Source organism: Paraburkholderia sp. EG287B, from assembly GCF_040965595.1.
In the GTDB taxonomy this organism is placed as follows: Bacteria; Pseudomonadota; Gammaproteobacteria; order Burkholderiales; family Burkholderiaceae; genus Paraburkholderia.
The window spans coordinates 229,816-287,486 of the sequence record NZ_JBFRCG010000014.1 but is presented as its reverse complement, the minus strand read 5'-3'; the positions used below and the strand labels follow the sequence as shown (position 1 = coordinate 287,486).

The following is a 57,671-nucleotide window of genomic DNA, read 5'->3' as shown; positions in this document are numbered from 1 at the left end:
CTCACCGGCTCAATGAGCTGACGCGCGAATCGTCCCATGCCACGGTAATTGCCAACCATCCAGGTGACATCTACCCCCAACGTCACGCTGCATTGCCCCGAGGCAGATTGAGTCAGGAGCGACATGAACCATCCAGGACAGATTGATAAACTGCCACGGTCTTCTCGGCGCACGCCTGCCAGGTGAACGCTCGCGCTCTCGCCAACCCAGCCTCGCGGATCACGTCCGCTTCGCGAGGACCCTCGATCACGAGGCGCATGGCATCGGCAATGTCACCTGCGTTGCTGGGATCCACCATGATGGCGGCATCTGCCGCCACTTCGGGAACGGACGTCGTATTGGACGCAATGACCAGAAGACCCGAAGCGAACGCTTCTACAACCGGCAGTCCGAATCCTTCGCACAGCGACGCAAACACCAGCGCGGTGGCCGATTGCATTAGCGCGCGCACGTCGAAATCCGGCAGATACTGCAACCAGCGCGCACTGCCTTCGGCTTCGCTCGCGCGCAGGCGGGCGACAAGGCTTTCGCACCCCCACCCGGCCCGGCCCACGACGACCAATGGCACATCCCGACGCAGCCCGGCCGGCAGACTCGCATGCGCGTCCAGAACCCGCTCGATATTCTTGCGCGGCTGCAAGGTGCCCACGCACAGGAAGAACCGCCCAGGCAGGTCCAGGCGCTTCAGCACCTCGTCACGGGCCGACTGGTCGATCTGTTCAAAAAACCGCGGGTGAACACCCAGAGGAACGACGGAAATGCGTTCTGGCGCGATGCCGAAGTGCTCCACGATCGAGCGCTTCGAATACTCGGAAATCGTGACGACATGATCCGCCCATGCGCCCGAGCGCCGCAACAGCCAACGGCGCAACGCGGCCAGCTTCACGGTCGTCCACTCGGGATTCGACAGCGGAATGGCATCCATCAAGGTCGCGATGACAGGTATCGCAGACAGTTTTGGAATCAGGTGATCGGTTGCATGGAACACGTCCACGTGCTGTGCGACGAGGTCCTTCTCCGCGACGCAATTCCACGGACTCACGGCGCCCAGTGTCGCCATGACCGCGTGGCGGCCGAGATTCACGGGCGGGCGGGCGCCCGCCAACACGTCTTCGCCGACGAACGCACGAAAGCCGACGGGGACGAGATCGACCCCGCCGCCGGCAAGCAGGGCTCGCCCCAGCTCCCGGGTGTAAGAGCCAATGCCGTCCACCCCGCCGTGCGCAATGCTACGGGCCAATGCCGTCGTACCAAAACCAACCTTCACCCATGCCCCTTGTTGTACATCCAGCGCGGAGTGTCTTTCCGCATTATTCTTTTAAGCGACCCGACGACGGGATCGCCCACTGCAGCAAACAACCGTGCGAAAGCACGGCTCATGCAGCCGGCGAGCCCCGTGACCGGCGCCCGAGGTGCCTCAGAACGAGAAGCCGCGCTCGTTGCGGCGCAGGTCGGCTTCGACCATCATCGCGCACAGTTGCTCGAGCGTCGTCTTCGGCTCCCAGCCCAGTTGCTTCTTTGCCTTCTCCGGATTGCCGATCAGCAGATCTACTTCCGCCGGACGATAAAACTTCGGGTTGATCCTGACGAGCGTCTTGCCGGTCGCGGCGTCGATCGCGGTCTCGTTTTCGTCACGGCCCTTGAACTCGAGGTCGACTCCGGTCGCCTTGAACGCCATGCGCACGAAATCGCGTACGGTCTCCGTACGATTCGTGCCTAGCACGTAGGTATCCGGTTCGTCGGCCTGCAACATGCGCCACATGCCTTCGACGTACTCCTTCGCGAAGCCCCAATCGCGCTTCGCGTCGATATTGCCGAGTTCGAGCACGTCGAGTTGGCCGAGCTTGATCTTCGCGACGGAGTCGGTGATCTTGCGCGTCACGAACTCGCGGCCACGCAGCGGCGATTCGTGATTGAACAGGATGCCGCTGCAACCGAAAATGTTGTAGCTTTCGCGATAGTTCACCGTGATCCAGTGCGCATAGAGCTTAGCCACACCGTACGGGCTGCGCGGGTAGAACGGCGTCGACTCGATCTGCGGAATGGCCTGCACCTTGCCGAACATTTCGGACGTGCTCGCCTGGTAGAAGCGGATCTTCGGGTTGACGATGCGGATGGCCTCGAGCAGATTCAGCGGGCCGATGCCGGTGATCTCCGCCGTGGTGGCCGGCTGGTCAAAGGACACACCGACGAAGCTTTGCGCAGCGAGGTTGTAGACCTCGGTCGCGCCGGTAGTTTGCAGCAGGCGGATGCTCGACGACAGATCCGTCAAGTCGTATTCGACCAGATGGAGGTTGGGGTCCTTCGCAATGCCCAACTCTTCGATGCGCCAGAAGTTCACCGAACTCGTGCGGCGGTAGGTGCCGTAAACCGTATAGCCCTTCTCTAGCAGGAGTTGCGCAAGATAGGCACCGTCTTGGCCAGTGATGCCGGTGATAATGGCTGTCTTCATAGTGATGCTCTTTCCTTACGAAATTGATGCGCTTTTTGTGAAAAGCTCCGCCAAGGCTTGGGCGCTTTGCGCCCAGGTCAAGAAAGGCATGCCTTCGGAAGAAGGCGCTTGCCCCATGTTTTCAAGTCCCAACCAAGCCTTGATTTCAACGGCCAGATCCTGACCAGTCTCTGCGGAAAAATAATAAGCATGATTGCCTGCGACTTCCCGGAACACCGGAATATCTCGGGCAATGATCGAAATCCCCTGCTGGGCTGCCTCGATCAAAGGAAGGCCGAAGCCTTCTCCATACGAGCCGGCGATCAGGCATGAACACGCGGCATAAATCCTTTCCAGGTATTCGTCGCTAATACCTTCCAGCCAGAACAGTTGACGGCCGAACGCTCGATGTCCCTTGATTCGCGAGACCAAATCCCCCATCAACCACCCTTGCTTACCCACCAGGACGAGGTTGACGTGTTGATCTTCTTGCCAGAGCCGATCGAATGCCTCCAGAACCTGGGCATACCCCTTACGGGGTTCCAGCGTCCCGACCATCAAAAAGGAGGGCGATTTTTTCAGCTTCTCGAGTAAGTCCTCGGCGTCAGCGGGGACTCCCGTCGAAGCGACGGAGTCTTGAATATTCGCGCCCAGGTGGAACCAGTCAATCGCGAATCGGGCATTGCGCTCGGGTGCATGTTGCGCCACCCATGTAGCAAGATCGCCCGCGACGGCCTCTGAAATACAGAAAGCGCCGTCATTCTCCGCGACGACCTCCAGCCATTCACCAAAATTCTCTGCAACGCCCGGCGCAAAATATTGCGGCAGGTAAATGCACAGCAGGTCGTACACGACGAACTTGACTTGCACGCCCTGAAACCTGAGCTTCTGGTAAAACGCCCGCTGCGCCGGCACGATCTCCGGCGCCAGGTCGAGACCGAGAAACACGTCTCCCGCGCCGTAGTCGACAGGAGCGTCCTGCAGCCACGCATCTTCAAAACCCATCAGCTTTGCCGTGAAACGCCGGGCGTAGCTATACGACTGGGCAGTCGTCGCATAAACCGGTTCCACCCTGAAGCCGCTCGGAGGGCGCTCCAGCCATTCCTTGATCAAGCTTCTTACCACGCGCTGGATACCGCTTTTCGCATCGCGCTGAACCAGCTCGGAGATATCCACTAGAAGCTGCCGCTTGCCATTGCGCAGCGTGGTATTCCTGGCTATGGCCATCGCGGCTTGCTGCAGTTGCCCGTCATCAGCCGCCCCGACCTGCCTGGCGATCGCGCGCGCCAGTATACCGGGGTGTGACAACCCGGCCACATGGAAGTGCTCAATCGCGTCACGATACTGCTTCGCACACAAGTCCGGAGCGTGGTGATCCAGGATGACTTGCCTTGCGATACGACCCATATTCGTACGCAATTGGGCGTCAGAGCGCAAAGTCTCCAGAGCTTCGATAAGTTGCTGTTCGGTAAATGTCTCCGGCAATTTCCAGACTGCGTCATCGTCGAGGTCGGCCATGCTGCCGTTGGCATTGACTATGACGGCCTTACCGTAATTCATGCAGTCCAGCACGGCTGCGGAAGTTTCCCCTCTCGACAGGGTTCGCAACTGCACGCCGACATCGGCGGCCGTCAGATACTGGCGGAAGGTTGAAACATCGGCCCAGCCTGTGATCCGAACGTTAGCTTTCGAACCGAGGTCACGGATCAGGCGAGACACATCCTGCCCATATTGTCCCTGATCATTCTCCCCAACAAAGACAAGATGGCAAGTCGATTCTTTCGCAAGCGATGAATCTGCCCAGGCCTTCAGAAGTTGAAGATTCAACTTCATGGGACCCAGCAAGCCAAATGCGCACACTAGATAGTCATTTTCCCCAATGCCCAGTGCGGCGCGCGCACCAACCTTGTCGAAATCGACATCGGCAACACGCATAAGTGGAATCTCGACCCAGTCCTTCACGTCGCCGCCATACCATCGCTCGGCTTGACGTTTCGAATTCCCGGAGTGGACGATCAGGCCCAAACTCCTCTGAATCACCTCCAAACTGCACGGGTACTTCCATACGGTATCTATGATATCCGCCTTGTGATGGCGCTCTGCCAACCCGACGTAGCCATGGTTTTCATACAACGCCTGCGACCAGCACCCCGGCAGCCAACCTTGGGTATCCATTTCCGCAACAATGCCTGACAGAAAAAAGTCATGCAGAACCACCACCCCGGGAACGACGTCCAGAAGCGGGAACATGTAGCGATGGAATGACGAATTGCCAAAGTGATAGAGCACGCGGTCATATCGACCGACATTCTCCACGAACCACTGAGGCGACCTCACCGTTACCCTATTGAACTGGGCATTTCCCACGGTATCGGGGTCGACGATGACATCAATGTCGTAATGATTCGCAAGCTCGGGCAGCAGGTCGGCACTATAGTCCGCGATACCCGTACGAGCAGGCGGCAGAGGAGACACATAGGCCAGCTTTAGCCGCCGCGACTCGCGTTGAGATGCAGGCTGCTTACCCTGGACATGCCACCGCTCCATGGCTGCAATGGTGCGGCGTGCGCTTTCATCCCACGAAAACTTTCGCGACTGTTCTTTGCCGTGCCGGATGAGTGCTTCCCGGAAGGGAGCGTCGTTCAGGCCACGCTGTATCGCCGCAGCAATGGCTGCGTCGGAATGCGGATCGAACATGGCGTCATCCCAGCCGATGACTTCCGGCAGACTGGATGTGTTGGCGCCAATGACAGGAGCCCCGCAGCGCATAGCCTCCAATGCAGGCAAACCAAAGCCTTCATGCCACGACGGGAAGACGAACAGCTTGCACAGGTTGTAGAAAAACAGCAGATCTTCGTCTGGTACGAATCCGGTCAGCACGACATCGTCTTTGCGCAGACCGTGTTGCTGCGCAAGGCGTTCGAGTTCCTGCCGATTCGCGGGCTGTACCGAACATACGATCGCGAGCTGATGGTCGCGCCGCACCTTTTCGGGTAATAGCGCGTAGGCTCGAATCAGGCCTTCTACGTTCTTGCGGTGATCGATGCCGCCCGTGTAAAGTACGAACGGTTTGGTCACCCCATACTGCTTGCGCAAAGCCGATTCGCGTTCCGGGGAAACGTCGATGGACAGGAATGAATCGTCAGCGTCGGTGCTGATATTGACCGACCACTCCGCGGGCAGACCGAGATGCGCGATGCCTTCCTGTCGCGAGGACTCCGAAATACCCAGCCACAGATCGGCGCGGCGCAAATGCTCGATCTTCTCCAGATACCAGGACTTTACGGCTGAATTGTCCAGATACGGAGAGGGATTGATATACGGAATCAGGTCATAAAGCGTGACAGCAACCGGAATCTCGTGTTGCAAGCGATGTACGCTAGTTACCGCATCATCGCCAAGCCCTTCGATCAAACTCGTGATGTAGACAAAGTCGGGCTTCAGCGCGCACAGAAAGGATTCATATCCCAACTCCGCAGCACGCCTGCGCCAATCGTTGGATTTATCGGCATGCGTCACAGGTCCAGCAGCGTGCCAGACACGGATGTTCTCGAGCGGCAGCAGGTCCGAAAAAGCCTCGCGAATAGGCCCAATGGTTTCCGGAAACAAGCCGTTGAGAGCCAGAATAATTTCATGCTCTCCGCGATTGCGCGCCAGCCCTCTGGCAATGGCCTGGGTATAACGGCCTATGCCTCGATTGCGCGAACCCGTGCTTTGTGCACCCTGCATATCGATGACGATGCGCATCAACCCTCTTCCCTCTTCTCGTAGTTCTTCACTGCAAAAGCTAGCGCAGCATAGGTTTGTTGAGCACGCGGGCTCAATCCCTCCGGCGCAACTTCAGGCCGGGGACGATAGAGATGTACGGTATCGGAAACAACGGGAATCAATCGTTGCTTGACACCAGGAACACGATTGAGAGCGAATACGGCGAGCCGCCTGAACCAGGGATGTTTCCCCCCGAATTTTGCGGCACGCTGAATCGCGCGCTTGGCTCCTACCTTAAAAACAACTTTTCCTTGCCCTTTTAGCACGAGCTTCACGCCCCGAACCGGCCGGGTAATTCGCCAGGACGTGCTCTGATAGACGGCATGCAATTGCGCGTTCGCCTGATGCAGCATGGCTTCGGTCTGCTCAAGCCGCGTCTGCATCTCCAGCACCTGGCTCTCGACCTGTTGGCGCCGCCCGTCGGCACGCTGGTATTGTTCCTCCGAGTGCTGGTATCGCTCTTCGAAGTACTGATATCGCTCCTCGAAATGCTGGTACCGCTCTTCGGCGCGTTGGTATCGTTCCTCGGAGCTTTGGTACCGCTCCTCGGAGCGCTGGTATCGTTCCTCGGAGCGCTGATATCGCTCTTCGGCGCGCTGATATCGCTCCTCGGCGAGCTGCAGTTGCTCCGACAGCGAATGAAGCTCGTCTGTCAACTGCTCGCCGGATTCCCGCGCAGCCTCCTCCGCACGCTGCACTCTTGCCTCGATCTGGGCAATACTCGACGCAAGCTGCGTTTCGTATCGCTGTGCCAAGACGTCGATCGTCAGTCCGTATTCGGCCTCGAATGCGCTATCGAATGCGCCCTCGGTTGAGGCGGCCTCCTTCTGCGCAACGATTGCATAGTCGGGGCTCACGCCGCCGAGGACATTCATGAAATGAATCTGCGCCTGTGCGTCGGTCAACGTCGCTGATTCCTGCAGGCGCACGACCTTAACGCGGTCAAATCCCGCATGTTCCGCGACGAAGGAAAGCAACAGCGGTGGAATAGGCTTCTGGTGCGTCGGATCGATATAGAAGTTGCACGTCGCTACAGCGATGTTTTCCGGATTCGGCGTCTCAAGAATGAGCAAGCCACCGGGTTTCAACACGCGCAGAGCCTCGGTTACGAGCCGCTTCAATTGCTCGAAGCTCACGTGTTCGACGACGTGAAAGGCCGAAATCAGTGCATGGCTGTTCGAATCCAGCTTCGCGAGATACTCGATCGCATCGCCCTGGGATACCGAGAGGTTTCGCTCCCGGCACGCCTCGAGCATATCGGCGTCGAGGTCGACACCTGTCGCGGCAAAGCCAGCGTCACCCATTAGCTCCAGCCACTCGCCGCGGCCACAACCAACGTCAAATGTCTTTGCTCCCGGGTACAACGCCGCCAACGGCTGAACGAACGGCGAATACTTGCCCAGTCGACCCTTGATCAGATCTCGTGAGCCGCGGTGCCGATCTTCAAACGCACGATAAAAGCTATCCACTACGGCAAACTCCTCACCGTCGTCTGTAGCCAGGCTACTCCGACAAAATCTTCCACTTTCATATTGACGACGTTGAACATCAACACCCGATCACGCCATTCGTAGTTGTTGGCCAGATGGGCATCTCCGGTGTGCAGCGCCACCGCGACCGAATAGCTACCCACACCAATGTTGGCCGTAAATCCGAAATGCAATTCCACTGACTGGCCCTGGGCCAGATCGACCAGTACCTGCTTCAGGTGATAGGTATTCGTCCCGAACACCGTCTGCCCAAGCCGGTCCTTGATCATGTACCCGACCACCAGCTCGGGGATCGCATGCACACATTTGACCTTGATGCGCAACGTAACCGGCTGCCCGACGCCGATCACTTCGACCGGTTGACCTGACTCGTCCAGCAGCGTGACCTCGTCGACCACGGCCTCGCCCGTACCCGAAATCGTCTGCACCGCTCCACTGCCGGTGGTTTCCTGCTTGACGGAGTGATTCGCGCGATCAGCCAGCATCGCGTTGTAGTAGTCCATGACCTCTTCTGGCGGCCCTTCGATCTCCAGCTTCCCGGCATTCAGCAGAATCGCACGATCGCAAATAGCCTGGATCGCCGCCTTGTCATGCGCCACGATCAAGAGCGTCGTGCCTTGCTTGCGAAACTCGCGGATGCGGTCGAAGCTCTTGTGCTGAAAATACGCGTCGCCGACCGAAAGCGCTTCGTCGACGATCAGCACATCAGGGCGGCGAGCGGTCGCGACGCTGAATGCAAGACGCATCTGCATGCCGCTCGAATACACGCGCACGGGCTGATCAATGTATTCGCCGATTTCCGCGAACGCCTCGATCTCCGGCATCAGCGCGAGAAGTTCGTCAACGCTGAAACCGAGCAACTGCCCGGCCATCATGACGTTCTGGCGCCCGGTGAAATCTGGATGAAACCCCATCCCGAGTTCCAGCAACGCGGCAACACGCCCCGTCATGGTCACGCTGCCGACCGTCGGCTGCGTGGTCCCGACGATCATCTTCAACAACGTGCTCTTGCCGGCACCGTTGATACCGATGATGCCGAGCGCTTCGCCGGACTGGACCGAGAAGTTCACGTCCCGCAGCACCCAGTGCGGCGTGTGATGCAGCTTGTTGCGCGGATCGATCCATTCGATAAGGCGCGACCAGCGCGTCGGGTACTGCTTATATGCCTTGCCGAGATTGGTAACGGTAATGGTGCCCATCAGAGTTCATCCACCATTTCGCCCACATGTTTGCGGAACAAGCTGAAACCGGCGAGGCACAACAGAACACCCAGTAGCGCAACGAGCCACAACTGGGGCCATTCCGGCCAACGACCTTGAACCATCACGACCTGGAAAGCTTCGATCAACGGCGCCATCGGATTGAACTGCATTCCTGTCTGGACAGACTTGGGCAGAATGTTGATCGCATACACGATCGGCGTCAGCCAGAACCAGAAATTCAGTGCGATGCCGAAGAACTGCCCGACATCACGGAAAAATACGTTCAGCACACCTAGCGTAATGCCGAGGCCAATGGCAAACAGCGTCAGCAGAAGCAGCAGCGGAATGATGGCCAGGTACGTCAACCCGGGGAAATTACCGGTAATCAGCACGAAGACTGTGAACAGCCCGAAGACAATCGCGAAGTTGACCAGCGCATTGACCACCACGATCACCGGCAGACACAGCCGGGGAAAGCTCAACTTCTTCAGCAAGTTGGCGTTGTCAATGAACGCGGTCTGTGCGCGGCTCACAATCTCGACGAACATGCCCCACGGCAGCACACCGGCACACAGGTGAATGCTGTATGCAAACGTGCTATTCACGCCGGGCAACCGGGTATGCATCACCTGGGAGAAGATCACCGTATAAACGACGATCATCGCAAGCGGATTGAGCACGGTCCACGCCGCACCCAGCAGGGAATTGCGGTACTTGGACTGAAACTCCCGCTTGACGCTTCCCAGAATGAACCCGCGATAGGCCCAGAGGGCTCGTAGCATTCCCTGCATCAAGCCCGCCCGTAGACGTCTTGGAAGCGAACGATGTCATCTTCCCCAAGGTACTCGCCGCTCTGCACTTCGATCATCACGAGATCGAGCACGCCCGGGTTTTCAAGGCGATGCTTGTGGCCGGCAGGGATGTACGTGGACTCGTTGGTGCGAACGAAGATTTCCTTGTCGCCGTTGATGACCTTGGCCATCCCGCACACGACGATCCAGTGTTCGCTGCGGTGATGATGCATCTGCAGACTCAGGCTGGCGCCCGGCTTGACCTCGATACGCTTGATCTTGAAGCGGGGCCCCTCTTCCAGGACCGTGTAGGTACCCCACGGACGGCTAACGGTCCGATGCAGCTTGTAGGCGTCGTGATTCTGCTTCTTCAGGCACGCAACCACCTGCTTCACATCCTGCGCGCGATCGGGATGCGCAACCAGCAAGGCATCCGGCGTATCGATGATCATCAGGTCGGCCACACCCACCGCCGCCACCAGGCGGTCCGGGCTCTGCACGTAGGTATTGTGGCTATCGACAAAGATTGCATCGCCGACGGCACGGTTGCTGTCCTGGTCCGGTGCGACCAGATCGCGAATCGCACCCCACGAGCCGATGTCGCTCCAACCGAAGGTGGACGGCACCACGGCCACGTTCGACGAGCGCTCCATCACCGCGTAGTCGATCGAGATATCGGGCATCTTCTCGAACGTCTCGGCCGGAATCTCGAGCATTTGCCCCGACGACTTGTCGGCATGCAACGATGCCCAGCACGACTCGGTGGCTGCCGCGACATCGGGGGCATGGCGTTTCATCTCGTCGAGGATCACCCCGGCCTTGAAACAGAACATGCCCGAGTTCCAGAGGTAGTTGCCCGTTGCAACGTATTCGGCAGCCTTCACCGCGTCCGGCTTCTCGACGAAGCGCAGCGCCATACGGCCGTCGCCGATTTTCTCTCCCGCCTCGATGTAGCCGAAACCGGTGTCCGGGCTCGTCGGAACGATACCAAACGTCACCAGCTTGTCGCGCATCGCCAATTCGACCGCACTCGCAACGGCCGCGGCAAAACCCGCCTGGTCCTGAACGAGATGATCGGCGGCGAGTACCAGCATCAGCGCATCGCGCCCGTACTTTTCCACCACGTAGCGCGCAGCCATGGCCACGGCAGGCGCCGTGTTGCGGCCCATCGGCTCGAGCATGAACGCGCCGGACTGAGTTTCGCCGAGCTTCGCGCAAGCAAACTCGTCCTTGCTCATGAAGTAGTAGTCGCGGTTCGTGACCGTCAAGATCTCTCCGCGCTGCGAAGGCGCACCGATTCCGGCGACGGCCGCCGCCCGACAATATGTCTTGAAGAGCAGGCTCTCGCCATCCGCTAGTTTCATGAACGGCTTGGGGTGCCCTTCACGGGAGACCGGCCAAAGTCGCGTACCAGCACCACCGGACAAGATGACGGGGATTAACATCACATTCACTCCAGATTCAGTATCCGCTGGCGAAGGAAATCCTCCGCCACTTATATTGGTATTGATGAACCGCCAAAGTAGTGTCGGCTTAACAAGCCAAACCGGGCCGGGCAAGGATTATATCCGGCGAACTACTGCCGTCCGTAACACAAGGTAATGATCGCCCCCCAATGAAGCCCAATCGACAGGGACCTGTCACACCTGAAAGCAAAAACCTTACCTGACGGTTACTTCGACCTCGGCAAAGGCATTCGAATCTCCATCGTCGAACCAGGCGATGCCCTCCTGAACGAGGGTCAATCGCAGAACGTACGTCCCGGCGACGGATGGCGCGACGACGAGCGCCTGCATTTCCCTTTCCTCACCCGGCATCAACGACGCGTGCAGCGTTGTGCGCTCGCCGTCGAACACCACGGCCTGTGAACGCTTCGCCTCAAGCCAGTGATACGCGACATGCACCGGATTCGGCGCGCGACTGGCGATCTGGTAGCGAGACTGGTTGCGCAACCCGACCTGAACGAAGAACCGCTCATCCGCAGCCACGTGCGGCGGTGCAGAGAGCACACGCACCCCGAAGTGGGTTCGGGCCTGCTCGGCAATAGGCTCGTGCCAGGACTTCCTGACCAATGTTTCCGCCTGCCGATAGCGCTCCATCAATAGCGAACGCGTCATCTCGCCCATGCGATCTTCGAAGAGCTGACAAGCCCAAACGTACAATTCCTGATCGAGCGCGGTCAGTTCGCGAATCGCGTCGATTTCCGCCGCCGCCAACTCGCCATTTCCCGACCGATTCGACGAGGTGTTTAGTCTGGGCACCGAGAAGTTAGGAAAAAACTCGAGCTCGTGGGCAAGAAGACTCATGGAGTCGCGCATTCGCTCGGTGATGCCGAAGAACGCGAACGATTCAAGCCGCTTTTTTGCGAGATCCAGCAATTTCCGATCGTTTCCACGTGCGGCAAATTCCTTGACGGCCGCGCGTCCGTATCCAACCGGATCGCGCGACAGCTTTTGATAGTCAAGGTCCGCCGCCAAAAACAGCGTCTGCGTATTGACGATATCCCAGTTCGTTTCAGGATCCCGAACAAAGTCCAGCAGCGACCACCCTCCACTTTTCATTTGCTGATGCCGGTATGCGTTTTCATCGCGCATCGCATGCAGGTACCACGAAACGGTACGTTGCAGCGGGTCCCGGAGCATCGTGATGTAAGTCAGATTCCGCTCGAGGTAGGTGCCCAAACCATGCCAAAGATGACCACGGAACAACCTGTACCGCTCCATCGATTCCAATGGGAGGTCGAACAAGTCCGGAAGCAATTGCGCCGGACAGATCTCTTCCGGACCGTATTGATCATCCAGAAAAGAGATAAGCGAAGTTCCCCCCGTTTTCGGGATATGGAGGTAATAAACAGGATCGGTCATTCAGTTAATCATCTTGATGAAACTTCAAGGTTGAGAGCGCAACCTTCTCAAACTGCTGTCTGATCTACTCAGCCAAACACAGCCACAGCGCATCGTGCCAATCCGGCATCCGCAAGCCGAACACCTCAGCCAGCTTGTCCAGCGACATTCTCGAATTGGCCGGCCGCTTCGCAGGCGTCGGATAGTCGCTTGCGGGAATCGGCAAGACCGTCGGCGCATCCGCGCCCATCGCAGCGGCGAATATCGCTTCTGCAAAGCCGTGCCACGACGTCGCTCCGGCCGACGTCAGATGGTAGACGCCGGAACGACGCACCCACCAGTCGGTGTCATCTGCCGCTGCGCCTTGCGCGACGATGTGCGACGTCGCAGCCGCAATCGTCTTCGCCCAGGTCGGCGCGCCGATCTGGTCCGCAACGACTCGCAACTCTTTCCGCTCGCCGCCCAGCTTCAACATCGTCTGCAAGAAATTCTTACCGCGCCGGCCGTACACCCAACTCGTTCGCAGGATCAGGTGCGCGCATCCCGTCGCCGCAATCGCGCGTTCGCCTTCGAGCTTCGTTTCCCCATACACGTTCTGAGGATTCGTTGCGTCGGTTTCCACGTACGCGCTCGACTTCGCACCGTCATACACATAGTCGGTCGAATAGTGGATGAGCGCGCCACCGGCACGCGCAGCCTCTTCCGCGAATACGCGCGGCACGTCGACGTTCAAGCGTCGCGCAGCCTCGATATCGGTCTCGGCCTTGTCCACCGCCGTATACGCGGCCGGATTCACAACGAGCGACGGCTTCAGGTCGCGCACGAAGGCCCGCACGCGATCGAGATCGGAGAGATCGAGCGTCGACCTGTCGCACGGCACCACGCGGCCAAGCCCCTGCAGCGACCGTAGCAACTCGAATCCAACCTGGCCGTTCACGCCCGTCACGAGGATCGTCATTTCCCGACTCATACCCGCCTCAAGCGTAGAGTTCGGCTTCGGCCAGACGCACGCCGGCCGCGTCCTTCGCCGCCAGCAGCGGCTCGCCCTCTATCGGCCATGCGATGCCGATAACCGCATCGTTCCAGATGATGCTGCGCTCGTGCTCCGGGTACCAGTAGTCGGTCGTCTTGTACAGGAACTGCGCGGACTCCGACAACACGACAAAGCCATGCGCAAAACCCGGCGGCACCCACAACTGGCGATGATTGTCGACCGACAGATTCACGCCAACCCACGTGCCAAACCGCGGCGAGCTTTTGCGGACGTCGACCACGACGTCGAACACCTCACCTTCGACCACACGCACGAGCTTCCCCTGCGCATGCTCGATCTGATAGTGCAGCCCGCGCAGCACCCCTCGCGACGAACGCGAGTGGTTGTCCTGCACGAATTCGACGCCCGGCTCCACGTGCTCGGCGAACTCGCGCGCGTTGAAGCTCTCGTAGAAGAACCCGCGCGCGTCACCGAACACCTTGGGCTCAATGATCTTGACTTCGGGCAGTGCCGTCGCCGTTACCTGGATAGCCATGCAACCTGATGAGTGAGAATGTTCTGGAGATACTGCCCGTAGCTGTTCTTCGCCAGTGGCTTGGCAAGCTTCAACACCTGCTCCGCATCGATCCACTGCTTGCGATACGCGATCTCCTCGGGACACGCGACCACGAGACCCTGGCGCTTCTGCAGCGTCGCAATGAAGGTCGCCGCCTCGATCAGCGAATCGTGCGTACCGGTATCGAGCCAGGCGTACCCACGCCCCATGATCTCGACACTGAGCGCGCCGTCAGCAAGATAGCGCGAATTCACATCGGTAATTTCGAGCTCGCCGCGCGCCGAAGGCTTGATGTCGGAGGCGATATCGCACACGCGGTTGTCGTAGAAATACAGCCCCGTGACCGCATAGTTCGAACGCGGCTTCGCGGGCTTCTCTTCAATCGACACCGCACGGAACGACTGATCGAATTCGACGACGCCATAACGCTCGGGATCGTGCACGTGATAGGCGAACACCGTCGCACCGCTCTCTTGCGCATTAGCATGCTCGAGCTGCTTTGCGAGATCGTGTCCGTAGAAAATGTTGTCGCCAAGGATCAGCGCCGACGGATCGTTGCCGATGAAATCCTTGCCGATGATGAACGCCTGCGCGAGTCCGTCGGGCGACGGCTGCACCGCGTACTGGATATTCATCCCCCACTGGCTGCCGTCACCGAGCATCGCCTCGAAACGCGGCGTGTCCTGCGGCGTCGAGATGATCAAGACATCACGAATGCCCGCCATCATCATCGTCGACAGCGGGTAGTAGATCATCGGTTTGTCGTACACCGGCAGCAGCTGTTTCGACACGACGTGCGTGATCGGATACAGCCGCGTTCCGGAGCCGCCCGCGAGAATGATGCCTTTACGTGCCATCGCCTTGTTCCTCACCCGCGCTTCGCATAATTCGTCTCGACCCACTTGCGATAGTCGCCCGATACGACATCATCGACCCATGCCTGATTGTCGAGATACCAGCGCACTGTCTTCGCAAGGCCGGTTTCGAACGTCTCGGCAGGCTTCCAGCCGAGTTCGCGCTCGAGCTTGCGCGCATCGATCGCGTAACGGCGATCATGGCCCGGACGATCCGTCACATAGGTAATCTGCTCGCGGTACGAACCCGCCGCCTTCGGGCGCAGTTCATCGAGCAAGTCGCACAACGTGTGCACGACTTCGAGATTCTTCTTCTCGTTCCAGCCGCCGACGTTATAGGTCTCACCGACCTTGCCCCGCGCGAGTACTTCGCGGATCGCGCCGCAATGGTCGCTCACGTAGAGCCAGTCGCGCACGTTCTGGCCGTCGCCGTACACCGGGAGCGACTTGCCCGCGAGCGCGTTGGCAATCATCAGCGGAATCAGCTTCTCCGGAAACTGGTACGGGCCGTAATTGTTCGAACAATTCGTCGTCAGCGTGGGCAGGCCGTACGTGTGATGGTAGGCACGCACGAGATGGTCCGAACCCGCCTTGGTCGCCGAGTACGGGCTGTTGGGCGCGTACGGTGTCGTTTCGGAGAATTGCGGGTCGGTTGCCGAAAGCGAGCCGAACACTTCGTCCGTGGAGACGTGCAGGAAACGAAACGCGGCCTTTTCGGCGGCCGGCAGGTCGCTCCAGTACTGGCGAGCCGCTTCGAGCAACGTGAAGGTGCCGACGACATTGGTCTGTACAAAATCAGCCGGACCATGAATCGAGCGATCGACGTGGCTTTCGGCCGCGAAATGCAGCACCGCGCGCGGCTTGTGTTGGGCGAAGAGGGCGTCGAGCGCGGCGCGGTCGCAAATATCCGCGCGCGCGAATACGTGCTTCGCATCGTCCCGCAACGATTTCAGCGTCCCGAGATTGCCCGCGTACGTGAGCTTGTCGACATTCAATACGGCTTCGTCCGATTGACTCAGCCAGTCAAGCACAAAGTTGGCGCCGATAAAGCCGGCACCGCCCGTAACCAGAATCATGGAACTCCTTTTGTTGCGCGAGTGCGGAAGCAATTCTGGCGTCAATCTATGCACCAGATGACCTGAAAGCTAACTGTAGAAATAGCTCTCGTGCGGGAGAAGCGCCCGATCCAGCTGATTCAGCCTTACCTACCCCCGCAGATTCTGGTTCTAATTTTATCGATAGAGAATTATAAGGATACCCTGCACGAACGCCACCCCCCTAACATCTTGAAACAGCTTGACAAATTCGTTTGGCATTTTTCGTGCCATGCCGGGGTCGAATCGTTCATCCGCCATGCATTAGCCGGTTTCCGCGGCGTCACGCGACGGCACTCATCTTGTGATACCGTCATTGCCTCGCGCCACGCCGTACACCGCCAGCCATCCACCGAATGAAAGAGCAAGCGCCGCATCCAGCCCCTCTCGCTTTCGGCGACCTTCAGGGTTGCCTCTCACCATTTCGCGAACTGCTCGCCAAAGCCGCGCCCTCCCCGGACACGCCGCTCTGGTTCGCGGGCGACCTGATCAATCGCGGTCCCGCGTCGCTCGAAACCTTGCGTGAGGTGATCGAACTCGGCGATCGCGGCGTGGCGGTGCTGGGCAATCACGATCTGCATCTCCTGTCGGTTTCGGCAGGCATTCGCAAGGCGAAGAAAGACGACACCATCGACGACATCCTGAGCGCGCCCGACGCCGAAGATCTGCTGCACTGGGTGCGCCATCGCCCGATTGCGCACTACGAGAACGGCATGCTGATGGTGCATGCAGGCGTTTTGCCTCAGTGGGACGTCGATCTCACGATGGAACTCGCGCACGAACTCGAAAAAGCGTTGCGCCGCGACAACTGGCGGGAAACACTTGCCGGCCTCTATGGCAACCAGCCGAACCGCTGGTCCAAAGACCTCAAGGGTATCGAGCGCCTGCGCGTGACCTGCAGCGCGCTCACACGCGTGCGTTTTTGCGACAGTGACGGCGTGATGGACTTCTCAACCAGCGGCGGCCTCGACTCCGCGCCGCCAGGCTTCATGCCGTGGTTCGACGTACCGGGGCGCAAGACCGAAGACATCACCGTCGTGTTCGGCCATTGGGCGGCGCTTGGCCTCACCCTGCGCAAGAACCTGGTCGGGCTCGACTCTGGCTGCGTCTGGGGCGAGGAGCTCTCGGCGATCCATCTCGTCGGCGATCCGGGCAAACGCATCCTCACGCAGGTACCCTGCGAGAGTTGCCGCGCTATTACGAACGACTAACGCACCCATGAGCGCGCAGGCGCACGCCTTCTGGCGTCAAGTCGCCTGCGCGACGCCATGCGGTAGCGCCGCCGCCTCACCTCGCATCGTCTCCAGCGCCTGCCCCACCGCCTCCTGAGCCCGCGCCGCCAGCTTGCGCCGGTCGTCACCCGCTTCAATCGCCTCACAAACATAAACGTGAGCGGTCAGCGGCCCGGATTTGAGCATCGCGTCGAGCGAATCCTTCAGCGATAGATCGTCGATATAAGCCGGCGCCACCGACTGCCGCCCCTGCGCATCCTCATACAAAATGCACAGCGGCTGCACGGGCCTCCCAGCCGATACCGCCGCCTGGAACATGTTCGAGTGAAACGGCTTGAGCGCGACGCCGTCCGAGGTCGTGCCTTCTGGAAACACGCACATCAGCTCGCCGCGCTCGAGCCGCGCCGCCAGCTCATGCATGATGCGTTTCGCATCGCTGCGCTTCTCGCGCTCGACGAACACCGTGTCGAGATTCTGCGCGAACCAGCCAATGAGGGGCCAGTTGCGGATCTCGGCCTTCGAGACGAACGGCGTGGGCCGCCACGCGTTGATCACGTAGATGTCGATCCACGAGATATGGTTGCTTACGACGAGCGCGCCCGCGTCGAGCCGAGCCGCGTCGTTGTGCACGACGAGCTTCAGGCCGCACAACTCGAGCATTTTGAGGGACCATGCACGGTTCATGGCGTGGCGCTGATCGGCGCTCGCACGCGGAAAGTGCAGTGCCACGGTGCAGGCGCCGCGCAGCAGATGCGCGAGCAGGCGGGTCTTGCGGATGAAGAGGCTCATGGTCTACGAATGACGGAATCGCATGATGCTAGCAGACGCACATGACACAAATCTGTCATGCACGCTCGATGACGCGCTCGAAACCCACGCGCCCTGCCACGAGCGTTGCACGCACCACGGCGGGCAGTTCGTAGCCGAGGAACGGCGTGTTGTGTCCCTGACTTTTCAGCGCACGTGGCTCGACGCGCCAGTGCGCCTGGGGATCGAACACGCAGAAGTCCGCGCTCGCGCCCACGGCGAGCCGTCCGGCGTCGCGCTGCATGACCGCAGCCGGCGCCGACGTCACATGGGCGAGCGCCTTCGCGAGCGGCACGCGCGCCTCCTGTGCCCATTTCACGGTCAACGAGAGGAATAGCTCCAGCCCCGTCGCGCCCGGCGTCGCTTCGGCAAACGGCAGCAGCTTCTCGTCGTCGTCCACGGGCGTGTGCTGCGAGCAGATCGCGTCGATCGTGCCGTCGGCAAGGCCCGCGCGAATCGCCTCGCGATCGCGCTGCTGACGCAGCGGCGGGTCGAGCCGGAACTGCGCGTCGAAATAGCCGATGTCCATGTCGATCAGATGCAGATGGTTGGCCGTTACGTCGCAGGTCACGGGCAGGCCCTCGGCCTTCGCCGCGCGCACGAGCGCCACGCCCGCCGCCGACGAAAGATGCTGCACGTGCACGCGCGCGCCCGTCACGCGCATCAGTTCAAAGAGCGTATGCAGCGCGATCGTCTCCGCGCTCACCGGCACGCCGGAGAGGCCGAGCCGCGAAGCCAGCGCGCCGCTCGCGGCCACGCCGCCCTTCGAGAGATACGCATCCTGCGGCCGCAGCCACACGGCATAGCCATAGGTGCTCGCATACTGCAGCGCGCGCAGCAAGACCTGGGTATCGGCGATCGGCGCGTCGGCCTGCGTGAAGCCGATGCAGCCCGCCTCGGTCAGCGACACCATCTCGGTGATCACCTGCCCTTTCAGCCCCACGGTCAGTGCACCCAGCGGATGCACCTGCGCACGCGCGAGCTTGCCCGCACGATGCTTGAGCATCTCGACGAGGCCCGCCTCGTCGAGCACGGGGTCGGTGTCGGGCGGGCACACGAGGCTCGTCACGCCTCCCGCGAGCGCCGCGTTCATCTCCGAATCGAGCGTGGCCTTGTGCTCGTAGCCCGGCTCGCGCAGACGCGCGCTCAGGTCGACGAGACCGGGCGCGACCACGAGGCCGCGCGCATCGAGCGTGCGGTCCGCCTGGAAGCCCGCGGGCGCCGCGCCGAGCGCCGCGATCTTGCCCGCTTCGATATACACGTCCTGCCGCTGTTCGGTCCCGGCCGCCGGATCGATCAGCGTGCCGCCTTGAATATGGATCTTCATCTGCTGCCCTTGTCGTTCTTGCCGCGTGAGCGCTTCAATCGTTGTTACCGGCGACGATGCCCATCACCGCCATGCGCACCGCAATGCCGAAGCTCACCTGGTCGAGGATCACCGACTGCGGGCCGTCGGCGGCCTGCGAGTCGATCTCGACGCCGCGATTCATCGGCCCCGGATGCATGACGATCGCGTCGGGCGCGGCGAGCGCGAGGCGCTCGGGCGTCAAGCCCCAGCTCTTGAAGTACTCCTGCGCTGAGGGCAGCAGCGCGCCGCTCATGCGCTCGTTCTGCAGACGCAGCATGATGATGACGTCGACATCCTTGAGGCCTTCGTCGAGGTTATGAAACACCCGCACGCCCATCTGCTCGAGGCCGCCCGGCAATAGCGTGCGTGGGCCGATCGCGCGCACTTCGGGCACACCGAGCGTGGTTAGCGCGTGGATGTCCGAGCGCGCCACACGCGAGTGCAGGATGTCGCCCACGATCGCCACGCGCAGGTTCGTGAAGTCGCGCTTGTAGTGGCGGATCGTGTACATGTCGAGCAGGCCTTGCGTCGGGTGCGCGTGGCGGCCGTCGCCGGCGTTGATCACGTGCACGTGCGGCGCGCAGTGCTCGGCGATCAGGTACGGCGCGCCGCTCGACGCGTGGCGCACGACGAACATGTCGGCGTGCATCGCCGAAAGATTGCCGATGGTGTCGAGCAGCGACTCGCCCTTGCTCGTCGATGAAGCGTTGATGTTCAGGTTGAGCACATCGGCCGAAAGACGCGTGGCCGCGATCTCGAACGTGGTGCGCGTGCGCGTGGAATTCTCGAAGAACAGGTTGAACACCGACTTGCCGCGCAGCAGCGGCACCTTCTTCACGTCGCGATCGGTCACGCTCACGAACTGCGTGGCGGTATCGAGCACATGCGTGAGGATCGCGCGCGACAGGCCCTCGATCGACAGCAGGTGTTTAAGCTCGCCATTCTTCGTGAGCTGTGGATTGCCCTTGAGGAAGCCGTAGCGAAAACGCGTGTCGTCCGCTGGGGACGCGGCGGGCGTGGGCTGGGTGTTCATCGCGTAAATCCTGGGTGTGATGGGCGGCGTGTCGCCGGCGTGCATGCGTGTGCATCTGCCGTCGCTGCCGCCGAATGTGTTCGATGCGCGCGTCAGCTACCGCTGCTCTGCTCGACTTCAAAGGCGAAGCGGCCGTCGGGGTTGTGTGCAAGTACGAGCGTTTCATGTGCACCGACGCTCACTGCGCCGCCAGTGAAACGCGCAGACACCGGCAGCTCTCGCCCGCCGCGCTCGGCGAGCACCGCGAGTTCGACGGAGGCCGGCCGCCCGTAGTCATAGAGTTCGTTGAGCGCGGCGCGCACCGTGCGGCCCGTGTACAGCACGTCGTCGACGAGCAGAATGTGGCGGCCTTCCACGGCGAACGGCAACGCCGTTGGGCTCGCCTTGCTGTGCAGGCCCTTTTTCGCGTAATCGTCGCGGTGCAGCGCGACGTTGAGCACGCCCCATTCGTGCGTCCCAACGTCCTGCGCGAGCCGCTCGGCGATCCACGCGCCGCCGCTATGGATGCCGACGATCGCCACGCCGCCGGGCGCGCCGAACGCATCGGCGTGATACGCCGCGCGGATCTCGTCGAGAAGGGCGAGGTACAGCGCTTCAGCGTCGGGAATGATCATCGGGCAACTCGCGGGCAGGTCAGAGCGGGAGTTCGTCGAGGTACTGCTGGAGAATCACGGAGGCCGCTTCGGCGTCGACGTGTTCGACGCGTTCGCCGCGCTCGCGCAGCCGCGCTTCGGCGTCGACAGACGAATAGCGCTCGTCCACCCACACCACCCGAAGGCCGAAGCGGCCGTTGAGCTGGTTGCCAAAGCGCTTCGCGTGCTGCGTCATGATGTGCGGCGTGCCGTCCGGATGGCACGGCAAGCCAACTACGAGCAGGTCGGGCTGCCACTCGCGCAGCAATTCGCCTATCGCTGCGAAACGATAGTCGCGACTCTTGTTGGGAATGACGGTGAGCGCCCGGGCGCTGCGCGTGAGCGCATTGCCGAGCGCCACGCCGATGCGCTTTTCGCCGTAATCGAACGCAAGCAAGGTGGCCTCGCCGGCCCCTCGCCCAGCGGCCACGCTCATGCGTGGCCCGCCTCGCCCGACAGCATCGTCGAGGAAATGCCGAGCAGCGCGAGCGCCGCCTCGAAACGCTCTTCGGCGGGCACGTCGAACACGATCTTCGGATCGGCCTCGACCGTGAGCCAGCCGTTCTTCGAGATTTCGTCCTCGAGCTGACCCGCGCCCCAGCCGGCATGGCCGAGCGTGAGCAGGAAGCGTTCGGGGCCGCTGCCGTTGGCGACGGCTTCGAGCACGTCCTTCGACGTGGTCATCTCGAGCCCGCCCGGCACCGACATCGAAGACGTATAGCTCGTGCCCTCTGCGGGCGCGTGCAGCACGAAGCCCCGCTCGGTCTGCACCGGGCCGCCGAAATAGACGGGCACGTGCAGGAGCGGCTCGATTTCGAGCTTCAGGTCGATGCGGGAAAAGAGTGCCTCGAGATCGATGTCGGTGGGCCGATTGATGACGAGACCGAGCGCGCCGCGCTCCGAATGATCGCAAAGGTAGACCACCGTTCCTGAAAACGTGGGGTCCGCCATGTTCGGCATGGCGATCAGGAACTGGTTGGTCAGATTGATGCGATCGGTACTCTTGGACATGGTTTGAATTCTAGCAAAGACGATGCGCAATGGCGGCGCGCTGCCCGGCCGGAAGTCGGGCGCCCGATGGCCGCCTCGCACTTTGCCAGCCGCTACGCGTTGCGCATTGCAGGGAATGGCTCACTCTAACACGCGCGCGCTGCGCCCTTGCAAGGCAATGGGCCAACGGCGCAAGGCCGGTGCCCGGCGCCTGGGCGGCCAGACGCGCGCCGCCGATCCGCCCGCCCGGTGCATTCAGTGCGCAATGGATTGCACTGCGGGCTGCGCTGCGGTTGGCGCCACGCCGCCAACGATCGCCGCCCCAAGCGCACGCACCGCGGGCGTGGCGTCGGGCTGCGCGATGCCCGCCGCGACCTTGTGCAGCATGCCGCGCAGCGCCTCACTGGCATGCTCGATCGCCTCGGCGCCGGGCGCCTGAACCGACGGCGCGCCGTGCGCCTCGAGCGCCGCGAGCGTTGCCGCGTGTGCGGTGCGCCGCCAGGCGAGGCCGAGGGCATCCGCGAACTGGCCGACGTGACCGAGCCCGAGCGCCCAGGCCGCCGCACCGATGCGGTACGCCGCCTCGGCCGCGACCAGCGCGTCGGCAGGCTCCGGGCCCGCGCCCGCGCCGCGCAACGTCAGCGTGCGTGAGTGCGTGCCGAGCGCGATCATCGCTGCATCGGCAGTCTGCAGAAAATCTTCATACGCGTTGCCGTTCACGACCAGCGCGCCCAGCTCGCGCGTGGGCGCCACGCGTGCCGCGAGCGCGCCGGCCTGCGCGCTGCCGGCTTCCCACAGCGCTTCCGAGGCTTGCGTGCCGGCGATATGCCATTCGACGGTCAAGCCGTAGTCGTGCAGCAAATCGACGTCGGCGGTGTCTTCCGCGGCGGCCCCGAAGAGCGCGTAGTCGCGCCATAGCAACGCCAGCGTCGAGCGCACGAGCGTTTGCGGCGCGAAGCGCAGGCCGCGCGCGTGCTCGCCGATCAGCAGATTGCAGCGCGCGTAAAGCCGCCGCACGCCCTCGTCGCCCCATGACGCCACGCCGCGCCGCAGCGCGCGGCCGCACGCGGCGGCAAGCCGCCAGAAGTCGTAGGGATCGGGACTCGATAGCTCGGCCATGCAGGCGTCCATCTCGTCGAATGCCGCGAGCGCGAGCGCGTCGGCCGCGCGGCTGCCGTTGCCGAACTGCGATTTGAGCGCATGCAGCAGCGCCTGCTCGAAGCGCGCGCGCACCTGGCCAAAGCGTTGCGCCGGCTGCGGATGCAGCGAAGCGGGCGCGAGCGGCCTGCCCTGCAGCGCCACGTCCTCGTAGGCGAGCGCGATGCCCGGCACGTGCTCCGCCAGTGCGGCCAAGAGCGCGTGCTGCCGCGCGAAAAGCGCAGGCGAACACGCCAGCTCGCGCAGATTACGGCGTTCGAGCGCGGCGACGAGATCTTCGAGCGCCTCGCTGAACAACGCGCGGATTTCAGCGCCCTGCACTTCCTCGGGTACATGAAGCGGCCGCGCGGGCAAGCCCGGCGGCGGTGCGACGGGCACCGGCGCAGCGAGCGCGAGCGGGGAAGCGAGGAGCAGCGTGTCGGCAAAGCGCGCGGCGGCAAGCCAGCCGGCGTCGTGCAGCGTGCGGGCAGCCTGGCGCAGCGGCCGGGCCACGTCACGCTGCTCTTCGAACGCGGCAAGCGCCTGAGCGAGCGCGCCATGCGCGAACGGCACCGTGCCGCCGCGCGGATTCGGCAACGCTTCGAACCGCACATCAGAGCTTGAAGGATGACTCATAGGGCAGCGCCGAAAACGTTAGCGGGCCGACCAGGCGGGCAATCTCGACAATGGCGTCGACGAGAGCATCGACAACCGCGACGGCAAGCGCAAATACGGTGCCCGCTGTTGCGACACCGCACTCCGCACCCGCCACACTTCTGGAATCTGCAGCCAGACTGCGCGCCGGCTATCGCCAGCTATCCGGGCAACGCGCTCAGATCTGGACCATCTCGAAGTCTTCCTTGCGCGCACCGCACTCAGGACAGGTCCAGTTGATCGGGACATCCTCCCAGCGCGTGCCGGGGGCAATGCCTTCGTCTGGCAAACCGGCTTCTTCGTCGTAAATCCAGCCGCAGATCAGGCACATCCAGCTTCTATATTCCATTCTTATGCCGCGTCGAAAAGTCCGAAACCAGTCGGAAAAAAAATCGGGGAAACGAGAGCCATGATGGTACCTTGTTGCCGTTTCCATGCCTAGCAAGAGGAAATCTGGCCTGCACGGGATCAAACGGAATGCGTTGCCGCGAGAGGCTCATTCAGCGCGGAAAAATCCTCGCGCGCGCCGGGGTCATCCGTCCCCCGGATTCGTCGATAAGCCGCATAATTGAAGCATTCTCTTATGACGGCGCGGTACGCCGCGCCCGAAGTCCAATCCATCTCGCCACGTTCATGCCCAGCGACACCCCTCCCATCGTCCTCACCTTCGGCCTTTCCGACCCGACCGGCGGCGGCGGCCTCCAGGCCGACCTGCTCACGCTCGCCAGCATGGGCTGCCACGGCGTCACCGCGCTGACCGGCTACACGGTGCGCGACTCCGCGGGCTGCGACGAAGTGACCGGCCTCGATCCGGAAACCGTCGCCACCCAGGCTCGCATGCTGCTTGAAGACATGCCCATCGCGGCGTTCAAGGTTGGCGCGGGTGCGCGGGCCGAGGTCGTGAGCGCGATCGCCGAGGTGGTCGCCGACTATGACGACTTGCCGCTCATCCTCGCCCCCGACTTCACGCTCGACGACGAGCACGTGCTCGCCGCCGACGAACTGCGCGAAGCCATGGCCGACCTGCTCGTGCCGCAAACCACGCTGCTCGTGGCAGACTCCGCCACGCTGATCGCGCTCGCACAGCCGGACGGCGACGCGGAAGCGCCCAGCGTCGACGCCGCCATCGCGCACCTGCTCGCCACCGGTTGCGAGTACATCCTGGCGATGGAAACGGGCACGCATCGCGTGGTCAACACGCTGTATTGCGAAGACGGCCAGTTGCGCCAGGATCTGTGGGACCGCTCCACCCAGCCGATGATGGGCGTGACCGACACGCTCGGCGCCGCCATCGCCGCGCTGCTTGCCAATGGGCAGGAGCCGCCCGAGGCCGTGCGTGAGGCGCAGGAGTATGTGTATCAGGCCGTGCAGAACGCGTTCAGGCCGGGCATGGGCGCATGGCTGCCCGACCGGTTCTTCTGGGCGCGCAGCAACGACACGGACGCGGACGAAGGCTCGCCGGGCGAAGCGAAGCAATAAGACTGCGGCTTGGCCTTCCACCCGGAGGCCAGCCGCGCAGACCGCACAGACGAAAAAAAGCCCGCATCGCTGCGGGCTCTTCTTTTCGGGCTAGGGGCACACGCCTCACGGCGCGTCCCCTGCACTTCTGAACTTCGATGTAATTTCGGCAAAAGCCTGAATTACATGTCCATGCCCATGCCGCCCATGCCGCCGGGCATGCCGCCGGGCATCGGAGCATCTTCCTTCGGCACTTCAGCAACGGCTGCGTCCGTCGTCAGGAGCAGGCCAGCAACCGAAGCTGCGTTTTGCAGCGCGGTGCGCGTGACCTTCGTCGGGTCGACCACGCCAGCTTCGACCATGTCGACGTACTCGCCGGTCGCTGCGTTGTAGCCGTAGTTGCCTTGACCAGCAGCAACTGCTGCCACGACGACCGAAGCTTCTTCGCCGCCGTTCGTGACGATCTGGCGCAGCGGCTCTTCCATGGCGCGCAGGACGATCTTGATACCGGCGTCCTGGTCTGCGTTGGCGCCCTTCACGTTGGCGATTGCCGTGCGTGCACGGATCAGCGCAACGCCGCCGCCCGGGACGATGCCTTCTTCAACGGCAGCGCGGGTTGCGTGCAGCGCGTCTTCCACGCGCGCCTTCTTTTCCTTCATTTCGACTTCGGTCGCAGCGCCGACCTTGATCACTGCCACACCGCCTGCCAGCTTGGCAACGCGCTCTTGCAGCTTCTCACGGTCGTAGTCCGACGTCGCTTCTTCGATCTGCGTGCGGATTTGCTTGACACGCGCTTCGATGTTCACGGCTTCGCCAGCGCCGTCGATGATCGTCGTGTTTTCCTTGCCCACTTCGATGCGCTTGGCTTGACCCAGTTCGGCCAGCGTTGCCTTTTCGAGCGTGAGGCCGGTTTCTTCAGCGATGACTTGACCGCCGGTCAGGATCGCGATGTCTTCCAGCATGGCCTTGCGACGGTCGCCGAAGCCCGGAGCCTTGACGGCGACGGTCTTCAGGATGCCGCGGATGTTGTTGACGACCAGCGTTGCCAGAGCTTCGCCTTCGACGTCTTCAGCGATGATCAGCAGCGGACGGCCAGCCTTCGCGACTTGTTCCAGAACCGGCAGCAGATCGCGGATGTTCGAGATCTTCTTGTCGAACAGCAGGACGAACGGGCTTTCCAGCACGGCGACTTGCTTGTCCGGGTTGTTGATGAAGTACGGCGAGAGGTAGCCGCGGTCGAACTGCATACCTTCGACGACTTCCAGCTCGTCTTGCAGCGACTTGCCGTCTTCGACGGTGATCACGCCTTCCTTGCCAACCTTGTCCATCGCTTCAGCGATACGGTCGCCGATCGACGTGTCGCTGTTTGCCGAGATCGAGCCGACTTGCGCGATTTCCTTGTTGGTCGTGCAGGGCTTGCTGACCTTGCGCAGCTCTTCGATTGCTGCTGCGACGGCCTTGTCGATGCCGCGCTTCAGGTCCATCGGGTTCATGCCCGATGCGACGTACTTCATGCCTTCGCGGACGATCGACTGGGCCAGAACCGTAGCCGTCGTCGTGCCGTCACCGGCGTTGTCGCTAGTCTTGGAAGCGACTTCCTTGACCATTTGCGCGCCCATGTTCTGGAGCTTGTCCTTGAGCTCGATTTCCTTTGCGACCGAGACACCGTCCTTGGTGACCGTCGGGCCGCCGAACGAGCGCTCGAGGACCACATTGCGGCCCTTCGGACCCAGCGTGACCTTCACTGCGTTGGCGAGAATGTTCACGCCTTCAACCATCTTGGAACGGGCGGAATCGCCGAACACGACGTCTTTAGCTGCCATCTTCTAACTCCTTGAATTCTTGAATAGTGAGCGGTGGAATGAACTTACTTGTTCACCACGGCCATGATGTCTTCTTCGCGCATCACGAGCAGTTCGTTGCCATCGACCTTGACGGTCTGGCCAGCGTACTTGCCGAACAGAACGCGATCGCCGACCTTCACGTCGAGCGCGATCAGGGCGCCCTTGTCGTCGCGCTTGCCCGGGCCGATGGCCAGGACTTCGCCTTGATCCGGCTTTTCTGCCGCTGCGTCCGGGATCACGATGCCCGAAGCGGTCTTGGTTTCTTGATCCAGGCGCTTGACGATCACGCGATCATGCAAAGGACGAAGGTTCATGGATAGATCCTCTCTTGATTAGGACTTGAAGCGACTCAAGAAAACCTGGCTGCCGGTAACCGCCAGCCAGAGATGTTGTTAGCACCAGAGTTGTTAGCACTCTCATGCGGTGAGTGCTAATTATATGGACGGGGAGTGACAAATTCAAGAAGGGGCGGAATGGGGAATTTCCGTTGAGATTGGTTCGACCCCGGAGGCACTTTTGCTAGTTCCGGTTAGAACTATCGGATGTCGGGCCTGAGTGCCACATCGAATTATTCTTCAATTAAAACAATAAGATAGATCGCCGCGACATCCGAACCGACAAGAAACCGCATGACTCTGGAAGCAACGGCATCCAGCAAGTGGGCCCCGGCTTGCCGGGTCATCCGGGACGCCTCTCGGGGAAATCCCCGATCCCGCCATGATCCGGCGCGATTTATATGCACAACCGGTTTGTTGGCGCCCACTGCTCGCGGGCAGCGCATATGTGCGGTAGGCAACACCGGCAATTAACGGATGAACGGAAAATCACTCATATGATCTTTCGAGCGGCTGCGCCCGGTCAGGCGCCGCCGCTCTCCTGCGCATGCAGATCGTGGGTTCCGCGAGGCTTCGCCGATCGCTTCAACGACGATCCTGAACATGCCGAAATGGCGTCGCCATGACGGTGGAACGACAGCATGTCAGCTCAGATGACTCGTAACCAGAGTTTCCCCACACCGTGCAAGTTCTGTGGCGGGGCGCTCTATCAGTACGCCGATTCCTGCCCTTACTGCGGCACGGATCGTCCGCTGGATACCGTTGCGCACGCGCGCTCCAAAGCCACGTTGAGAGTCCTCGATTCCGCGGCAGCGTCTATGCCTGCCGTCGCAAAGGTCGCGTTTGCCGGCGCAGCCGCATCCAGTCGCCCCACGGTGCAGGCCGACTATCTGCACCACTATCAACTCGAGCAACACCGCCCGTTCTGGCACACCGGTAAAGGGCGCTTCGCGAAGGGCGTATTGCTCGCCTGGCTCATCGTCGCAATCGCCTACGCTGGGTTTCTGCTGTACGGCGAAAGACCCGGGCGGCAAAGAGAAGTACGCGCCTCGCGTGCGAGCCTCGCGGAGAACAGCTCGCCAAACGCGAATGCCGCACTCGCGCGTGACGCGAACAATCAGGAAGCGCGCGAGGTACCGCGCAACAGCCCACCGGCGGAGCAACGCCGCGACAACGCGCTGCAAAGCGCGGACCGATGTGCCACGCAACGCGCCTGGGATTGCGTGCGAGAGCAGGCATCGGAGGCGCTCGCGATTGATCCGGGCAGCCTGCACGCGCGATCGTTGATGGAGCGCGCCATCCTGGCGACGGGTTGGTCGCCGCTCCGTGCGCCGAACGGCGCAGCGCAAGTGGATGCGGCGGTGCCACTGCCGCGCGATGCGCGCACCGTACCGTTGCCGTTGTCGCAAGATTGGGGCGCGGCCACGCCGTCGGCATCGCAAGACCCGCCCGCATCCGCGCCACCTCCCCCGCTGCCGGGTGCGACCAACACTCCAGCAAACGCGAATCCGACGGACCTCGGCGATGCGAATGCGAACGCCGCGGCGACCGCTGCGAACGAATCCGCCAGCACGGGCGCTCCGGGTCCGGCCAGCAACGATAAAGGCGCCGATGCACAGGAGCGCGCGATTCTCGAACTCGGTTGGAAGCACGCCGCCCCCTCCGAAGCCACACATTGAAAACGATTCCCTGAAATGGGGAAATCCGCCGTTCATCACTTCCAACGTGGGTGAAAAACTATGCTGAAAATGACCCTAGCGGCACTGGCGGGACTGCTCACCCTGCTTTGTGCGCCGGTCGCCGTCTCCGCCGCGGCAGACGCGAACTACAAAATCGTGACCGGCCAGGAGCGCGGCACGTACATTCAGATCGGCCAGGACCTGGCGAAATGGGTCGCGCAGCCGGCGGGCATTGGCCTCGAAGTGATCCCATCGAAAGGCTCGGCCGAAAACGTGCAGCGCATGCGTTTCGAGCCCGGCGTGAAGCTCGCGCTCGTGCAGTCCGACGTCTACCAGGCCTACGTCGACATGGCCAATTCCGGCAACGAAGAGGCCGGCACGCTGATACGGCCACTGCGGCTCATCATGCCGCTCTATGACGAAGAGATTTACTTCGTCGTGCGTAACGATTCGCCGATGAAAGCAATCAACGAGATCAAGGACAAGGTAATGAGCGTCGGCCTGATCGGCAGCGGCACCGCGCAGTCGGCGACGACGCTGTACCGACTCATGTTCGGCCAGCCGATTCCGGAGCAGAACGCGCAGCACCTGAGCAACGAAGACGCGCTGGCCGCGCTCATCGTCAAGAAGATCGATGTGGCCATCATCGTCGCCGGGCAGCCCGCGAAGCTTTTCACCGACATGAACCCCGAGCTGCTGCAGCAGATCCGCTTCCTGCGCGTCGATGCGAACGCGCCGGAGACGGCGCGCGCAAAGCAAACCTATTATCCCGCGACGATCCACGTGTCGAGCTACCCGAACTGGCTCAAGGAAGACGTGCCGACGTGGACGGTCAAGGCCTTTCTCGTCACCTATGACTACAACCTGCGCGATACGGTCGGCAACCTGAAGCGTTTTGCCGATTCGCTCTGCGCGAACTTCGACAACCTGCAGGAGCACGGCCATCCGAAGTGGAAGCAGGTCAAGCTCGAGCTACCGGGCCTCGGCAAAGGCTGGCAATACTATCCGCCCGTCGAACGGCGCCTCAAGGCGTGTTTCGCGCATCGCGCCGCGATGCAGGCGGCCGCGCCACCGCGCGCTGCTGCAGCGGAACAAGTCAATGCACGCCCGTGCTCGGACCAGGAGCGCCTCCTTCTGCTCTGCAAGTGATTCGACACGGAATGAACGTCCAGTAACAATTGGCGAATCGCGCGAAGAGCATATCGGGGTATGCATGCCAGCAAATCCGCGATGTTGGCCTCGGCCATACATGATCGCAATCGTCTGTACTCCGACAAATGGCAGGCTTGTTCCGCCATGTAAAGCAGCGCGGTTCGCGGATGCGATAGAAATACAGGGCTCGGACCACGACATCGTCGGGCAGTTCGTTCGCCCCGGATGCGGCGACGCTACGCGTCGCTTCCTGAGAGACGTATCGGATCGAATGCAAAGCCTGTGATCCAGAACGCTGCCGGGAAGGCAGAGTTCGTGCGCCAGAAGGCGGACTTTGTGTTCCGGCGAACGGTAATCCCGGCGCAGCCTCCCTAATATGCGCCTACTGTCAATCTTTTAACCGGCGACCGCACGTCATGAGCGTCTCGAAGCTCAGTTCCTGGGGCCACTACCCGTACGCACCGCAAACCGGCCGCGAGCCCGGTTGGCGAGAGAACGCACAGACTGCGCTCCGCGACGCCGCCAAGCGCTTCGGCACGACGTTGCCCTTCGGCAATGGTCGCAGCTATGGCGACAGCTGTCTTGCCGCCACTGACCACGTCCTAATGCTTCGCGGTCTCGACCGCTTCATTGCCGCGGATTGGAAAACCGGCGTCATTCGTGCTGAAGCGGGCGTCACGCTCGGCGACGTGCTTACGCTTGCGGTCCCCCGCGGCTGGATGTTGCCTGTCACGCCCGGTACGCAATTCGTAACGCTCGGCGGCGCGCTCGCCAACGACGTGCATGGTAAAAACCACCACGTGCGCGGCACCTTCGGGCGACACGTGCGTCGCTTTTCGCTGCTGCGCTCCGATTGCGAGCCGCTTGAATGCGCGCCCGAAGAAAACCCGGAGTTCTATCGCGCAACGATCGGCGGCCTTGGCCTGACAGGGATCGTCGAATGGGTCGAACTGCAACTGATGCCCGTCGAGTCGAGCCGCCTGGCCACCCACACGCGCCCCTTCGGCAATCTCGATGAGTTTCTCGCGCTGTCGAACGAGTACGACGCGAAGCACGAGTACGGCGTGGCGTGGATCGACTGTTTAGGGCGCGGCGCCTCGCTTGGGCGCGGCATCTATGCCAGCGCCGACCACGCAACCGACCAATGCTTCGACATGCCGCGCCGCCCCGTGCGGAGCGTGCCGTTCGCCCCGCCGTGGTCTCCCGTGAACCGTTACACGCTGAAGCTATTCAACGAGTTCTACTACCACCGGGCGGCGAGCAAGGCAGGGCCCGACGTGGTCAACTGCGCGAGTTATTTCTATCCGCTCGACAGCATCGGCGAATGGAACCGCCTGTATGGGCGACGCGGCTTTCAGCAGTATCAGTTCGTCGTGCCTGATGACACGGCACGCGACGCTTTGCACGCGTTCCTCGACGCGATCGCCTCGAACCACGCAGGTTCCTTCCTCGCGGTGCTCAAGCGCTGTGGTCCGCTCGTCTCTCCAGGGCTGCTTTCGTTCCCAATGCAGGGAATTTCGCTCGCCCTCGACTTTCCCCAGCACGACACGCGCAACGCAACGCTTTTCGCGCGACTCGACGCGATCGTGCGCGAAGCGGGCGGCCGCCAATATCCGGCCAAGGACGCCCACATGAGTGGTGCGGATTTTCGTGCCGCCTATCCAGCGTGGCAGACACTCGAACAACTGCGCGACCCGGCCTTGATGTCGCGCTTCTGGCAACGGACAACCCGGTAATGGACAAGAACATTCTGATCGTGGGCGGCTCTTCCGCCATCGCCGTGGCCTGTGCCCGGGAATGGATCAAACGTGGGGCGAACTTCATGCTGGCTGGGCGCCATGCGACGCGTCTCGACGCGGTTGCCCAGGACCTGCGCGTGCGCGGTGCCGGCCGGGTCGGCACGTTCGTGCTCGACGTGAACGATTTCGAACAGCACCGCGCCATGCTGGACGCCGCCATGACAGAGCTTGGCCGCATCGACATCGTTCTACTCGCGCACGGCACGCTCTCCGATCAGTCGGAGTGCGAACGCGATCCACAGGCCGCGGTGCGCGAGATCACCGTCAACGCCCTCTCGACGATTGCCCTGCTCACCCTGCTGGCCACCGTGTTCGAGGCACAAAAGAGTGGTTCGATCGCCGTCATCTCGTCGGTGGCAGGCGACCGCGGCCGCCCTTCGAACTACGTCTACGGCACCGCCAAGGCGGCGGTGACGACCTTCTGCGAAGGGCTGCGCGCGCGGCTCTTCAAGTCGAACGTGAAAGTCCTGACGATCAAGCCGGGTTTCGTGAACACGCCAATGACAGCTGGACTCGCGCTGCCGGGCCCGCTCGTCGCCTCGCCCGAGCGCGTGGCGACAGACATCGTGCGCGCCGTGGAGCGCGGCAAGGATTCGCTCTACACGCCGTGGTTCTGGGCAGAAATCATGCTCGTGATCCGCTCGTTGCCTGGTTTCGTATTCAAGAGGATTTCCCTATGAGCAGTCTGGCTGCCAGCATGACGCTCAGCCGTTCGCGGCTCGTGTTCTGGTACGCGGTGTTCGCTGCCATTTCAATCGGCGCGAATTTAGGCAGCCAGAGCCTCGCGTTCCATCTGTACCAGGGCCTGTATGCAGTTGCAATTTCGGTCTGCATCGGAACAGGCGTCGGGCTGGTCGTCAAATACCTGCTCGACAAGGCGTGGATATTCCGCTACGAGCACCGCAGCGTTGCACACGGTGTGCGCACGTTCACGCTGTACGTTGCCATGGGACTCGGCACGACAGTCGTTTTCTGGGCGGTGGAGTTCGGCGCGGATGCGCTCTTTCACGAGGAAATCGCGCGCCTGGCTGGTGGCGCACTCGGTCTGGTGATCGGCTATGTCACGAAATACCACCTCGACAAACGCTTCGTTTTTTCTTGAGCACGTGTGCGCTGCAGCACAAAGGCCCTACGCCGCCGTCGTTACGATCCTTTCCCGGATCGCAGATTATGCGAGCGCGGGCTGTGCTGCGCTCCGACCAACGCCCCGACAACCTGTCCACCTGTTCCTGTCCCGGCACGGAGAATGAAGATGGCCACGCCCGCAGCACACCCTGTCCCGCTGTGTGTGGACCTTGACGGAACGCTCACGCGCACCGACCTGTTGTTTGAAGCCTTCTTTGTGCTCGTCAAACAAAGTCCGCTGTCGATCTTTCTGTGCTTCGCCTGGGCGCTGCGCGGGCGCGCCTATCTGAAGGAGCAGATCGCCCAACGCGTAAACATCGACGTTGGCGTCCTGCCCTACAACACTGAATTGCTCGCCTGGCTGCGCGACGAGCGAGCAAGCGGGCGCGATCTGTATCTTTGCACGGCCACTAACCAGCGCCTCGCCTCCCAGATCGCCACACACATTGGACTCTTTACCGGTGTACTCGCGAGCACGGTCAGCAACAACCTGCTCGGCAAAAACAAGGCGCGGGCGCTCGTTGAGCAGTTCGGCGACCACGGCTTCGACTACTGCGGCGATGCGCGAGCGGATTTGCCGGTATGGCGCCAGGCCCGCCAGGCGATCGTGGTCGGCGACAAGCACATTGCCGCCGCGGCCCGCAAGACAAATGCCGCGATCATCTTTTTCGAGGAAAAGCGCCGGCTGATTCCGCTCGTGCTCAAGGAAATGCGCGTGCATCAGTGGGTGAAGAACGTGCTGATCTTCGTGCCGCTTCTCACCGCACACCAATTCACGGAGCGTTCCGCACTCGCTGCCGCCTGTATCGCTTTTTTGTCGTTCAGCCTGGCCGCTTCGTCGGTGTACCTGCTTAACGACATGCTCGACCTTGACGCCGACAGGCGGCACGCGCGCAAGCGCAGCCGACCATTCGCGTCGGGCAAGCTGTCGTTGAAATTCGGCATCGTGCTTACCGCGGGACTGCTCGCCGCCGGCGGTGGCCTCGCAGCACTCCTGCCGCGCGAGTTCGGCGTCGTAATGGCCGGCTATTTCGTGACCACCGTTGCTTACTCGTTCGCGCTCAAGCGCATGACACTCGTCGATGTGTTCACGCTTGCGTGTCTGTACACCGTGCGTGTGATCGCCGGCGGCGCGGCAACTGGCATCCCGCTGTCGTACTGGCTAATCTTGTTCTGCGTACCGATTTTCCTCTCGCTTGCCATGGTCAAGCGTTATGTCGAACTCGACATGATCGTGCGCGAAGGCAGGACCGAAGCCGCCGGCCGCGGCTACATCACGCAGGACATCTCGATCTTGCGCTCGTTCGGCACGGCTTCCGCATACCTCGCCGTGCTCGTGCTCGCACTTTATCTGAACACGCCGGAAATGAAGGCGCTGTATCACCACCCGAAGGCATTGTGGGCCACATTTGCACTCACGCTCTTCTGGGTGAGCCGGATCTGGATGTGCGCGTTTCGCGGCATGATGCACGACGACCCGATCGTATTTGCGTTCAAAGATCGTGCAAGCCTCGCTGTGATCGCACTATCTGGTCTCAGCATGCTGCTCGCAATCTGATATTACGCCGACATCGAGATCCAGGCTCGGTGCAACTCCCCTTACGGCGATAGGCATCAGGGATGCCACTGTCTGTGGCGAATGCCATCGGTCTGCCCGAAGGCATCGATGACGCGTTCGGACGCGAACTCGGCTACGGCGCACAGCAACTGCAAATCGATCGGTGCTCTCCCATTTGCCTGGGTCGACGACGTGCGCTGGCGTACAGACTCACGCAGCGCGATGCAGTACGTTTGTCCGCTGAGTCCGGTGAAGCTCGCGCGACCTTTCGAAAAACCTGTGATCGGCGTTCGCGCTTGCGTTCTTTGAGCAAAGCCCCATTGGGTTCCTCACGTTTCACCGACGAATGCACGATTACCTCACGATCAAGACCCGTGTGAACTGCGCTCCGATCGACTGGGAATTCGAAGGTGAGACTCGTATTTAGCCATCAACCTGCGATGGTACTTGACGGTCATTTGATCGAGTTGGGGACGCAATTGAAGCTAGAGACGGCGAGCGTGAACGACGACAAGGCGTGGCTATGGAGTGTATCTGCGGCCACATGCCTCTTACTGGTTTTCGCATTCAGCGGAAGAACTGGCTTATTCTTCTGGGACTATCATGTGTATCAGAAAGGTTTGGAATGCTATTCGTCTGGACCGGACCCCTACACGTGTGCAGCGGGTGATTTTCCATTTGTTTACCCGCCTGTTTTTCTCAAGATATTTTCCGCTATCGACTTCCCTACCTCCTTTGCTTCCCTGGTTCTAGCCTCGGTAGTTGGAATTGCTTGCGCTTGCATTCATCTCAAATCTAGCGTTCCCTATCATCGCCTGGCACCCTGCTTGATTCTAGGTTTCCTGATTGGGGGATCTGGCTTTGCTTCGATCCAGACGGGAAACATAAGCGTCTTCGCACACCTGCTCCTAGTATCGCTGTCCTATTTTCTATACACGAGGCGGTCGGTCTACACGTTGGCGCCACATGCGATCGCGATCGTACTGTTTTCTGCCATAAAGCCTTACTTCCTCGCCTATGCCTTGCTCTATCTCTTTCTGCCCCGTCGCAGTTTTTTCGTATTTGTTGGGCTGCTGCTATCGGTTGCTGGCATCTACATAGCGCAACCTGCCCTTTACCCGCAACTGTGGGCGGAATTCCAGGGTGCCATCTTCAATCAGATCGTTCAGCATGGGGACGCAGGGCTGACAATTTTTGGCGTGTTCTCCAGATTTGGGATGGGGAAATTCGGCTTCATTCTCCATTTTCTCATGATGCTTCTCGTTATATTGATTTCGGCAGTCTTTCGGTACAGGCATGGGCAACGCTCTTTGCAGATCAACTCGACGAGCGAGTTGTTTTATTTCCTCGCCATTCTCATTCTGCTCAATCCGAGGTTGATGTCGTATGATTTCAGCGTTTTCGCGGTTTGCCTCTATTTGTCCATGATCCTCTCGTCACGAGGTGATGGGTGGGTGGGGCTGTTCTTAAAGATTTTCCCTTTCCTGACCATCCTGCCTCTATGCCTCGAAGGATTGTTTGATATTCGAGTGCATTCCCTCACCTACTACTTCCTCGCAACCTACGTCCTGCTGTTTGCGGCAGTTGCCTGCCATTGGCCCTTGCGTACCACATGGACTAAAGCACCTGGCAGCGTTGCGCAAGAGAAGTAATTTCGTACAAGCGGGAATTGGTCCGCCGCCAGTTCAGTCCTCCGAACCAGCGGCAGGCCAATATCCCGCACAGATTCGAACGCCACAGCTTGCTGCTAGTTTCCGTCAACGTGGAACCACGCCAACGCATTCAAAGCGACTCTTCCAACGCGCCACGCTTCGCAAATATGACCTGGCGTACCCACTTGCTAACACTTTCGGTGTATTGCATAGCGGGCTTCTCGATCAATCGAAAAGTCGTATAGCTGACAAGAACCAGGACCGGGGTGGTCAGCAGGATCGTGAACCAGTGCTCCAGAGGGGTGAATACGCGCGCGCTTTGCTTTCCAACGACAACATTGAAAAGCGCAAACAAAATGAAACCGTGCAGCAGATAGATGCTGTAAGCGAGTTCCCCTAGCATGCGGGACAGCTGGCTGGTCAAGGCGCCGAACAAGGTGGCGCCGCCGGCAATCGCCGCAAAGCTCAGGGAAAGCAACGCTAACGGGATCCACGCATAGGTCGTTGTAAACAAAGTGACCGCCACGGTGATCGCGGCGACTGCAACGATCGAGACAATCCTCTTCTGTGAAAGGTGGCGGAACCAGGCGTGACGACAAAGAAGTGCCGCAATGATTCCCCCAAGAAACGGTGCGAGGAATCTCGATTCCGCATGAAAATGAACAAGATCCAGCACGCCGATAAATCCGATTATCAATACCGCAAGCGACGGAATAGCTCCAATCACCACCGCCAGCAGAGGGAGGCAAAGATAGAATCCCCATTCATAGGCGAGCGTCCACGGCACCCCCGACAAAATGAGGTTCGTGCCCTTGAGCCCGTTGAGATCCGGCTCACCAAAACTTGAAAACGCTAACCATCTCAATGCGTTGGCCGTTAGCGTCAAAGGAGATTGCGCTAACGCGAAACGTGACATGAAAGCGACCGCGACGAACAGCAGCAGCATGGCGAACAGATACAACGGAGTCAGCCGCAGGACTCGGGAGACGTAAAGCTTGATCCAGTCAACTCCGTTCTCTTTATCATTGATTATTTTTGTCGAAAACAAAAATCCGGTAATCATGAAAAACAGGGACACGCCGGCTCGTCCGATATTTGCCATGAAATTCGACGGGGGGGAGTCAAACTGTGAGGTTCTGATGTAGTAGTACCATATGCAGGAATGGTGCAGAAAAACGAAAAACGCCAGGTACCCTCTCAATCCGTCAATCGTAGCAAAGCGTCCTGCAGCGTTGGGGGCACCGAATCGCCAGATCAAAACTCTGGCAGTGACGAGTGCAAGGAGCACCGCGGCAAACACCGGGAAAGGACTAGTCGGGCTTATCATTTGTTCTGACCTCTTGGTAGAACCGGCGCTGTGTCAGTAGCCGAATCTTACCGAGCCTTACCGCCCAGAGGTCAGCGAGTTGTCTTGAAGTGTTGCCGAACGCTCATTGAGTCTCAGTCGCGTTCAAAGGGCGCGCATGACTGCCGTAGGCAGACGAAATACAGACGACTGCGTTTCGTGTTGGCGAGATTGCGTAAAGCGGAGCGCGCGAGCCGCGTGTGAATACACGATGCGCGGAAGGAACAGCGCCAAAATACGCATGATGTCCGGCCGCCCGGAGAGGTCCATTGGCGATGGCAGGCGACCCGTGGATGCTGATCGAGACGAACGGACACGACCTGCGTTGTTTGGCAGACTTCCCAAACAAGCGCTGCGCTAAATCCGCACAGGCGGAAACTCGGCCGCGCCCAGATTCTCGATCTCGATATAGGACGGCAGCTCGTTCGCGGTGCGCGAGTACAAACCCACGGCCGTTTCGGCGAACCCGAGCCGTTTGAAATAGTCGTGGCAGGTCGCATTCCTTCCGGTATCAACCAGCTCAGCACGAACTTCAGATGCGGATTTCAGCGCCAACCGCGTAGCAATCGCCCCGACGACTAACTCTGCGCCGAGCCCAAACACGCGGCACGACAGGACGACCTGGACAATCTTCTCGCCATTGATCAGGCAAACAGAGATGATGCCGTTGTCGATCAATTTGTCGCGCAGCGAAGAGACCACGCAGTACCCGCCCTGGCTGATGAACGCCTCGAACTCCGACCGCTCCCATCTTTTCCCAGTCGTATTGAATTGATTCGTCTTGTTGATAAGCTCGAACGCGCGATCGAAGTGTCTGGATTGCGGCGTCTTGATCAAGAAGAATGACTGGCGAAGCTGTAACGAAGCTAGCCACTCTTCCCGCGAAACACCATTGTTCGCGTCGGCACTCGCTTCGCGCTGCGAGATCGCGCGCACGAGTTCGGTGCGGCGCGCTGACTCTTCGGTGACGATGGGGACCTGCGTTTCGGCCGATCGCAGAATGATCCGCCGCCAGTCGTAGTGATTGCCGCCGAGGCAACGAATGGCAGGAATCGCCGCCTTCACCTCCGACAACTCGCGGTCGTTATCGTCGATGAACACACAGTTGCCCGGAAGCAGATTCACCTCCTTGAGGATTTCAAGGATGTTCTGCGACTTGGGCTTCCAGTTGATGCGTACGCACGCGAAGTCGTCCATGGTGATGGCGCCGCGCCAGATGGCGTTGAACCGTTCAATGGTGGGCGCTTGTTCATTCTTGCTGCAAATCGCCAGCAATCCGCCACGCTTCTTGAAGAACAGCAAGGCTTCAGCGAGGCCGATAGGCCAGCCTTCGATGCGCTCTTCCTGGCTCACGCTCTCGCCTTCCGCTGCCACGCCGCGCCACATGGTGTCGTCGAGGTCGACGATAATCAGCTTCACTGGGTCTCGCTGTTCGATGACCTTGACTATCGCCTCGATCCGGGAAAGGAACGCGAGGGTAAATTCGCGCGACGCGACCTCATATGTCAGGATATTGACAATCGCTTTGGGCGCAATCAGCCGATTCGCGTCCAGCTTGAAGTCCCAATCGTTGATGAACGAGGCGTGGGAGCTGCTCAACAGGACATCGTCCTGCAGGTGCCGGCGGCCGACAAAATTGAGTACCTCGTTGGCGTCGAGAAAGTAGCAATTGTTTGTCTTGCGCACAGCGTCCGACAAAAGCCGGTTAATCTCACGCACCAGATATCCGGGCGATGTCACAGCGAATGGATCGATGAGATCGCCGTCGTAATTGAAGCTCGGCTCGAAAAACGACATGAAGACAATCGGAGCGGTCGTGATCTGCGCGGCGACCTGCGCCACCTTCTGCGCGAGATATTCCCCTGTTTTTTGCAGAAAAGCGCGAGCTTCATCGTCTGAACGCAGGCGCGAAAAAACCATATCCACTATGGGTTCGGGCGTTTGCGTCACTTCGCGCAGAATGTGGCGGAGCGTGAGATTCACGACGACGACGTCATCGGTTGGCGCGGCTTCCGGGATCGGGGCGTGGCGTCTCGAGCCCATCAGTATGTGCCGGATGTTGTGCCCGGAGTTTGCGCTTCGCTTGACGAGCATTTCCACTGAGCACGTGCCCAGCAGCAATATATTGAGCTTGCGCGAATGGATCGCGAGCGACGTCGGCGGCAGCGGTAAATTGACCTGTTTATCGGCGACGGATGAGTAAAACAAATCGCGGACAAATTGACGCATTGGGGACCTCGAAGTCGAAACGTTCTCCACACGCTGCCGGTTTCGGCCTTGAGATTAGAGCAGAGCGCAGATACACCATCTGTGCGCCGACAGACACAACCCCAAATGGGTTCAGCGCGCGAGTCGCCGCGGCGACTCGTGCAACGTTTATAAACGTCGTCAACGTAGCAGGGCCGATCTCGGGAATTCAAAAGGGTAGGAGCCAGCCCTTGGCGAGAGCTTCGAACTTCAGGGGTCAAACTGGCGGGGGAGAGACGGGATGTGCAGGATCGCCGCGTCACCGGCTATAACTTTTATTTTTCGAGGCCAATGCAACTCAAATCGAATAATCCTCAGCATGGATTATCCGTCTCAACTGCTTGATTAAATTCACCCCTCCCCAGCCGATAACCAGCCTCGCAAACAGTGCCGCCCAATCCTTGCTAGGAATCTCGATCTCCCTAAACAAAACTCGCTCGACAATGGCAAGCCTCAAGGCAATACTCAGTTTCTTGTAAATCAGAACATTAAATATAAATGATGAGACATGCCCTTTTGACATCATCTTTTTATATTTTTCAAAAAACACGAGACTGGGTTCGCAACTGACCGCCTTCGATATTCTGGCGGGACTTTCGCTCAGGGAATACTCCACCAGCGCATCGTGCAAGTATACGAATACGCAGCCAGCCATTTCAGCTCGAATGGCGAAATCCCAATCCTGATGACGACGCAACGATCCATCGAAGCTGATCAGCGGGTACTGATGACGCCACATCATGATCGATGAAGTCTGAATATAGCCCCCCTCCAGCAGGATGAAGTCGAGCATCGACTGGCCATCGTAGGGCGCGCGGTTGCCCAGGACGCGCCGGCCGGCGTCCGTTAGCACGACGTTGCTGAAGAGCACCTTCGCTTCGTTCCCGTCAGGCTTGGGACCGAACGCGGCGATACAGCGCTCGAGCTTGTTCGGGAGCCATCGGTCGTCGGCGTCAAGGAAGGCGATCAGATCACCGGTGGCCTCCTCTATGCCGCGGTTTCGACACCACGCCGCACCATGGTTCTCGCCTTCGCGAATCAGCCGCAAGACAATGTTGTCTCCGCAACGACTCGGCAATTCGAAATGCAGCCCGGATGCGTCATCTACGACAATGATTTCCTGCGGAACAACGGTTTGGCTAGAAATCGATTCTATTGCCAACCAAAGCAAATCAACGCTGTCGTAGTGTGGAATGATCACACTAACGTTGTAGCCATTGTCCAAATCACACCGCATCCCGCACCTCGAATCTGAATTTCGATAACTTCCTCGTGCAAAGAGTAGGACTATCGTTCCTGATCTGGTAGCACGTCAATCGCACATATTCTTACCGCTCCTTACCAGAGACCGATCTATCCGCTGGAAATCGATCCATTTTTTCTTACATTACAATTAAACATACTTTCTACTTCCATACAGAGTCGATTGGCAAACCTTTCCCAAACGGGTCTTGGACCAGTCTTTTCAAAGACCATGGAGCAGACTCAGTTCTATAGCGAACGCAATCGACCGGTGTTCTGGAAGCCAAAGCAATAGATGATTCCTCCGGCGCCGCATCGAGTCGCAAAGGACCATGCAGCCCAGCTACTTTCGGAGAGCCTCACAGGTTTTGTGTCGACGCCTTGTTTCGGCATTTGCCGCGTCGACTTGTCGATCCCCGTACGGATGCGCGCACGCAGTGCAGCGTAATTGCATCATTCTTTGATGAATCGTAGGCCGTATCGCAAGTGTCGTTCCGTGGGTTGCCCAACAATTCCGCGAGAGTTGTATCTGTACATTCACTCCTGCGTGTGCCACTCGTTGCGCACTCAACCGGGTGGCGCGCGATGTTCCGTGCCGCACCGGCACTGCCCCCCGCAAGCCGAACCAGGCCCTCAATGTCTTCTTCGCCACTCACACCGCCAACCACGCAAGAAGTCCATGTCTGGCAATGGGACCTCGACGCCTGCGGGAGTGATTTTGATCGGTACTGGGAGACGCTTTCCGCGCAGGAGCATGAACGGGCCGGCAACTTTCGCTTCGAGTTGCATCGCTGCCGCTACGTGACCGGGAGGGGAAAACTCAGACAGATCCTTGGCCGCTATGCTGGGCTCCCTGCACGCGCGGTCGCACTCGAGTATGGGCCGGAAGGCAAACCGATTTGCACTAGCCAACCTACGGGATGGACGATTTGCTTCAATCTGAGCCATAGCGAAAATACGGCGGCGCTGGCCGTTTCGAGCGGGTTCGAGGTGGGCATCGACGTAGAACATATTCGTCCGATCGAAGAGAGCATGCCGATCCAAGTCTTCTCCGCTCGCGAGCGCGAACAATTCGACGCGCTCCCTGCATCAGAACGGCAAACGGTTTTTTTTGAAACCTGGGCGCGCAAGGAGGCCTGCCTGAAAGCGCTCGGCACGGGCTTCATCCTGCCGCCGGAGCATTTCGAATTCGATCTTGCCGTTCACGGCGACACGACACCGCGCTTCGTCGGCGGCGAGGCGGCGGAAGCCTCGCATTGGTGCATTCGGGCCCTGTCACCCAGTCCGACCTGCGCGGGAGCCGTGGCGGCCCGCCACAGCGGCTGGTCGATCGTCGACATGAACTGACCTGGCAAGGTCCGGGCGCGCCTTCATCGTCTCTCCGGTGGCTCGATCCTGTTGCTGCCACGCACAACACCACGCCCGAATCGCCAGTCTTCGCATCGAAACAACGCACACAGCACCCACGCCGCGATTGCCGCCAAACCCGCCCGCATGGCGGGAAGCGGGCCGCAGCCTGCGCGCGGATGCCCCCGCGCAGCCCCAGCGCGACGTGTTGCTGCAGCACATCGTGTGTGCGACGGCGAACGGATAGGCATCCCGCGGAAGATTAACTTCCTCCTACAGCAAATTTCAAACTTGGGATACGAGCCAGGTGCGCAAAGCCGCCTGGCGCTTGTGCTTCCTGTGACCGGCTGCCGTTCTGCGCAAGTGCTGCGAGCTCGTCGCCAGGCCTTGCCCAGCAGCGGACCTTCGTCAAAATTGTGGGGGAGTAGCAAATGTCACACAGAGATGGACTTTCAGGCGTTTTGCCGGGCGGGACCGATCCTGTGCCTGGTGTGGCAGCGCGCTTCGATGCCATATGCGCCGAGTTCGGCAATCATCTTGCTGTGATTGACGCCACGGGCGAGGAAGACTACGCCGCCCTCGGCGAACGTTCCGCGCGGCTCGCCACCGTCCTGCACGAAATGGGACTGGAGCCGGGCGAGCGCTGCGCGATCATGGTTTCGCGCAGCCGCGACACGCTGGCCTTGATGCTGGCGATCCTGCGCCTGGGCGCCGTCTACGTGCCGCTGGACCGCGCCTACCCGAAGGCGCAGCTCGATTTCATCGTTTCCGACTGCTCGCCCAAGCTCATCATCGCTGAAGCGGCCGCGCTCGCCAGCGTTGGCGAACTGAACGGCGTCTCGGTCGATCTCGAGCATGTCGTGGCGGCGGCCGAAGCGGCCGAGCCCGCACCGCTCCACGCTAGCCGTCGTGACGACGCCGCCTACGTGATGTACACCTCAGGCTCGACCGGCAAGCCCAAGGGCGTGATCGTGCCGCACCGCGCGATCCTGCGCCTCGTGCAGAACCAGACGTTCACCGAGCTTTCACCCCACACGCGTTTCCTCAACCTCGCGCCGCTCGCCTTCGATGCAAGCACGCTGGAGATCTGGGGACCGCTCCTGAACGGCGGCTGCGCCGCCATCATCAACGAGGTCCAGCCCTCTCTCGACACGATCGCGTCCGAGATAGCGCGACTTGGCGTTACCAGCGCCTGGTTCACGGCTGGCCTCTTCAATGCGCTCGCCGACTATCGGCTGGAAGCCTTTCTTCCGCTCAAGGAGGCGCTGACGGGCGGGGACGTGCTGTCCCCCGTGCACGTACGCAAGGTCATGGAGGCTCATCCGGGTCTGCAGATCATCAATGGCTATGGTCCGACCGAGAACACGACCTTCACCTGCTGCTACCGCATTCCGCGTGACGGCGAGGCGCTCGCGAATGGCGATGCCATTCCCATCGGCTACGCCATCGCGGGCACGAGCGCCTACATCGTGGACGACAAGCTCGTGCCGGTTGCCGATGGCGAAGTCGGCGAACTGGTCACGGGCGGCGACGGCGTCGCGCTCGGCTATCTCAACCGGCCCGATCTGACGGCGGAGAAGTTCGTCGACGACGTGTTCGCTCCCGGCGCGAAGCTCTACCGCACCGGCGACCTCGTGCGCCGCCGCGCGGACGGCGCAATCGAATTTCTGGGCCGCAACGACCGCCAGATCAAGATCGCGGGCAAACGCATCGAACTCGATGAAATCGAACATGCGCTGCGCGTGGCGCCCGGCGTGGCCGATGCGGCAGTGGCCGCATTCGACGGCCGTATGGGCAAGGCCATCGCTGGCTTCGTGAAAGCCGATGCAGCGGACGCCGCCGTCCTCCTGAACGAAATCCGCGCTTATCTCAGGTCCGCTCTGCCCGACTACATGATGCCGTCGGAACTGCGGGTCCTGCCGGATTTTCCGCTGACGCCCAACGGCAAGATCAATCGCAAAGCGTTGCTTGCCACAATCGATACGCAATCCGAAGCATCGGCAGCGCCCGCGCCCGTTGACGACGACATTGCCGACAAGCTCGCGTCCGTATTCGAAGGGCTTATCGGCAAACCGGTCGACCGCCGTGCGAACTTCTTCGACCTCGGCTTGCGCTCGCTCGATCTGATGCGCGCACACGCCATCATCGCGCGCGACGTCGCGGCCAAGGTCGCGCTGGTGGATCTGTTCCGTCACCCCAACGTCGAGGCGCTGGCTGCGCAACTGCGCACGACGCTGCCGACGGTGAACAAAGACGCCATTCGCCAACGGCGGGCGGTGCAAGGTGGAGCCATCGCGGTCGTCGGCATGTCCGGGCGGTTTCCGGGCGCGCGCAATGTCTCCGAACTCTGGGCGAACATCCTCGCGGGGCGCGACTGCATCACGCATTTCGACCTGGCGGAACTCGAGGACAGTTTCGACGACAAGTCGCGCCGCGACGCGAGTTACGTCAAGGCGCGGCCGATTCTGGCGGATGTCGATCACTTCGATGCCGGCTTTTTCGGCATGCTCGCGCGCGAGTCCGCACTCACCGACCCGCAGCAGCGGCTGTTCCTCCAGATCGCCTGGGAAGCGTTCGAAGACGCCGGCTACGACCCGGCAACGATCGCCGGCGCCGTCGGGGTGTTCGCCGGCACGTCGATGAACACGTACTTCCTCAAGCACATCCTGTCCGATCGCGCGGTCATCGACGAGTTTACGAGCCAGTTCCAGATCGGCGAGTATCAAAAGCTCGTTGGGGCCGGTGATTTCGTCGCCACCCGCACCGCCTACAAGCTCGGACTCACGGGGCCCGCCATCTCCGTGCAGACGGCATGCTCCACCTCGCTCACCGCGATCAGCCTCGCCGTTGAGAACCTTCGCGCCGGACGCTGCGACATGGCGCTGGCCGGCGGCGTCTCGATCACCTTCCCGCAAAAGCGTGGCTACTTCTACGAAGAAGGCGGCATGGGCGCGCCCGACGGCGTGTGCCGTCCGTTCGATGCCGACGCGAAGGGCACGGTATTCGGCAGCGGCGCGGGCGTCGTCCTGCTCAAACGTCTCGAAGACGCCATCGCCGACGAAGATCCGATCTATGCCGTGATCCGCGGCGTGGGCATCAACAACGACGGTTCCGACAAGGTCGGCTTCACTGCACCGAGCGTCGACGCCCAGGCACGCGCGATTGCCATCGCGCACGCCGAGGCCGGCATCGATCCGGCCTCGATTGGCTATGTCGAGGCCCATGGCACGGCGACGCCGCTTGGCGATCCGATTGAATTCGCGGGTCTCGTGCAGGCGTTCCGTCTGGGCGGCGCCGAGGGCGGCCAGTTCTGCGCGCTCGGCTCGGCGAAGGCCAACGTGGGGCACCTCGACGCGGCCGCGGGCGTGACGGGCTTCATCGCCGCGTCGCTCGCGCTGCGCAACCGCACCTTGCCGCCGCTCACGCATTTCCGTTCGCCCAACCCTGGCATCGACCTGGCCAGCAGCCCGTTTTTCTTCAATACGACTGTGCGTCCCTGGGCTGATAGCGCCACGCCGCGCCGTGCCGGCGTGAGCTCCCTCGGCGTCGGCGGGACGAACGTCCATGTGGTGCTGGAGGAGGCACCTTGCCGTACCGCCTCGGGCGAGCCGAGAGAACAACTCCAGATCCTGCCGCTGTCGGCCCGCAGCACTACGGCGCTCGAACGCGCGAAGGCGAATCTCGCCACGCACCTCGCCAGCCATCCGGAGATCGCGCTAGCCGATGTGGCCGCGACGCTGCAAACGGGCCGCCGCGATTTCGCGCACCGCGCCGTTGTGGTCGCCGAGAGCGTGGAGCAGGCCCAGGCCAAGCTCCAGAAAGGCGCGATCGAAGCACAGGCCCCGCAGGCCACGCCAGCAGTCGTCTTCATGTTCCCCGGCCAGGGCGCGCAGTATCCGGGCATGGGCGCCGCGCTCTATCGCACCGAGCCGGTCTATCGCGCGTGGATCGACAAGGGCGCCGAAGCACTGGCTCCGCATCTCGGCCTGGACATCCGCACGCTGCTGTTGAGCGAAGCCCCGGAAGGCGATGACACCCCGCACCCGATCCGCTCGACGATCTACGCGCAGCCTGCGCTCTTCCTCGTCGAATATGCGCTGGCGCAGTTGTGGATCTCGCGCGGAATCAAGCCGACAGCCATGATCGGCCACAGCGTCGGCGAGCTGGTCGCAGCGTGCGTGGCGGAGGCGATCGCCTTCGAGGATGCGCTGTGCCTCATCGCGCAACGCGGCGCGCTCATGCAGTCGGCCGAACCGGGCGCGATGCTGGTCGTGCGCCTGTCGGAGGCCGAACTCAGCCCCATGTTGCCCGCAGATGTCGATCTCGCCGCGATCAATGCGCCGACGCTCAGCGTCGTGGCCGGCCCCTTCGCCGCCATCGAGGCATTCGAGGCCACGCTCAAGGCACGCGATATCGAGCATCGACGTCTGCACACTTCGCACGCGTTCCACTCGCACATGATGTCGGGCGTCGTCGACGATCTGGCCAAGGTCGCGAACAGCCTGACTTTCGCGCGGCCGACGATTCCGTACGTGTCCTCCGTGACCGGGCAGTGGGCGGCGATGGACCAGCCGGTCTCGGGACAGTACTGGGCCAGCCATTGCCGCAATGTCGTGCGCTTTAGCGACGCGCTGGCCACGGTCACGGCTGAGGGCAAGCCGCTGCTGCTCGAAATCGGCCCCGGCCGCACGCTTTCGACCTTCGTCCTGCAGGGCTTGCCCCGCGACCGGCATCAGGGCGCGATTGCCTCGCTGCCCGATTTCGCGACGCGCGAGCGCGAGCTTGCCGTCCTCGCCGAGGCGACCGGGCGCCTGTGGCTGAACGGCGTCCAGCCGAACTGGACGACGCTGCGGGCTGAGACCGGCCGCCGCGTTTCGCTACCGACCTATCCCTTCGAGCCGGAACGGCACTGGATTGACGCCCCGGCAACCGCCTCTTCACGTCAGCCGACGACCGTTGCTCCAGCGATTGCCGCACAAGCCCCGTCCGAAGCCCTAATCGATATTCCTCAGACCGCCATGGCCCAAACCGTCCAAATCGACCGCAAACCGCGTCTCATTGCCGAACTGGCGTCGCTGCTCGCCGAAATGTCCGGCGAAGCACCGGATACGTCCAATCCGGACGTGACCTTCTGGGACCTCGGTTACGACTCGCTGTTCATGGGGCAAGTATCGCGGCAGCTGCGCCGCCGCTACGACGTCACGATCAGCTTCCGGCAGATCATGAGCGACTATCCGACGCTGCCCGCCCTCGCGCAGTTTCTCGATGGCGCCATGCCGCCTGATCCGGAAGTGCCTGCCGAGGCGGCTCCCGTTGCTGCGCCTGCTGCTGCGCCGGTCGCTGTTCAAGCAGCGGCCGCGCCGGTCGCCATTGCGGCAGCACCGGCGGGTACGCCGGCGGCCGTGCAAATGGCCATTGCGCCGGCCACGGGCGACCTCCAGTCGGTGATCCGCGACCAGCTCGCCGCGATGCAGTCGGTGATGGCGCGTCAGCTCGAGGTGCTGCAAGGTGCGCCGCTGGCCGTGCAGCAGCCCGCAGCGATTCAGATCGCTGCACCGGCCGTCGCAGCCGCCCCGGTCGTTGCCGCCGCAGCGCCCGCACCGGCCTCCGCGCCTGCGCACGCCGCCGGCCCCGAGATCAAGTTCGAGGAGAACCGCCCGTCGCGCTTCACCGCGTACAAGCCCGGCGCCTCGCACTCGGCCCAGATGACCGACGCCCAGAAGGCATTCATCACCGATCTGGCGACGCGCTACTCGGCCAAAACCGCCACTTCCAAGTCTCGTACGCAGTCCTATCGTGCCGTGCTTGCCGATCCGCGTACCGCCAGCGGCTTCCGCGAGGAATGGAAGGAGCTTGTCTATCCGATCGTCGCCCAGCGCTCGAAGGGCTCGAAGATCTGGGACGTGGACGGCAATGAATACATCGACGTGGTCAACGGCTACGGCCAGACCGCGTTCGGCCACACGCCCGATTTCGTGGTTGCCGCGGTCAACGCGCAACTGGCGGAAGGCTTCGCTATCGGACCGCAGTCGCCGCTCGCGGGCGAAGTCGCGCAGATGTTCTCCGAGATGACCGGCCATCAGCGCGTCACGTTCTGCAATACCGGCTCGGAAGCCGTGATGGCGGCGATGCGTCTCGCGCGCACGGTGACCGGCAAGGACAAGGTGGTCTGCTTCGACGGCGACTATCACGGCCAGTTCGACGAAGTGCTCGTGAAGCCGGGCAGCGAAGCGGGCGTGCCGCGCGCGTTCCCGCTCGCCCCCGGAATTCCGCAGACCTCCGTGGGCAACATGGTCGTGCTGCCGTACGCGCGCCCCGAAAGCCTCGAGTGGATCAAGGCCAACATCGACGATATCGCGGCCGTCCTGATCGAGCCGGTGCAGTCGCGCCATCCCAACCTGCGTCCTAAGGAGTTCGTGCAGCAGTTGCGCGACGTGACGGCCGCCAATGACTCGGCGCTCATCTTCGACGAGGTCGTGACGGGCTTTCGCGTCCATCCGGCCGGCATGCAAGGCCTGTGGGGCATCCAGGGCGACATGGCGACCTACGGCAAGGTGGTCGGCGGCGGCCTGCCGATTGGCGTGCTCGCCGGCACCACGCAGTACATGGACGCGCTCGACGGCGGTCAGTGGCAGTTCGGCGATGCTTCGGTACCCGAAGTTCCGCCCACGTTCTTCGCAGGCACGTTCGTGCGCCATCCCGTCGTGCTGGCGGCAATGAAAGCCGTCCTCCTGCACCTCAAGGAAGCCGGCCCGGCGCTGCAGGAAGGGCTCGGCGAACGCATGGCAGGCCTCGTGCAGCGCGTCAACGCACATCTGGAGAAGGTCGGCATCGCCACGCGCGCCGAGTCATTCTCGAGCTGGTTCTATGTGAATCTCGCGGGCGAGGATCGCCTGGGCAGCCTCTTCTATCCGTATATGCGCTACCTCGGCGTGCATATCATGGAAGGCTTCCCCTGCTTCCTGACGACGAGCCATTCGGACGAGGACATCCGCAAGATCGGCGACGCCTTCATCGCGAGTATCGATGCGCTCCAGCGCGTCGGCATTCTCGGCGGCGCGCAGGACGCCGCGGCGCTGACGCAGGCCGAACCGGCGCTCACGCAGTCCGCGCTCACCGAGCCGCAAAAGGAAATCTGGATGTCGGCCCAGCAAGGCCACGAAGCCTCGCTCGCGTTCAATGAGTCGTTCACGCTCGAGCTCAATGGCAAGCTGAACGAGGCCGCCTTCGAACGCGCCTTTGCCGCGACGGTTGCCCGCCACGATGCGCTGCGCGTGCACTTCTCGCGCGTGGGCGACATGATGTTCGCGGAACCGACGACGACCGTGCCGCTCGTCCCGATCGACCTTTCCACTCACGCCGATCCGGCGGGCGAGCTCAAGGCCATCATCGACGCGGAAGCCCGCGAGGTCTTCGACCTGACCCGAGGCCCGCTCGCGCGCGCCGCACTGGTGCGCCTCGAAGCGCAGAAGTGGGCGTTCGTGTTCACGGCGCATCACATCGTCTGCGACGGGTGGTCGATCAACATCATCCTGCGCGATCTGGCTGCGCTCTACGCCGCAGAAGTCTGGGGCACGCAGCCGGAACTCGACGAGGTGCAGAGCTTCCTCGCGTTCGCCAAGGCACAGGACGAGATCGGTGTCGAGAAGGAAACGCGCGAGTTCTGGATGAACGTCCATCGCGAACCGGCGCCGCAACCCGATTTGCCCGGCGACCGCCCGCGCCCTGAGCGCAAGAGCTTCAACGGCGCTTCGACGACCCGCCATCTGGGCGCGGACCTGCTCAAGCAGGTCAAGACCGCCTCATCGAAACAGGGCTGCTCGCTGTTCGCCACGCTGTTCGGCGCGGCCCAGGTGCTGTTCGGCCGTTTGTCCGGCAATGACGACGTGGTGATCGCCGCGCCGATGGCTGGCCAGTCGCAAGCGGGCGAAGCGCTGCTGGTCGGGCACTGCGTCAACTTCCTGCCGCTGCGCGTGAAGTTCGACCGCGAGAAGCCTTTCGCCACGCACATGAAGGCGGTGCGCGATCACCTCTACGACGCAGGCGACCGCCAGAACTACACCTACGGCGCACTCGTGCGCGATCTCGGCATCAAGCGCGATCTCAACCGGCTGCCGCTGACCGATCTGCAGTTCAACCTGGAAAAGGTCGACGGCGAACTCGACATGGCAGGCGTCACCACGCACTTCGCGCCGAACGCGAAGGCCTACAGCAACTTCGATCTGTTCCTGAACGTGATCGAATCGGCTCAGGGCCTGCGGCTCGATTGCGACTTCAACACCGACGTCTATGACGAAACGACGATCCAGCGCTGGCTCGGCTACTACGAAACCTTGCTGACGGCGATCGCACGCGATGCCGATACGCCTGTCGCAGCCCTGCCGCTGCTGAGCGATGCCGAAGTCCACCATCTGCGCGACGAGCTGAACGCTTCCCAGCGCGACTACGATCTCTCGCAGACGACGCCGGCGCTGATCGCCGCGCAGGCCTGGCAGGCTCCCGATACGACAGCCGTGTCGGACGACTCGACGAGCCTGACCTATGGCGAACTCGATGCGCGCGCCAGCCAGATCGCGCGCCGGCTCATGGCGGCGGGTATCGCGTCGGGCTCACGCGTCGCCATCGCGATGGAACGCAGCGCCATGATCGTGGCCGCCATGATCGGCGTGTGGCGCGCGGGCTGCGCCTACGTGCCGCTCGACATGACGATGCCGCCCGCACGCCTGCGCCAGATTCTCGATGGCGCTGGCATCGCCGCCATCCTCAGCGATGAGCAAAGCCTCACGGTGCTGGAACCGGGCACGCATCGCGTGCTGGACGTAGAGGCGCTCCTCGCACAGGACGACGACGAAACCGTGGCGCTGCCCGCCGTCACGGACGCGGATTCGGCCTACGTGATCTTCACGTCGGGCTCGACGGGTCAGCCCAAGGGCGTGGAGATCGGCCATCGCGCGCTGAGCAACTTCCTGCTCTCGATGGCGCACGCGCCGGGCTTTACGGTCAGGGACAGCATCGTCGCGGTGACGACGTTCTCCTTCGATATCTCGGGTCTCGAGCTGTTCCTGCCGCTCATCGCCGGCGGGCGGACCTTCATCGCCGGCCACGCGGAAGTGCGCACCGGCTTCGAACTGGTGACCCGCCTGAAGGAAGAAGCCGCCACCGTGCTCCAGGCGACGCCTTCGCTGTGGCGCATGCTGCTCGAGGCCGGCTTCAAGGCGCCGAAGGGCTTCAAGATCCTGTGCGGCGGCGAGCCGTTGCCGCGCGATCTCGCCGACGACCTGCTCGCGACCGGCGCGGAGGTGTGGAACCTCTACGGCCCGACCGAGACGACGATCTGGTCCTCCGCCTCGCGTGTCGTTGCGAACGCACCGGTGGTGATCGGCGCGCCGCTCGCCAATACCGACCTGCACGTGCTGACCGACGACCTGCGTCTGGCGCCCGAAGGCGTGAGCGGCGAACTGTGGATCGGCGGTGAAGGCCTGGCGAAGGGCTATTTCAACCGCCCTGACCTGACCGATGCCGCCTTCAAGTCGGTTGCCATCGAAGGCGCCGCACCGCGCCGGCTCTACCGTACCGGCGATCTCGCGAAGCGGCTCGCCGACGGCTCGCTCCAGCACCTGGGCCGTCGCGACCAGCAGATCAAGCTGCGCGGCTTCCGCATCGAGATCGAGGATATCGAGGCCACCTTGCGCAAGGCGCCCGGTGTTGCCGCAGCGGCCGTCGCCCTGCATACCGTGGCCGACAGCGCGCGCCTCGTGGGCTACCTGGTCGGCGCTGGCTCCGACAAACTGGATCAGAGTGCAGTCGCAGCGCATGTCGCCGCTCAACTGCCGTCCTACATGGTGCCGACGCTGTGGATGACGCTCGACGCGCTGCCGCAGACCAGCAACGGCAAGCTCGACCGCAAGTCCCTGCCCGTGCCGACGGCGGACATGGTGGCCGCGCCGATGCGCCAGCCGCATGCTGCGCTCAAGGTCGTGCCGCAAGCGCCGGTGCCGGTCGAACCGGCGGCGAGCGAACCCCCGCAAATCGTGGTCGCAGCAGCCGAACCCGTGGCCATGACGCCGACGCAGTCCACCATCGCCGCGATCTGGGGCGAGGTGCTCGGCCTGCAGCAGGTGGGCATCGACCAGAAGTTCTTCAGCCTCGGCGCAGACAGCCTGCAGCTCTTCCGCATCGTTGCGCGGATGAACGAGCGCGGGCTGGGCGTGGATGCCCGTCAGCTCATGAAGAACGTCACGATCGAGCAGCTCGCCGCGAGCCTTGACGGCACGCAGACGGACGAGCCGGTCGAGGCGCCCGCCGTGGCGCGGCCGTCGATCCTCAACTTCAAGCGCAGGATTGCCGAGGGAGCCTGAGCGATGAACTCGATAGCCTTGAATATCGCACCTGTGCAGGAGGTCGAGGCGGGCCACGCCCTGTTCCCGGCGACCGCCTGCCAGGTACGCTACTGGCACGAGCAGAAAGCGTCGCCGAAGGCCTCCGCGCTCAACATCGCGTTCCGGCTGCAATTGTCGGGGCCGCTCACTGCCGCGAGCATCGAACAGGTGCTCGGCGAACTGGTCGCGCGGCACGAGATTTTGCGCACCGGCTTCCTGATGACGGGCGCGGGGCTGCGCCAGCAGGTCTGGAGCCGCGCTCCCTTCCGGCTCGAGGTGGTGGATCTCGGCGGTCTGGACGAACAGGCCGCGCTGGCCGAGGCCCAGCGTGTGGGTCAGGAGCAGGCACGCACGCCTTTCGACTTGTCATCCGCGTCATTCTTCCGGGCCGTGTGGTTGCCAAGGTCGAGCACGCAAGGCGAGTTGCAGCTGACCTTCCATTCGCTCGTGATGGACGGCTGGTCCTTCGCGATCCTCGTGCGCGAACTCGTGGAAGGACTCGCGGCACTTCACGCGGGCCACGATCCCGATTACGCCGACGTCGACCTGCACCATGGCGACTACGCGCTATGGAAGGGCGAGTTCCTTGCCAGCGGCGCCATCGACCGCGCTCGCGTCCATTGGCGCCAGGAGCTTAAAGGCTTCAGCCGCTTCGACGTAAAGGGCGACCGCCCCCGGCCACCGGAGCGGCGCTTCCAGGGCGTCATTCGCTCCATCCTGTTGCCGGGCGAGATGAGCGAGCGTCTGATCGCGGCCGCCAAGGCACAAGGCGTGACGCTCTTCAGCGTGGCGGCCGCGGGCCTCGCGATGTCGCTGCACAAGACGACTGGGCAGCCCAAAGTCGCCATGGGCACGCAGATGTCGGTGCGCGATCAGCAGGAACTCGAAGGTGTAATCGGGCCGCTCATCAACACGGTGATCCTGCGCCTCGATGTGACCCAGGGCAGCACGCTTGCCGATGTCACCGCACAGTGCGGCGCCAAGCTCAGCGACGCCATCGAACATCTTCACGTGCCGTTCGAAGAGATGATGGAAATGGCCGGCGAAGTGTCGGATATGAACCGGCCGCCGCTATGCTCGGTCAACTTCGCTTTGCAGCAAAGCTTCGTCGGCATGGGCGACGAGGTGCGCCGCGAGGATTTCGCCGCGACGACTTCGCCCTCCTTCAACGCGGGCGCGCTCTACGACCTCAACTTCTTCATGGTGCGGCGCCCGGAAGGCTGGCGCATCTCCTGTGAAGGCGACACGGACCTCTACGACATCGAGACGATCGACCGGTATCTCGCCCAATGGCGCGATGTGCTGGAAACCGCCGAAGTCACGCCGCAGCGAGCGCTCGCGCCCGCCCCCGGAAACGACACGGCGCAAGTCGCGGGCGGCGTGGGTGTCAGCGGTTTTATGAGCCGGGCGGAGCTGGAGGCGAAAGCGCACAACGTCGTGCACTTCAACGAGGAGGGTTCGCAAACGCCCGTCATCGTGCTCAACAACATCGCGGTCCTCTATGAACTGGCCAAACAGGTCGGCGACGAGCGGCCCATCGTCGATGTTCCGATGGTGCCGAAGACGCCTCAGCCCAACTTCCCGTTGCGCGCTTTCGAGGATCTCGCCGCGGACGCCGTGCGACTCATCAGACTGATCCAGCCGAGCGGCCCTTATATTCTCATGGGTTACTGCGTGCTGGGCGCGATGGCGCTGGAGGCGGCCCACCAGCTGCGCCGCGAAGGCGAAACGGTGGAGCTCGTCGTCCTCACCGACTCCTGGTGCCCGGGGTATCGGGAGTCGATGCCCTGGTACGATCGCCTGTTGCGCAAGCTGCAGGTGCGCATGGACGACATCCCGCGCGACTTCCGCCTCGCGAGACGTGGCGAGATGTCCATGATTGCGTTCCTCCAGCAGTTTCGGACCGTTCGCTGGCTTCGTCTCACGCAGCTTGCGGTGAAGTTCGGCTTCCTGAAGAACGACAGCGCGAACAACATGATCGACGACAACCTCTGGTATGGCCGCAATATCGGCTATCTGCGCGAGCAGCAGGTGCGATATCGTCCGAAGCCCTACGACGGCAATGTCCAGATCTTCCGCAGCGGCCAGGTGCTCAAGGGCCGCCTGTTTTCGCACGACATGGGCTGGGGTGAAGTGATCAGCGGCAAACTGGTCGTCACCGAAGTTCCTGGCATGCACAACCAGATGTTCCGCTCGGCCGGCGCGGCGGTCATGGGCAAGCAGCTGCTCGACCGCTTTGCCGAAACCGCGCACGACGAACAGGAAAGCGCCCTTGAAGGGCCATGATCTCGGTGCGCCACGACAGGGTAAATGGCCTATGTCCCGTTCGCGTAGGGTGTTGCTGGTCGCGCTTTTCGGCGCACTGTCCGTCACCGGCCTTTTTGTCAGACTGGCCGTTCCCGGCCTGTTGCGCCGTGTGCCGGTCGCCGTCGCGAACGCGTCGGAGCCGCCCTCTGGAAGGGTGCGATTAGCCGTGCTCGGTGACTCCAACAGCCAGGCCTACCACGACACTGTCATGTTGAGCGATCCGCATGCGCGAGGAGGCCAGTGGCGCGCGACCACGTGGCAGTGGACCGAGGTGCTCGCCCAGTTGCGGGGAGACCAGATCGACCAGGGCAAATGGGGCGTTTGGGGAACGGGGAAGTATCACGCCATTGCTAGCGAAGCTTTGGGTGCGCTCGCGCGCACGCCCCCCAAACAGGACTACCGCTATAACTTCGCGGTTAGCGGCGCGACCTGCAGCCAGTTGATGGGGCAATCGCAGCGCCAGGCGATCCGTCTCGTCGACTTGATGGACACGGAACCGCAAGCCTGGCGAGGTGGCATCGTGTTGATCCAGATTGGCGACAACGATCTCAGCAGCCACGAGCTATTTGATGAGTTGTCGCGCGATCCAGCTGCACCGCACCCCGCGGCCGTGATCGACGCTTGCATCAAGTCAATTGGCGAAGCCGTCGCGCTGATCCGCAAATATCACCCGGATACCTATGTCGTGCTCGTAGCCGGGGGCAGCGACGCCGATTGGCCTGGCGAGTTCGACAGTTGGCAATCCGCCAGGGAGATAGCCAATATCGATGCCGGCATAGATCGCTTCACCAATGATTTGCGCGCGCTCGCCGCGGCGGACCACCATGTCTACGTTCTCGACTTTGGCTTGTGGTTCAGCACCCTGTGGGGCAATCGCGACGATCACGGCCGCCCCAATTACAAGACCGTGCACCTGGGGCCTGGCTGGGCCATCACCAATACGTCCGGCGACGATCCGCACAACACCTTCCTTTCAGACACTCATGCCGGGGTGGTCTGGAATACCCTTTGGGCACAGCACCTTGTCGCTTCGCTAAACGCCGCTTTCGGGCTGCATATCAAACCGATCACGGACGCCGAGGTCGTCGATTTTCTGCGGCCAAGCTTCGGAGCCGCCGCGACAACATCGGTGACTAGCCAGGAAGCTGTCAAGTAGACCGCACTTGCGCGGGTAAACGCCAAAACCGGCTTGGATGTTCGTCAACGCACATCTGGCCCACAGACGCGATAGTAGCCTGCAAGCAATACCCTCTTAACCTGCAAAGGTGTGCCATGTCTGTGACTAGCAATGGTGCGGCGTTGGCCGATGCATCCCCCCACCTCACCCCAGACGGAAAAATCCTGCACGCTTGCAATAAGGAATTCAAAAGCAACTTCAATCTGCATCCGTTCAAATTCAATCATCTGTTGCATGAAAGCGGCTTGTTCGATATCCCAAGGATCGAGGAGGTCGCCCTCCGCATGCTTGAAAAGAATGGCAACGTCCGCGCGATCAACTTCAAGAATAGTTCGCTGGAATCCAGGTTCAGCGCCATGCCGCATAGCACGCGGCTGAAAGAAGCGTTTGCGAGCGTTCACGAAAACGACTCATGGATCAAGCTGACACAGGCGCACCTTTACGACGCGGACTACGCCCAGGTCCTTGACACGATTACCGCAGAGCTCGAGGAGTTGTCCGATTACCCGCTGCGCAGCGACATCACCCTGGTGACGATGACGTTGCTGGTCTCGTCACCCAATATCTCGACGCCCTTTCACATCGATCACGAAACCAACTTCCTCTTCCAGCTGCAGGGCTCGAAAGACGTATGCCTCTTTCCGGCTACCGATCGCGAGCTGGTGCCGGACCAGGAAGTGGAGCGCTACTACGCCGGCAACTTCGAGGCCGCGCGTTATCGCCGTCAACTGCAGAGTCGCGGCACGATCTTCCGGCTCAATCCGGGCGATGTGGTGCATCACCCCTCATTGGCGCCGCATTGGGTCAAGAACGACGACAACATTTCGGTGAGTATCAGCATCAACTACTGCATGAGGTCGCTCGAGCAGCGCGCGCGGGTTTATCAGGCCAACTACGTTCTGCGCATGATGGGGCTGAAGCCGTTGCCGCCCGGTGTCTCACCATTGCGCGACAGCTTGAAAAGAAAGGTCATCTCGACGCTCGAACACCGCGATCCCAAGACCTTCGCGGAAGTCGTTCACGCGCCGGTGACCCGATTGAAGTCCCCGCTGAACGCGGTTCGGCGTCTGGTCAAACGCTGAACGCTCGCGATTCAATCAATACGCCAATCGCACAACCGCGGCATCTGCGCGAGGTAATCATGGACTATATCGGCCGCCCTCACTTTC

The 57,671-nt window shown here is 61.8% G+C and carries 42 protein-coding genes (2 of these 42 only partly in view); 15 read left to right on the top strand and 27 right to left on the bottom strand.

Annotated features, from left to right (window positions below):
• From AB4Y40_RS26620 to rfbB, 13 genes are all read right to left on the bottom strand, one after another.
• Positions 1 to 125: the 5' end (the start) of a glycosyltransferase family 4 protein gene (locus tag AB4Y40_RS26620; protein ID WP_368690350.1), read on the bottom strand. 991 nt of this gene lie to the left of the window's left edge; the window shows 125 of its 1,116 coding nt (coding positions 1–125); the start codon lies at positions 123 to 125; its stop codon lies beyond the left edge, outside the window.
• Positions 113 to 1,267, bottom strand: coding sequence for a glycosyltransferase family 4 protein (locus AB4Y40_RS26615; RefSeq protein WP_368690349.1), 1,155 nt, complete (start codon positions 1,265 to 1,267; stop codon positions 113 to 115). The genes AB4Y40_RS26620 and AB4Y40_RS26615 overlap by 13 nt, the downstream gene beginning before the upstream one ends.
• Positions 1,268 to 1,417: 150 nt before the next feature.
• Entirely contained in the window at positions 1,418 to 2,452 is a 1,035-nt protein-coding gene (gene gmd / locus AB4Y40_RS26610) for a GDP-mannose 4,6-dehydratase (RefSeq protein WP_368690348.1), read from the bottom strand.
• Positions 2,453 to 2,467: 15 nt separating this feature from the next.
• On the bottom strand, positions 2,468 to 6,178 hold the full coding sequence (locus tag AB4Y40_RS26605) for a glycosyltransferase (protein WP_368690374.1): 3,711 nt from the start codon (positions 6,176 to 6,178) through the stop codon (positions 2,468 to 2,470).
• The gene (locus AB4Y40_RS26600) at positions 6,178 to 7,668 is read right to left on the bottom strand and encodes a methyltransferase domain-containing protein (protein ID WP_368690347.1); all 1,491 of its coding nucleotides are present in this window, start codon (positions 7,666 to 7,668) and stop codon (positions 6,178 to 6,180) included. Before AB4Y40_RS26600 ends, AB4Y40_RS26605 begins: the two co-directional genes overlap by 1 nt.
• Positions 7,668 to 8,888, bottom strand: a complete 1,221-nt coding sequence (locus AB4Y40_RS26595) for an ABC transporter ATP-binding protein (protein ID WP_368690346.1) — start codon at positions 8,886 to 8,888, stop codon at positions 7,668 to 7,670. The genes AB4Y40_RS26600 and AB4Y40_RS26595 overlap by 1 nt, the downstream gene beginning before the upstream one ends.
• Complete coding sequence (locus AB4Y40_RS26590) at positions 8,888 to 9,682, bottom strand: ABC transporter permease (protein WP_368690345.1); 795 nt, start codon at positions 9,680 to 9,682, stop codon at positions 8,888 to 8,890. The genes AB4Y40_RS26595 and AB4Y40_RS26590 overlap by 1 nt, the downstream gene beginning before the upstream one ends.
• Entirely contained in the window at positions 9,682 to 11,127 is a 1,446-nt protein-coding gene (locus tag AB4Y40_RS26585) for a mannose-1-phosphate guanylyltransferase/mannose-6-phosphate isomerase (RefSeq protein WP_368690344.1), read from the bottom strand. The genes AB4Y40_RS26590 and AB4Y40_RS26585 overlap by 1 nt, the downstream gene beginning before the upstream one ends.
• Positions 11,128 to 11,343: 216 nt before the next feature.
• On the bottom strand, positions 11,344 to 12,546 hold the full coding sequence (locus AB4Y40_RS26580) for a sulfotransferase family 2 domain-containing protein (protein WP_368690343.1): 1,203 nt from the start codon (positions 12,544 to 12,546) through the stop codon (positions 11,344 to 11,346).
• A 64-nt stretch (positions 12,547 to 12,610) separates the two neighbouring features.
• A complete protein-coding gene (gene rfbD, locus AB4Y40_RS26575) occupies positions 12,611 to 13,495 on the bottom strand; it encodes a dTDP-4-dehydrorhamnose reductase (protein WP_368690342.1) in 885 nt (294 codons plus the stop codon).
• 7 nt (positions 13,496 to 13,502) lie between these two features.
• Positions 13,503 to 14,054: a dTDP-4-dehydrorhamnose 3,5-epimerase gene (gene rfbC / locus AB4Y40_RS26570; RefSeq protein WP_368690341.1), complete on the bottom strand. Its 552-nt coding sequence runs from the start codon at positions 14,052 to 14,054 to the stop codon at positions 13,503 to 13,505.
• Positions 14,039 to 14,932 carry a glucose-1-phosphate thymidylyltransferase RfbA gene (gene rfbA, locus AB4Y40_RS26565; protein WP_368616868.1) on the bottom strand — a complete coding sequence of 298 codons (894 nt, stop codon included), beginning with the start codon at positions 14,930 to 14,932 and terminating at the stop codon, positions 14,039 to 14,041. The genes rfbC and rfbA overlap by 16 nt, the downstream gene beginning before the upstream one ends.
• 11 nt (positions 14,933 to 14,943) lie before the next feature.
• Entirely contained in the window at positions 14,944 to 16,005 is a 1,062-nt protein-coding gene (gene rfbB, locus AB4Y40_RS26560) for a dTDP-glucose 4,6-dehydratase (protein ID WP_368690340.1), read from the bottom strand.
• A 374-nt stretch (positions 16,006 to 16,379) separates the two neighbouring features.
• Between rfbB and AB4Y40_RS26555 the strand changes: the two genes are divergently transcribed.
• Positions 16,380 to 17,234 (top strand): symmetrical bis(5'-nucleosyl)-tetraphosphatase, encoded by an 855-nt coding sequence (locus tag AB4Y40_RS26555; protein ID WP_368690339.1) that lies wholly within the window; start codon positions 16,380 to 16,382, stop codon positions 17,232 to 17,234.
• A gap of 36 nt (positions 17,235 to 17,270) precedes the next feature.
• On the opposite strand, the gene AB4Y40_RS26550 is transcribed toward AB4Y40_RS26555, so the two are convergent.
• From AB4Y40_RS26550 to AB4Y40_RS26515, 8 genes are all read right to left on the bottom strand, one after another.
• Positions 17,271 to 18,044: a lysophospholipid acyltransferase family protein gene (locus tag AB4Y40_RS26550; protein ID WP_368690338.1), complete on the bottom strand. Its 774-nt coding sequence runs from the start codon at positions 18,042 to 18,044 to the stop codon at positions 17,271 to 17,273.
• Positions 18,045 to 18,099: 55 nt separating this feature from the next.
• Complete coding sequence (locus tag AB4Y40_RS26545; protein ID WP_368690337.1) at positions 18,100 to 19,389, bottom strand: dihydroorotase; 1,290 nt, start codon at positions 19,387 to 19,389, stop codon at positions 18,100 to 18,102.
• 34 nt (positions 19,390 to 19,423) lie between these two features.
• Positions 19,424 to 20,443, bottom strand: coding sequence for an aspartate carbamoyltransferase catalytic subunit (locus tag AB4Y40_RS26540; RefSeq protein ID WP_368690336.1), 1,020 nt, complete (start codon positions 20,441 to 20,443; stop codon positions 19,424 to 19,426).
• Positions 20,444 to 20,535: 92 nt separating this feature from the next.
• Positions 20,536 to 21,057 carry a bifunctional pyr operon transcriptional regulator/uracil phosphoribosyltransferase PyrR gene (gene pyrR, locus AB4Y40_RS26535; protein WP_368690335.1) on the bottom strand — a complete coding sequence of 174 codons (522 nt, stop codon included), beginning with the start codon at positions 21,055 to 21,057 and terminating at the stop codon, positions 20,536 to 20,538.
• A gap of 19 nt (positions 21,058 to 21,076) precedes the next feature.
• Complete coding sequence (ruvX, locus tag AB4Y40_RS26530; RefSeq protein ID WP_368690334.1) at positions 21,077 to 21,511, bottom strand: Holliday junction resolvase RuvX; 435 nt, start codon at positions 21,509 to 21,511, stop codon at positions 21,077 to 21,079.
• Positions 21,508 to 22,086, bottom strand: coding sequence for a YqgE/AlgH family protein (locus AB4Y40_RS26525; protein ID WP_028202127.1), 579 nt, complete (start codon positions 22,084 to 22,086; stop codon positions 21,508 to 21,510). The genes ruvX and AB4Y40_RS26525 overlap by 4 nt, the downstream gene beginning before the upstream one ends.
• A gap of 234 nt (positions 22,087 to 22,320) precedes the next feature.
• Positions 22,321 to 23,838 carry a hypothetical protein gene (locus AB4Y40_RS26520; protein ID WP_368690333.1) on the bottom strand — a complete coding sequence of 506 codons (1,518 nt, stop codon included), beginning with the start codon at positions 23,836 to 23,838 and terminating at the stop codon, positions 22,321 to 22,323.
• 196 nt (positions 23,839 to 24,034) lie between these two features.
• The gene (locus tag AB4Y40_RS26515; RefSeq protein WP_008342674.1) at positions 24,035 to 24,205 is read right to left on the bottom strand and encodes a rubredoxin; all 171 of its coding nucleotides are present in this window, start codon (positions 24,203 to 24,205) and stop codon (positions 24,035 to 24,037) included.
• A 284-nt stretch (positions 24,206 to 24,489) separates the two neighbouring features.
• Between AB4Y40_RS26515 and AB4Y40_RS26510 the strand changes: the two genes are divergently transcribed.
• A complete protein-coding gene (locus tag AB4Y40_RS26510) occupies positions 24,490 to 25,335 on the top strand; it encodes a hydroxymethylpyrimidine/phosphomethylpyrimidine kinase (protein ID WP_368690332.1) in 846 nt (281 codons plus the stop codon).
• A 161-nt stretch (positions 25,336 to 25,496) separates the two neighbouring features.
• On the opposite strand, the gene groL is transcribed toward AB4Y40_RS26510, so the two are convergent.
• Positions 25,497 to 27,137 carry a chaperonin GroEL gene (gene groL, locus AB4Y40_RS26505; protein ID WP_133189858.1) on the bottom strand — a complete coding sequence of 547 codons (1,641 nt, stop codon included), beginning with the start codon at positions 27,135 to 27,137 and terminating at the stop codon, positions 25,497 to 25,499.
• 44 nt (positions 27,138 to 27,181) lie between these two features.
• A complete protein-coding gene (gene groES / locus AB4Y40_RS26500) occupies positions 27,182 to 27,472 on the bottom strand; it encodes a co-chaperone GroES (RefSeq protein WP_028202123.1) in 291 nt (96 codons plus the stop codon).
• An 839-nt stretch (positions 27,473 to 28,311) separates the two neighbouring features.
• On the opposite strand from groES, the gene AB4Y40_RS26495 reads away from it, so the two are divergent.
• From AB4Y40_RS26495 to AB4Y40_RS26465, 7 genes are all read left to right on the top strand, one after another.
• Positions 28,312 to 29,172 carry a hypothetical protein gene (locus AB4Y40_RS26495; protein WP_368690331.1) on the top strand — a complete coding sequence of 287 codons (861 nt, stop codon included), beginning with the start codon at positions 28,312 to 28,314 and terminating at the stop codon, positions 29,170 to 29,172.
• Between the two features lie 60 nt (positions 29,173 to 29,232).
• Positions 29,233 to 30,321 carry a TAXI family TRAP transporter solute-binding subunit gene (locus tag AB4Y40_RS26490; RefSeq protein ID WP_368690330.1) on the top strand — a complete coding sequence of 363 codons (1,089 nt, stop codon included), beginning with the start codon at positions 29,233 to 29,235 and terminating at the stop codon, positions 30,319 to 30,321.
• 419 nt (positions 30,322 to 30,740) lie between these two features.
• Entirely contained in the window at positions 30,741 to 32,060 is a 1,320-nt protein-coding gene (locus AB4Y40_RS26485; protein WP_368690329.1) for an FAD-dependent oxidoreductase, read from the top strand.
• Positions 32,060 to 32,803, top strand: coding sequence for an SDR family oxidoreductase (locus tag AB4Y40_RS26480; RefSeq protein WP_368690328.1), 744 nt, complete (start codon positions 32,060 to 32,062; stop codon positions 32,801 to 32,803). The genes AB4Y40_RS26485 and AB4Y40_RS26480 overlap by 1 nt, the downstream gene beginning before the upstream one ends.
• Positions 32,800 to 33,225: a GtrA family protein gene (locus tag AB4Y40_RS26475; RefSeq protein ID WP_368690327.1), complete on the top strand. Its 426-nt coding sequence runs from the start codon at positions 32,800 to 32,802 to the stop codon at positions 33,223 to 33,225. The genes AB4Y40_RS26480 and AB4Y40_RS26475 overlap by 4 nt, the downstream gene beginning before the upstream one ends.
• 150 nt (positions 33,226 to 33,375) lie before the next feature.
• The gene (locus AB4Y40_RS26470; protein WP_368690326.1) at positions 33,376 to 34,806 is read left to right on the top strand and encodes a UbiA family prenyltransferase; all 1,431 of its coding nucleotides are present in this window, start codon (positions 33,376 to 33,378) and stop codon (positions 34,804 to 34,806) included.
• A 500-nt stretch (positions 34,807 to 35,306) separates the two neighbouring features.
• A complete protein-coding gene (locus tag AB4Y40_RS26465; RefSeq protein WP_368690325.1) occupies positions 35,307 to 36,458 on the top strand; it encodes a hypothetical protein in 1,152 nt (383 codons plus the stop codon).
• Between the two features lie 130 nt (positions 36,459 to 36,588).
• On the opposite strand, the gene AB4Y40_RS26460 is transcribed toward AB4Y40_RS26465, so the two are convergent.
• The 3 genes from AB4Y40_RS26460 to AB4Y40_RS26450 form a co-directional block, all read right to left on the bottom strand.
• Positions 36,589 to 37,785, bottom strand: a complete 1,197-nt coding sequence (locus tag AB4Y40_RS26460; protein ID WP_368690324.1) for an acyltransferase family protein — start codon at positions 37,783 to 37,785, stop codon at positions 36,589 to 36,591.
• Between the two features lie 375 nt (positions 37,786 to 38,160).
• Positions 38,161 to 40,032, bottom strand: coding sequence for an HAD-IIIC family phosphatase (locus AB4Y40_RS26455; RefSeq protein ID WP_368690323.1), 1,872 nt, complete (start codon positions 40,030 to 40,032; stop codon positions 38,161 to 38,163).
• A 316-nt stretch (positions 40,033 to 40,348) separates the two neighbouring features.
• Positions 40,349 to 41,275 (bottom strand): glycosyltransferase family 2 protein, encoded by a 927-nt coding sequence (locus AB4Y40_RS26450; protein WP_368690322.1) that lies wholly within the window; start codon positions 41,273 to 41,275, stop codon positions 40,349 to 40,351.
• Positions 41,276 to 41,928: 653 nt separating this feature from the next.
• Between AB4Y40_RS26450 and AB4Y40_RS26445 the strand changes: the two genes are divergently transcribed.
• From AB4Y40_RS26445 to AB4Y40_RS26430, 4 genes are all read left to right on the top strand, one after another.
• A complete protein-coding gene (locus AB4Y40_RS26445; protein WP_368690321.1) occupies positions 41,929 to 42,639 on the top strand; it encodes a 4'-phosphopantetheinyl transferase superfamily protein in 711 nt (236 codons plus the stop codon).
• 431 nt (positions 42,640 to 43,070) lie between these two features.
• Positions 43,071 to 52,997: an amino acid adenylation domain-containing protein gene (locus AB4Y40_RS26440; RefSeq protein WP_368690320.1), complete on the top strand. Its 9,927-nt coding sequence runs from the start codon at positions 43,071 to 43,073 to the stop codon at positions 52,995 to 52,997.
• Between the two features lie 3 nt (positions 52,998 to 53,000).
• Positions 53,001 to 55,304 carry a condensation domain-containing protein gene (locus tag AB4Y40_RS26435; protein WP_368690319.1) on the top strand — a complete coding sequence of 768 codons (2,304 nt, stop codon included), beginning with the start codon at positions 53,001 to 53,003 and terminating at the stop codon, positions 55,302 to 55,304.
• Between the two features lie 31 nt (positions 55,305 to 55,335).
• Positions 55,336 to 56,481, top strand: coding sequence for an SGNH/GDSL hydrolase family protein (locus AB4Y40_RS26430; RefSeq protein WP_368690318.1), 1,146 nt, complete (start codon positions 55,336 to 55,338; stop codon positions 56,479 to 56,481).
• A 44-nt stretch (positions 56,482 to 56,525) separates the two neighbouring features.
• On the opposite strand, the gene AB4Y40_RS26425 is transcribed toward AB4Y40_RS26430, so the two are convergent.
• Positions 56,526 to 56,738: a hypothetical protein gene (locus tag AB4Y40_RS26425; protein ID WP_368690317.1), complete on the bottom strand. Its 213-nt coding sequence runs from the start codon at positions 56,736 to 56,738 to the stop codon at positions 56,526 to 56,528.
• 48 nt (positions 56,739 to 56,786) lie between these two features.
• Here AB4Y40_RS26425 and AB4Y40_RS26420 point away from each other — a divergent pair, with 48 nt between their 5' ends.
• Together AB4Y40_RS26420 and AB4Y40_RS26415 are read left to right on the top strand one after the other, a co-directional pair.
• Positions 56,787 to 57,584 carry a cupin-like domain-containing protein gene (locus tag AB4Y40_RS26420; protein WP_368690316.1) on the top strand — a complete coding sequence of 266 codons (798 nt, stop codon included), beginning with the start codon at positions 56,787 to 56,789 and terminating at the stop codon, positions 57,582 to 57,584.
• Positions 57,585 to 57,643: 59 nt separating this feature from the next.
• Positions 57,644 to 57,671: the 5' end (the start) of a glycosyltransferase family 2 protein gene (locus AB4Y40_RS26415; RefSeq protein WP_368690315.1), read on the top strand. The gene runs 1,055 nt beyond the window's last position; only the first 28 of its 1,083 coding nucleotides appear in the window; it begins with the start codon at positions 57,644 to 57,646; the stop codon falls past the right edge of the window.

Excerpts from the sequence above, each read along its gene's own strand:
- gmd (WP_368690348.1), bottom strand. The coding sequence starts at position 2,452 with ATGAAGACAGCCATTATCACCGGCATCACTGGCCAAGACGGTGCCTAT.
- AB4Y40_RS26605 (WP_368690374.1), bottom strand. The coding sequence starts at position 6,178 with ATGCGCATCGTCATCGATATGCAGGGTGCACAAAGCACGGGTTCGCGC.
- AB4Y40_RS26595 (WP_368690346.1), bottom strand. The coding sequence starts at position 8,888 with ATGGGCACCATTACCGTTACCAATCTCGGCAAGGCATATAAGCAGTAC.
- AB4Y40_RS26590 (WP_368690345.1), bottom strand. The coding sequence starts at position 9,682 with ATGCAGGGAATGCTACGAGCCCTCTGGGCCTATCGCGGGTTCATTCTG.
- AB4Y40_RS26585 (WP_368690344.1), bottom strand. The coding sequence starts at position 11,127 with ATGTTAATCCCCGTCATCTTGTCCGGTGGTGCTGGTACGCGACTTTGG.
- AB4Y40_RS26580 (WP_368690343.1), bottom strand. The coding sequence starts at position 12,546 with ATGACCGATCCTGTTTATTACCTCCATATCCCGAAAACGGGGGGAACT.
- rfbD (WP_368690342.1), bottom strand. The coding sequence starts at position 13,495 with ATGAGTCGGGAAATGACGATCCTCGTGACGGGCGTGAACGGCCAGGTT.
- rfbC (WP_368690341.1), bottom strand. The coding sequence starts at position 14,054 with ATGGCTATCCAGGTAACGGCGACGGCACTGCCCGAAGTCAAGATCATT.
- rfbA (WP_368616868.1), bottom strand. The coding sequence starts at position 14,932 with ATGGCACGTAAAGGCATCATTCTCGCGGGCGGCTCCGGAACGCGGCTG.
- rfbB (WP_368690340.1), bottom strand. The coding sequence starts at position 16,005 with ATGATTCTGGTTACGGGCGGTGCCGGCTTTATCGGCGCCAACTTTGTG.
- AB4Y40_RS26555 (WP_368690339.1), top strand. The coding sequence starts at position 16,380 with ATGAAAGAGCAAGCGCCGCATCCAGCCCCTCTCGCTTTCGGCGACCTT.
- AB4Y40_RS26550 (WP_368690338.1), bottom strand. The coding sequence starts at position 18,044 with ATGAGCCTCTTCATCCGCAAGACCCGCCTGCTCGCGCATCTGCTGCGC.
- AB4Y40_RS26545 (WP_368690337.1), bottom strand. The coding sequence starts at position 19,389 with ATGAAGATCCATATTCAAGGCGGCACGCTGATCGATCCGGCGGCCGGG.
- AB4Y40_RS26540 (WP_368690336.1), bottom strand. The coding sequence starts at position 20,443 with ATGAACACCCAGCCCACGCCCGCCGCGTCCCCAGCGGACGACACGCGT.
- pyrR (WP_368690335.1), bottom strand. The coding sequence starts at position 21,057 with ATGATCATTCCCGACGCTGAAGCGCTGTACCTCGCCCTTCTCGACGAG.
- ruvX (WP_368690334.1), bottom strand. The coding sequence starts at position 21,511 with ATGAGCGTGGCCGCTGGGCGAGGGGCCGGCGAGGCCACCTTGCTTGCG.
- AB4Y40_RS26525 (WP_028202127.1), bottom strand. The coding sequence starts at position 22,086 with ATGTCCAAGAGTACCGATCGCATCAATCTGACCAACCAGTTCCTGATC.
- AB4Y40_RS26520 (WP_368690333.1), bottom strand. The coding sequence starts at position 23,838 with ATGAGTCATCCTTCAAGCTCTGATGTGCGGTTCGAAGCGTTGCCGAAT.
- AB4Y40_RS26515 (WP_008342674.1), bottom strand. The coding sequence starts at position 24,205 with ATGGAATATAGAAGCTGGATGTGCCTGATCTGCGGCTGGATTTACGAC.
- AB4Y40_RS26510 (WP_368690332.1), top strand. The coding sequence starts at position 24,490 with ATGCCCAGCGACACCCCTCCCATCGTCCTCACCTTCGGCCTTTCCGAC.
- groL (WP_133189858.1), bottom strand. The coding sequence starts at position 27,137 with ATGGCAGCTAAAGACGTCGTGTTCGGCGATTCCGCCCGTTCCAAGATG.
- groES (WP_028202123.1), bottom strand. The coding sequence starts at position 27,472 with ATGAACCTTCGTCCTTTGCATGATCGCGTGATCGTCAAGCGCCTGGAT.
- AB4Y40_RS26495 (WP_368690331.1), top strand. The coding sequence starts at position 28,312 with ATGCCTGCCGTCGCAAAGGTCGCGTTTGCCGGCGCAGCCGCATCCAGT.
- AB4Y40_RS26490 (WP_368690330.1), top strand. The coding sequence starts at position 29,233 with ATGCTGAAAATGACCCTAGCGGCACTGGCGGGACTGCTCACCCTGCTT.
- AB4Y40_RS26485 (WP_368690329.1), top strand. The coding sequence starts at position 30,741 with ATGAGCGTCTCGAAGCTCAGTTCCTGGGGCCACTACCCGTACGCACCG.
- AB4Y40_RS26480 (WP_368690328.1), top strand. The coding sequence starts at position 32,060 with ATGGACAAGAACATTCTGATCGTGGGCGGCTCTTCCGCCATCGCCGTG.
- AB4Y40_RS26475 (WP_368690327.1), top strand. The coding sequence starts at position 32,800 with ATGAGCAGTCTGGCTGCCAGCATGACGCTCAGCCGTTCGCGGCTCGTG.
- AB4Y40_RS26470 (WP_368690326.1), top strand. The coding sequence starts at position 33,376 with ATGGCCACGCCCGCAGCACACCCTGTCCCGCTGTGTGTGGACCTTGAC.
- AB4Y40_RS26460 (WP_368690324.1), bottom strand. The coding sequence starts at position 37,785 with ATGATAAGCCCGACTAGTCCTTTCCCGGTGTTTGCCGCGGTGCTCCTT.
- AB4Y40_RS26455 (WP_368690323.1), bottom strand. The coding sequence starts at position 40,032 with ATGCGTCAATTTGTCCGCGATTTGTTTTACTCATCCGTCGCCGATAAA.
- AB4Y40_RS26445 (WP_368690321.1), top strand. The coding sequence starts at position 41,929 with ATGTCTTCTTCGCCACTCACACCGCCAACCACGCAAGAAGTCCATGTC.
- AB4Y40_RS26440 (WP_368690320.1), top strand. The coding sequence starts at position 43,071 with ATGTCACACAGAGATGGACTTTCAGGCGTTTTGCCGGGCGGGACCGAT.
- AB4Y40_RS26435 (WP_368690319.1), top strand. The coding sequence starts at position 53,001 with ATGAACTCGATAGCCTTGAATATCGCACCTGTGCAGGAGGTCGAGGCG.
- AB4Y40_RS26430 (WP_368690318.1), top strand. The coding sequence starts at position 55,336 with ATGTCCCGTTCGCGTAGGGTGTTGCTGGTCGCGCTTTTCGGCGCACTG.
- AB4Y40_RS26425 (WP_368690317.1), bottom strand. The coding sequence starts at position 56,738 with ATGCAACAGATGATTGAATTTGAACGGATGCAGATTGAAGTTGCTTTT.
- AB4Y40_RS26420 (WP_368690316.1), top strand. The coding sequence starts at position 56,787 with ATGCTTGAAAAGAATGGCAACGTCCGCGCGATCAACTTCAAGAATAGT.